72 protein-coding genes and 1 pseudogene (2 of these 73 cut by a window edge) are annotated in these 56,516 nt (G+C 34.3%); all 73 read left to right on the top strand.

Features of this window, described 5'->3' with window-relative positions:
* Positions 1 to 1,415, top strand: partial view of a glutamate/gamma-aminobutyrate family transporter YjeM gene (gene yjeM, locus BZZ03_RS00665; protein ID WP_019293151.1) — the 3' portion only. The gene continues 115 nt to the left of window position 1, outside the view; only the last 1,415 of its 1,530 coding nucleotides appear in the window; its start codon lies off the left edge, out of view; its stop codon occupies positions 1,413 to 1,415.
* A gap of 295 nt (positions 1,416 to 1,710) precedes the next feature.
* Positions 1,711 to 2,031: a hypothetical protein gene (locus BZZ03_RS00660; RefSeq protein WP_086582046.1), complete on the top strand. Its 321-nt coding sequence runs from the start codon at positions 1,711 to 1,713 to the stop codon at positions 2,029 to 2,031.
* 15 nt (positions 2,032 to 2,046) lie between these two features.
* Positions 2,047 to 2,880, top strand: a complete 834-nt coding sequence (locus BZZ03_RS00655; RefSeq protein WP_086582045.1) for a hypothetical protein — start codon at positions 2,047 to 2,049, stop codon at positions 2,878 to 2,880.
* A complete protein-coding gene (locus BZZ03_RS00650; RefSeq protein ID WP_086582043.1) occupies positions 2,864 to 3,889 on the top strand; it encodes a hypothetical protein in 1,026 nt (341 codons plus the stop codon). Before BZZ03_RS00655 ends, BZZ03_RS00650 begins: the two co-directional genes overlap by 17 nt.
* Before the next feature lie 39 nt (positions 3,890 to 3,928).
* Positions 3,929 to 5,404, top strand: a complete 1,476-nt coding sequence (locus tag BZZ03_RS00645) for an AAA family ATPase (protein ID WP_086582042.1) — start codon at positions 3,929 to 3,931, stop codon at positions 5,402 to 5,404.
* A gap of 1,014 nt (positions 5,405 to 6,418) precedes the next feature.
* Positions 6,419 to 7,093: a hypothetical protein gene (locus BZZ03_RS00640; protein WP_086582040.1), complete on the top strand. Its 675-nt coding sequence runs from the start codon at positions 6,419 to 6,421 to the stop codon at positions 7,091 to 7,093.
* Positions 7,094 to 7,449: 356 nt separating this feature from the next.
* On the top strand, positions 7,450 to 8,037 hold the full coding sequence (locus tag BZZ03_RS00635) for a hypothetical protein (RefSeq protein WP_086582039.1): 588 nt from the start codon (positions 7,450 to 7,452) through the stop codon (positions 8,035 to 8,037).
* Positions 8,038 to 8,094: 57 nt separating this feature from the next.
* On the top strand, positions 8,095 to 8,574 hold the full coding sequence (locus tag BZZ03_RS00630; protein ID WP_086582037.1) for a hypothetical protein: 480 nt from the start codon (positions 8,095 to 8,097) through the stop codon (positions 8,572 to 8,574).
* 394 nt (positions 8,575 to 8,968) lie between these two features.
* Entirely contained in the window at positions 8,969 to 9,937 is a 969-nt protein-coding gene (locus BZZ03_RS00625) for a hypothetical protein (RefSeq protein WP_086582035.1), read from the top strand.
* Positions 9,938 to 9,970: 33 nt separating this feature from the next.
* Positions 9,971 to 10,609, top strand: a complete 639-nt coding sequence (locus BZZ03_RS00620; protein ID WP_416171631.1) for an AAA family ATPase — start codon at positions 9,971 to 9,973, stop codon at positions 10,607 to 10,609.
* 214 nt (positions 10,610 to 10,823) lie between these two features.
* Positions 10,824 to 11,363, top strand: coding sequence for a hypothetical protein (locus BZZ03_RS00610; RefSeq protein ID WP_086582029.1), 540 nt, complete (start codon positions 10,824 to 10,826; stop codon positions 11,361 to 11,363).
* Between the two features lie 29 nt (positions 11,364 to 11,392).
* Positions 11,393 to 12,049, top strand: a complete 657-nt coding sequence (locus BZZ03_RS00605) for a hypothetical protein (protein ID WP_086582028.1) — start codon at positions 11,393 to 11,395, stop codon at positions 12,047 to 12,049.
* 50 nt (positions 12,050 to 12,099) lie between these two features.
* Positions 12,100 to 13,038 carry a hypothetical protein gene (locus tag BZZ03_RS00600; protein WP_086582027.1) on the top strand — a complete coding sequence of 313 codons (939 nt, stop codon included), beginning with the start codon at positions 12,100 to 12,102 and terminating at the stop codon, positions 13,036 to 13,038.
* Entirely contained in the window at positions 13,038 to 13,751 is a 714-nt protein-coding gene (locus BZZ03_RS00595; RefSeq protein WP_086582026.1) for a hypothetical protein, read from the top strand. Before BZZ03_RS00600 ends, BZZ03_RS00595 begins: the two co-directional genes overlap by 1 nt.
* Positions 13,752 to 13,861: 110 nt before the next feature.
* Positions 13,862 to 14,005, top strand: a complete 144-nt coding sequence (locus BZZ03_RS11960) for a hypothetical protein (RefSeq protein ID WP_158092861.1) — start codon at positions 13,862 to 13,864, stop codon at positions 14,003 to 14,005.
* Positions 13,998 to 14,864 (top strand): SprT-like domain-containing protein, encoded by an 867-nt coding sequence (locus BZZ03_RS00590; RefSeq protein WP_086582025.1) that lies wholly within the window; start codon positions 13,998 to 14,000, stop codon positions 14,862 to 14,864. The genes BZZ03_RS11960 and BZZ03_RS00590 overlap by 8 nt, the downstream gene beginning before the upstream one ends.
* 115 nt (positions 14,865 to 14,979) lie before the next feature.
* The gene (locus tag BZZ03_RS00585; protein WP_086582023.1) at positions 14,980 to 15,318 is read left to right on the top strand and encodes an ArsC/Spx/MgsR family protein; all 339 of its coding nucleotides are present in this window, start codon (positions 14,980 to 14,982) and stop codon (positions 15,316 to 15,318) included.
* Positions 15,319 to 15,623: 305 nt separating this feature from the next.
* Positions 15,624 to 16,448, top strand: a complete 825-nt coding sequence (locus tag BZZ03_RS00575; RefSeq protein ID WP_086582019.1) for a DNA adenine methylase — start codon at positions 15,624 to 15,626, stop codon at positions 16,446 to 16,448.
* Positions 16,449 to 16,622: 174 nt separating this feature from the next.
* Positions 16,623 to 16,922 carry a hypothetical protein gene (locus BZZ03_RS00565; protein ID WP_143466325.1) on the top strand — a complete coding sequence of 100 codons (300 nt, stop codon included), beginning with the start codon at positions 16,623 to 16,625 and terminating at the stop codon, positions 16,920 to 16,922.
* A 96-nt stretch (positions 16,923 to 17,018) separates the two neighbouring features.
* Positions 17,019 to 17,240: a hypothetical protein gene (locus BZZ03_RS00560; RefSeq protein ID WP_086582014.1), complete on the top strand. Its 222-nt coding sequence runs from the start codon at positions 17,019 to 17,021 to the stop codon at positions 17,238 to 17,240.
* A complete protein-coding gene (locus tag BZZ03_RS00555; RefSeq protein WP_086582012.1) occupies positions 17,231 to 17,515 on the top strand; it encodes a hypothetical protein in 285 nt (94 codons plus the stop codon). The genes BZZ03_RS00560 and BZZ03_RS00555 overlap by 10 nt, the downstream gene beginning before the upstream one ends.
* 76 nt (positions 17,516 to 17,591) lie before the next feature.
* On the top strand, positions 17,592 to 17,894 hold the full coding sequence (locus tag BZZ03_RS00550) for a hypothetical protein (RefSeq protein WP_086582010.1): 303 nt from the start codon (positions 17,592 to 17,594) through the stop codon (positions 17,892 to 17,894).
* Between the two features lie 101 nt (positions 17,895 to 17,995).
* On the top strand, positions 17,996 to 18,310 hold the full coding sequence (locus BZZ03_RS00545) for a hypothetical protein (RefSeq protein ID WP_086582008.1): 315 nt from the start codon (positions 17,996 to 17,998) through the stop codon (positions 18,308 to 18,310).
* An 11-nt stretch (positions 18,311 to 18,321) separates the two neighbouring features.
* Positions 18,322 to 18,720: a hypothetical protein gene (locus BZZ03_RS00540; protein ID WP_143466324.1), complete on the top strand. Its 399-nt coding sequence runs from the start codon at positions 18,322 to 18,324 to the stop codon at positions 18,718 to 18,720.
* A 1-nt stretch (position 18,721) separates the two neighbouring features.
* Positions 18,722 to 18,997, top strand: a complete 276-nt coding sequence (locus BZZ03_RS00535) for a hypothetical protein (protein WP_086582005.1) — start codon at positions 18,722 to 18,724, stop codon at positions 18,995 to 18,997.
* Positions 18,998 to 19,128: 131 nt separating this feature from the next.
* Entirely contained in the window at positions 19,129 to 19,572 is a 444-nt protein-coding gene (locus tag BZZ03_RS00530) for a DUF3850 domain-containing protein (RefSeq protein ID WP_086582004.1), read from the top strand.
* Between the two features lie 157 nt (positions 19,573 to 19,729).
* On the top strand, positions 19,730 to 20,518 hold the full coding sequence (locus BZZ03_RS00525; protein ID WP_086582002.1) for a hypothetical protein: 789 nt from the start codon (positions 19,730 to 19,732) through the stop codon (positions 20,516 to 20,518).
* Positions 20,519 to 20,521: 3 nt separating this feature from the next.
* A complete protein-coding gene (locus tag BZZ03_RS00520) occupies positions 20,522 to 21,313 on the top strand; it encodes a ParA family protein (protein ID WP_086582001.1) in 792 nt (263 codons plus the stop codon).
* Position 21,314: 1 nt separating this feature from the next.
* Positions 21,315 to 21,611, top strand: coding sequence for a hypothetical protein (locus BZZ03_RS00515; RefSeq protein ID WP_086582000.1), 297 nt, complete (start codon positions 21,315 to 21,317; stop codon positions 21,609 to 21,611).
* Between the two features lie 18 nt (positions 21,612 to 21,629).
* On the top strand, positions 21,630 to 21,794 hold the full coding sequence (locus tag BZZ03_RS11955) for a hypothetical protein (protein WP_158092860.1): 165 nt from the start codon (positions 21,630 to 21,632) through the stop codon (positions 21,792 to 21,794).
* 102 nt (positions 21,795 to 21,896) lie between these two features.
* Positions 21,897 to 22,310, top strand: a complete 414-nt coding sequence (locus BZZ03_RS00510) for a hypothetical protein (RefSeq protein WP_143466323.1) — start codon at positions 21,897 to 21,899, stop codon at positions 22,308 to 22,310.
* A gap of 505 nt (positions 22,311 to 22,815) precedes the next feature.
* Entirely contained in the window at positions 22,816 to 22,917 is a 102-nt protein-coding gene (locus BZZ03_RS12325) for a putative holin-like toxin (RefSeq protein ID WP_086581998.1), read from the top strand.
* Positions 22,918 to 23,316: 399 nt separating this feature from the next.
* Positions 23,317 to 25,227, top strand: coding sequence for an AAA family ATPase (locus BZZ03_RS00500; RefSeq protein WP_086581997.1), 1,911 nt, complete (start codon positions 23,317 to 23,319; stop codon positions 25,225 to 25,227).
* A gap of 16 nt (positions 25,228 to 25,243) precedes the next feature.
* Positions 25,244 to 25,540 carry a PQ-loop repeat-containing protein gene (locus BZZ03_RS00495; RefSeq protein ID WP_158092859.1) on the top strand — a complete coding sequence of 99 codons (297 nt, stop codon included), beginning with the start codon at positions 25,244 to 25,246 and terminating at the stop codon, positions 25,538 to 25,540.
* Positions 25,541 to 25,940: 400 nt separating this feature from the next.
* The gene (locus tag BZZ03_RS00490; protein ID WP_086581994.1) at positions 25,941 to 26,249 is read left to right on the top strand and encodes a hypothetical protein; all 309 of its coding nucleotides are present in this window, start codon (positions 25,941 to 25,943) and stop codon (positions 26,247 to 26,249) included.
* 31 nt (positions 26,250 to 26,280) lie between these two features.
* On the top strand, positions 26,281 to 26,790 hold the full coding sequence (locus BZZ03_RS00485; protein WP_086581992.1) for a hypothetical protein: 510 nt from the start codon (positions 26,281 to 26,283) through the stop codon (positions 26,788 to 26,790).
* Positions 26,790 to 27,653 carry a hypothetical protein gene (locus tag BZZ03_RS00480; protein WP_086581990.1) on the top strand — a complete coding sequence of 288 codons (864 nt, stop codon included), beginning with the start codon at positions 26,790 to 26,792 and terminating at the stop codon, positions 27,651 to 27,653. The genes BZZ03_RS00485 and BZZ03_RS00480 overlap by 1 nt, the downstream gene beginning before the upstream one ends.
* A 352-nt stretch (positions 27,654 to 28,005) precedes the next feature.
* A complete protein-coding gene (locus BZZ03_RS00475; protein ID WP_233128940.1) occupies positions 28,006 to 28,683 on the top strand; it encodes a hypothetical protein in 678 nt (225 codons plus the stop codon).
* 10 nt (positions 28,684 to 28,693) lie between these two features.
* Positions 28,694 to 28,927, top strand: a complete 234-nt coding sequence (locus tag BZZ03_RS00470; protein ID WP_086581986.1) for a hypothetical protein — start codon at positions 28,694 to 28,696, stop codon at positions 28,925 to 28,927.
* Positions 28,928 to 28,929: 2 nt separating this feature from the next.
* On the top strand, positions 28,930 to 29,088 hold the full coding sequence (locus tag BZZ03_RS11950) for a hypothetical protein (protein WP_158092858.1): 159 nt from the start codon (positions 28,930 to 28,932) through the stop codon (positions 29,086 to 29,088).
* A 44-nt stretch (positions 29,089 to 29,132) separates the two neighbouring features.
* A complete protein-coding gene (locus BZZ03_RS00465; RefSeq protein ID WP_086581984.1) occupies positions 29,133 to 29,570 on the top strand; it encodes a hypothetical protein in 438 nt (145 codons plus the stop codon).
* Between the two features lie 279 nt (positions 29,571 to 29,849).
* A complete protein-coding gene (locus BZZ03_RS00460) occupies positions 29,850 to 30,914 on the top strand; it encodes a lipid II:glycine glycyltransferase FemX (RefSeq protein WP_086581981.1) in 1,065 nt (354 codons plus the stop codon).
* A 235-nt stretch (positions 30,915 to 31,149) separates the two neighbouring features.
* A pseudogene (locus tag BZZ03_RS00455) lies at positions 31,150 to 31,815 on the top strand (DNA/RNA non-specific endonuclease); the annotation flags it as partial.
* A 315-nt stretch (positions 31,816 to 32,130) separates the two neighbouring features.
* Positions 32,131 to 34,839 (top strand): TraM recognition domain-containing protein, encoded by a 2,709-nt coding sequence (locus tag BZZ03_RS00450; RefSeq protein ID WP_158092857.1) that lies wholly within the window; start codon positions 32,131 to 32,133, stop codon positions 34,837 to 34,839.
* A gap of 60 nt (positions 34,840 to 34,899) precedes the next feature.
* Positions 34,900 to 35,361 carry a hypothetical protein gene (locus BZZ03_RS00445; RefSeq protein ID WP_086581975.1) on the top strand — a complete coding sequence of 154 codons (462 nt, stop codon included), beginning with the start codon at positions 34,900 to 34,902 and terminating at the stop codon, positions 35,359 to 35,361.
* A 104-nt stretch (positions 35,362 to 35,465) separates the two neighbouring features.
* Positions 35,466 to 35,663, top strand: a complete 198-nt coding sequence (locus BZZ03_RS00440) for a hypothetical protein (RefSeq protein WP_086581973.1) — start codon at positions 35,466 to 35,468, stop codon at positions 35,661 to 35,663.
* 2 nt (positions 35,664 to 35,665) lie between these two features.
* Entirely contained in the window at positions 35,666 to 36,418 is a 753-nt protein-coding gene (locus tag BZZ03_RS12235) for a DNA cytosine methyltransferase (RefSeq protein ID WP_233128939.1), read from the top strand.
* The gene (locus tag BZZ03_RS12230; RefSeq protein ID WP_233128938.1) at positions 36,415 to 37,152 is read left to right on the top strand and encodes a hypothetical protein; all 738 of its coding nucleotides are present in this window, start codon (positions 36,415 to 36,417) and stop codon (positions 37,150 to 37,152) included. The genes BZZ03_RS12235 and BZZ03_RS12230 overlap by 4 nt, the downstream gene beginning before the upstream one ends.
* Positions 37,153 to 37,166: 14 nt before the next feature.
* Entirely contained in the window at positions 37,167 to 37,436 is a 270-nt protein-coding gene (locus tag BZZ03_RS00430) for a hypothetical protein (RefSeq protein WP_086581971.1), read from the top strand.
* Between the two features lie 33 nt (positions 37,437 to 37,469).
* Positions 37,470 to 37,880: a Spx/MgsR family RNA polymerase-binding regulatory protein gene (locus BZZ03_RS00425; RefSeq protein ID WP_158092856.1), complete on the top strand. Its 411-nt coding sequence runs from the start codon at positions 37,470 to 37,472 to the stop codon at positions 37,878 to 37,880.
* Between the two features lie 10 nt (positions 37,881 to 37,890).
* Positions 37,891 to 38,127, top strand: a complete 237-nt coding sequence (locus tag BZZ03_RS00420) for a hypothetical protein (RefSeq protein WP_086581968.1) — start codon at positions 37,891 to 37,893, stop codon at positions 38,125 to 38,127.
* Positions 38,128 to 38,139: 12 nt separating this feature from the next.
* Positions 38,140 to 39,222, top strand: coding sequence for a ParM/StbA family protein (locus tag BZZ03_RS00415; protein WP_086581967.1), 1,083 nt, complete (start codon positions 38,140 to 38,142; stop codon positions 39,220 to 39,222).
* 1 nt (position 39,223) lies between these two features.
* On the top strand, positions 39,224 to 39,799 hold the full coding sequence (locus BZZ03_RS00410; RefSeq protein WP_086581966.1) for a hypothetical protein: 576 nt from the start codon (positions 39,224 to 39,226) through the stop codon (positions 39,797 to 39,799).
* 331 nt (positions 39,800 to 40,130) lie between these two features.
* Positions 40,131 to 40,421, top strand: coding sequence for a hypothetical protein (locus BZZ03_RS00405; protein ID WP_086581965.1), 291 nt, complete (start codon positions 40,131 to 40,133; stop codon positions 40,419 to 40,421).
* 46 nt (positions 40,422 to 40,467) lie between these two features.
* Complete coding sequence (locus BZZ03_RS00400) at positions 40,468 to 41,544, top strand: S1 RNA-binding domain-containing protein (RefSeq protein WP_086581963.1); 1,077 nt, start codon at positions 40,468 to 40,470, stop codon at positions 41,542 to 41,544.
* A gap of 11 nt (positions 41,545 to 41,555) precedes the next feature.
* Positions 41,556 to 42,599, top strand: coding sequence for a hypothetical protein (locus tag BZZ03_RS00395; protein ID WP_086581960.1), 1,044 nt, complete (start codon positions 41,556 to 41,558; stop codon positions 42,597 to 42,599).
* A 15-nt stretch (positions 42,600 to 42,614) separates the two neighbouring features.
* Positions 42,615 to 43,625: a hypothetical protein gene (locus BZZ03_RS00390; protein WP_086581958.1), complete on the top strand. Its 1,011-nt coding sequence runs from the start codon at positions 42,615 to 42,617 to the stop codon at positions 43,623 to 43,625.
* Positions 43,622 to 44,428, top strand: coding sequence for a class A sortase (locus tag BZZ03_RS00385; RefSeq protein ID WP_233128937.1), 807 nt, complete (start codon positions 43,622 to 43,624; stop codon positions 44,426 to 44,428). The genes BZZ03_RS00390 and BZZ03_RS00385 overlap by 4 nt, the downstream gene beginning before the upstream one ends.
* A gap of 41 nt (positions 44,429 to 44,469) precedes the next feature.
* Entirely contained in the window at positions 44,470 to 44,967 is a 498-nt protein-coding gene (locus BZZ03_RS00380; protein WP_086581956.1) for a hypothetical protein, read from the top strand.
* Positions 44,968 to 45,557: 590 nt separating this feature from the next.
* The gene (locus BZZ03_RS00375) at positions 45,558 to 45,848 is read left to right on the top strand and encodes a hypothetical protein (protein ID WP_086581954.1); all 291 of its coding nucleotides are present in this window, start codon (positions 45,558 to 45,560) and stop codon (positions 45,846 to 45,848) included.
* A gap of 17 nt (positions 45,849 to 45,865) precedes the next feature.
* Positions 45,866 to 46,321 carry a hypothetical protein gene (locus BZZ03_RS00370; RefSeq protein ID WP_086581951.1) on the top strand — a complete coding sequence of 152 codons (456 nt, stop codon included), beginning with the start codon at positions 45,866 to 45,868 and terminating at the stop codon, positions 46,319 to 46,321.
* Positions 46,322 to 46,432: 111 nt separating this feature from the next.
* The gene (locus tag BZZ03_RS00365; protein WP_233128936.1) at positions 46,433 to 47,035 is read left to right on the top strand and encodes a nucleotidyltransferase family protein; all 603 of its coding nucleotides are present in this window, start codon (positions 46,433 to 46,435) and stop codon (positions 47,033 to 47,035) included.
* 83 nt (positions 47,036 to 47,118) lie between these two features.
* Entirely contained in the window at positions 47,119 to 47,469 is a 351-nt protein-coding gene (locus tag BZZ03_RS00360; protein ID WP_086581948.1) for a hypothetical protein, read from the top strand.
* Between the two features lie 16 nt (positions 47,470 to 47,485).
* Positions 47,486 to 47,839: an LPD28 domain-containing protein gene (locus BZZ03_RS00355; protein ID WP_086581945.1), complete on the top strand. Its 354-nt coding sequence runs from the start codon at positions 47,486 to 47,488 to the stop codon at positions 47,837 to 47,839.
* A 578-nt stretch (positions 47,840 to 48,417) separates the two neighbouring features.
* Positions 48,418 to 48,621, top strand: coding sequence for a hypothetical protein (locus BZZ03_RS00350; RefSeq protein WP_086581943.1), 204 nt, complete (start codon positions 48,418 to 48,420; stop codon positions 48,619 to 48,621).
* An 11-nt stretch (positions 48,622 to 48,632) separates the two neighbouring features.
* Positions 48,633 to 49,169 carry a hypothetical protein gene (locus BZZ03_RS00345; protein ID WP_086581941.1) on the top strand — a complete coding sequence of 179 codons (537 nt, stop codon included), beginning with the start codon at positions 48,633 to 48,635 and terminating at the stop codon, positions 49,167 to 49,169.
* Positions 49,170 to 49,210: 41 nt separating this feature from the next.
* Entirely contained in the window at positions 49,211 to 49,873 is a 663-nt protein-coding gene (locus BZZ03_RS00340; protein ID WP_086581939.1) for a hypothetical protein, read from the top strand.
* A gap of 234 nt (positions 49,874 to 50,107) precedes the next feature.
* Entirely contained in the window at positions 50,108 to 51,712 is a 1,605-nt protein-coding gene (locus tag BZZ03_RS00335) for a class I SAM-dependent methyltransferase (RefSeq protein ID WP_158092855.1), read from the top strand.
* 37 nt (positions 51,713 to 51,749) lie between these two features.
* Positions 51,750 to 51,929, top strand: a complete 180-nt coding sequence (locus BZZ03_RS00330) for a hypothetical protein (protein ID WP_086581935.1) — start codon at positions 51,750 to 51,752, stop codon at positions 51,927 to 51,929.
* A gap of 34 nt (positions 51,930 to 51,963) precedes the next feature.
* A complete protein-coding gene (locus tag BZZ03_RS00325) occupies positions 51,964 to 53,682 on the top strand; it encodes an LPD1 domain-containing protein (RefSeq protein WP_086581933.1) in 1,719 nt (572 codons plus the stop codon).
* Positions 53,683 to 53,776: 94 nt separating this feature from the next.
* The gene (locus BZZ03_RS00320) at positions 53,777 to 54,430 is read left to right on the top strand and encodes a Fic family protein (protein WP_086581931.1); all 654 of its coding nucleotides are present in this window, start codon (positions 53,777 to 53,779) and stop codon (positions 54,428 to 54,430) included.
* Positions 54,431 to 55,267: 837 nt separating this feature from the next.
* Positions 55,268 to 55,777, top strand: a complete 510-nt coding sequence (locus BZZ03_RS00315) for a thioredoxin domain-containing protein (RefSeq protein ID WP_086581929.1) — start codon at positions 55,268 to 55,270, stop codon at positions 55,775 to 55,777.
* A 197-nt stretch (positions 55,778 to 55,974) separates the two neighbouring features.
* A protein-coding gene (locus BZZ03_RS00310) for a YceG family protein (RefSeq protein WP_086581927.1) crosses the window boundary here: on the top strand, positions 55,975 to 56,516 show its 5' end (the start). 1,084 nt of this gene lie beyond the right edge of the window; the window shows 542 of its 1,626 coding nt (coding positions 1-542); it begins with the start codon at positions 55,975 to 55,977; the stop codon falls past the right edge of the window.

The raw sequence follows: 56,516 nt of genomic DNA, 5'->3' as shown, positions 1-56,516 counted from the left end.
CAATCATTTGGTATATTATTAGTGCCTTAGTCTTTTTCATCCCATTTTCTTTAATGGTCACTGAATTTGGTTCAGCTTTTAATGCTGAGAAAGGTGGTATTTATACATGGATGGAAAAATCAGTGGGGCCATCCTTTGCCATGATTGGTACTTTGATGTGGTATATGTCCTGGGTTATCTGGTTTGTCTCTGTAGGAAACCGTATATTAGTTCCTATTTCTAACATGATTTTTGGCACAACGATCTTACCAAGCACAGTTATTGTGTCACTTTTGGCCATTCTTATCATGTTTCTCGTGACGTTCATTTCGCTTAGAGGGCTTGAAACCATAAAAAAAGTGGCCTCAGTTGGAGGTATTGCTGTTGTTTCCCTTAATTTTATTCTCATCATCGGTGCCTTTATTATTTTAGCTAAAAGTGGTTTTCAGCCTGCAACGCCCTTAACGATAAAATCCTTGATTTCAACACCAAATCCAACATTGCAACCTACAAGTTTTGTTACTTTTATTGCTTTCTTAGTATATGCTATTTTTGCCTACGCCGGAGTAGAATCCGTGGGAGGACTGGTTGATGAAACAGTGGAACCGAAAAAGAACTTTCCTAAAGGTATCTTACTTTCGGCAGCCATTATTGGCATTGGTTATTCTTTCATGATTCTTTGTACAGGTTTTTTCATTAATTTTGATAAAGACTGGATTCCGGGGATTATGGATGGTTCAGTCAACCAAGGTAATATTACTTATTTTATGATGCAGCAGCTGGGTGAAAAACTGGCAGAATCCTTCAATCTATCATCTGGTGCTGTACATACTTGGGGAACAGTTTTTGCTCGTTATGTAGGTCTCTCGATGTTTCTCACTCTTATAGGTGCACTCTTTACTTTGATTTATTCTCCCCTTAAACAACTGATGGAGGGGACACCGGAAAAAGTGTGGCCAGGAAAACTTGGAAAAATAGAAAATGGTGTGCCTAAAAATGCTATGAAAGCTCAATTCATCATTGTGACTCTAATGATTTTATTGAATATGGGAATTTCACTCATCAATAAGGGAGCAGCAGATAAATTCTTCCTAGTCATTACTAACATGAGTAATATTGCTTCTAGTCTTCCTTATGTCTTTATCGTCTTTGCTTATATCAAATTCAAGAAAAATCAGGCGATCGAGAAACCTTTCACGATTATGAAAAATCAAGCCTTTGCTATTGGCATCTCTTGGATTGCAGCACTGATGATTATTCTGGCGGACTTCTTTACAATTATTGAACCCGTCATAAATTATCTCCAAGCGCCAGCTGAAATTCCTTTGGGAAGTGTGTATTCGGATATTATCTCAATGATAGCTGGACCAGTTGTCTTCAGTGTATTAGGCTGGTGGCTGATCCGAAACTATAAGAAGCAAAGCGTTAAGATATAAAATATCAGGAAAAGACGGAAATCTTTGAAGAGATTATTACAATTTTAGGAAATTCCTAACATTTCTTTGGAAATATTTTTCCTCACAATTTATTTTGAATTGATTCATGATATTATATGCTATAATATGATACTTTGTTCGGATAGCTATATTTACCCACCTCAGATATAATTAAATTTGGCTAATGTGTCAAAATGTGCCAAAATATCTTGAAATAATTCTTTAAACAAAAAGTAGAAAAATATTATTTTTCTACTTTTTTTGTATTTAAGTAGAGATTTTAGAAAGGTAATAAATGAGTAATACAGACGACGATATTATTAAAATCGTAAATAAAGCGATTATGGAAATCAGTAAGCGTGCTACTTCAATGAATATTCTGGCACTAAGCGAGCTTTTAGCTCATGTTAATGGAAACAAAACTTTAACGTTAGATGAATTTATTAGATATACTTCTGCTTCGCCAAAGGTTATAAGAAAATATATCAAAAGTGGATTTATCGTCCCCATTGTGTACCCAGATTATGAGTCCACTCATGAAATTTTCTTTGACCGAGAGGATGGAGATAAATTAATAGAAAAGTTTAAACGTAAAGGATTTATTCCAAAACTATAGGGGAAACGGTTATCTATGAGCCCAGAGACAATAAGAAATTATTACCTAGCTGAACAGCGGTTTCAACTAGAGATTGCCCGTGAATTGGCAGAGCCTTTAAAAGATAAAATCAATGAGCTTCCTTTTGAAATGTTAAGTGATATTTCAAGAGAAAGCCTGACCTACTATACAAAGGATTTGTCTTTTGATGTAGACACCCACCATGAACTACTAGTTATTTTAAAAACACTCAGACATTATCCTATAGACCAGCGTCAATTAAGTTTTTGGAGAAGGGTAGTGGATGATCTCTATCGATTTATCAATTTTGATATTCTACCGCGTCAGCTATTGATTGACTTTACGGATACCTTTATTGCTGAGCGACTTTTAGTCGGTATCCGGCTAGTTGTACTTTATGGTACGCTTCCAAGAATTTCAAAAGATATTTTATGTGATGCTTTAAATTTTTCTGAAAAAGAGCTTGAACTTTTTGTGACGATACAGAGATTTGGCTTTAACCCAGACGCATTCTTATCAAATAATGAATATCTAAAATCGCTTGTATCTAAGTATAGAAATAATCCATTTACTTTCACTTCAGAAACTTTCAAGTACTACGACGAAGGACATTTGCTTATTCCGATTTTCATTTGTTATTTGCGAAGTATTTCCAAAAGAAAGACACCGGAAGTTCTGAATCGTATTCTAAGAGGAGACAATCTCTACTTTGCAAAAAAAGGACGAATAGAGGTGTACACTTTCGGACTACATATTAAAGGCTATTCTAATCCGAAAATAGTCGATGATTTACTTGACCGCACTTATGATGTAGAGGAGTTTAAGACAATTTATGGGATATCAGACTAAATTTACGCAATTACAAAAGTCATTCTTAGGCACGGCTTCGATGTTTTATGATTTGACCTACAGAGACCTTACGAAGATATGGTCGTATGCGGGGGGAAAAACCAAAAAGCCTCCATCTTCTTTACTTAAGAAGGCAGAGCAGCTGAATATTTTGACACTAAGTACAGATGATGCTGACAAAAAAACAAAATATAATTTTAATTCTAAAAAATTAAATGGCTATTTTGAAGTGAATATAAGACCCAAGAGTACCTTTGAAGAGCATTTCGAAGAACATGACCAGTATTTAAGGAAGCTTGCCTTAGAGGTACTAGAATACTTCACAGGGTACCAATTAGAATTTCCCGTCAATAGAACTTTTAAAAATCATGTGCCAGACCTTATCTTCAGCAAGACGAATCATTCTATGATTGTAGAGTTTGATAATTTGACAGAAAAACGTTTTGATTTTGTTTCAAAGTTCCCACGCTATATAGACGATTTCGAGGAAGTTCCTAAAGGTGAGTTTATTGACCTTATATTTGTCTTTAAAGGAGCTCCCGTTCAGAAAATGACAAACTTTTTAGAAACAGTAAGCCATATAAAAACGTATGACGGAAAATCTCTTCTTGAATGGTTAACACTGTACCCAAATATCAATATTTATTATATTTCAGAATGGAGCTGGTCACTATTGTCACGCGCCCTGGTACAAAAGACTAATGCAGTGGATGTCCCATTAGTTCTAGAATATGCCAAAGCTCTGCACTACTATAATATCAAGTATTACTTAAAGCTATTGACTTTGGAAGAAAGACGACTTGCTTTTGAAAATATCGTATACAGTGATATAGAGTCTTTACCCCAATTAGATATTATGTACCCTTCACGCGCAGACCCCTCGTTATCTTTAAACAGCAAAACAGTAGGGAAGTTACTGAGAGGTTTGGATACTTCTTCAGTGAAGGAAGATATTCCAAGTAACCCAGACTCTCCAGAACCTCCCCCTTCTGTTTCCTTATTCATGTAAGAAGATAAAAGCAGTAATCAATTCTAGAAAGAAAATACAATGAAATTTTTTAATAAACCACAAGTGCTTGTATGTACTACATCACAATCAACCTTTAGCATGCTTAAGGAAGCATATGGCAAAGACTTTAAACTCACACTCCTTCGTGGCACAGATGCACTTCGTACTGCATTAAGTAAAAAAGTCCTACCAGTCATCTTTGATGGGAGCATATCTTCTCTTGAAAGCTGTATGGAATATATGGAAGAGTATGAAGAAAAATATTCGGAAGTACAACCCTATCAAGCTTTCTGTTTATTCCTATCTGATAAGCAACTAGAAAAAGAACTTAAGAAACAAGACCCTTCTGGGAAGGAAAATATTCTAAAAGAAATCTATGAAAGTGATATTGTTTCTTCAATCTCTAATATTAATAACAAAGAAAGTTACGCTCTTGCCTCAGAGATTATAACAGTCCCAGAGGAGGCGAATACCTTTGAGGAAGTTTTAGACATTTTCCCTAAAGCAAAAGCTGAATATTCTAGTAATAGTAATTCAAGCCCTGTAACTCCATCTGCGTTACCTGAAGTTCAAGAAACTGAGATTAGTGAAGAGGTTTCTCATGTATCTATCGGTGAAGTACCAAATATCTCTGAGCTTATGGGTTCTATTTCTACACAAGCGACAGTACCTGGAGAAATAAATGAGGTTGAATTGGCATCAGAGCAAGACACAACTCCAAGTACTCAAGTTAGCGAAGTAGACGCAACACCTTCTCTCCCACAAGTCCCTGAGGCACCAGCCACATCAGTTGCACAAGAACCGCATTTAGGGAATGGTACCTCTGGTGACGAGGGAAAGACTTCCCAAAGTAAAAGTAATGGTATTGATTATCAACTGGCTTTTGAGGAACTTAAAGCTAAACACGAAGCCTTTATTGTTGAAGCTCAGTCAACAGCATCTAATTGGAGTGAAGCTTATAATCAATTGAGTGCGGACAAACAAAAAATTGAACAAGAGCTTTCTGAGGTAAAACAAAATAGTGTTGACTCTCAGTCTAGTGTAAGTGCCCTAACCTTACGTAAAGAGTTTGAAGCCCATGAACAAACCATGGTTAATATAAAGAATGCGATCAATACCCAAGCTGAGAAGGAGATAAAAGACAAAGAAATCCTTATTAAGAGCCAGAAAGAAACAATTAAAGACCTTCAAAGAAAGCTTGAAGAAAAAGAAAAGCAAGCTGATGCTGAAGCTGTTAAACGCGTGAAACTACAAGATGAACTTGAAGAGTATAAACAGTTAGGTACTCGATTCCAAGAGATGATGAGTAGCTTTCCGTTCGCCTCACCAAACAATCGTTCAAGTCAATCGACACAGTCCGTAAATCGTTCTGTAGAGAATAGGAACAATTCTAAGGATCAGGTATCTTCAAATCAGGATTCTCAATCTCATTCAGAAAATAAAAATCCGCATGGAAAAGCTTCTAATCCTTCGAAAAAGGTGAAGAATAAATCCATGCAAGATATGATTCAATAAATATCTTTTCTTACTCTCTGTGGCCTGTGTCACGCGCGTGAGAGAGGAAAGATAATATGTACAGGTTAACTCATTGGTTAGAGGACTACCCACGTGTAGTAGAAAGATGTTCGATTCACCTTATCTGTATAAGCCATAGTTTAATGGCTCTGTATTTTACCGCACTTTACTCTTGTGGGAGAAAACAAAATAACGAAGAAGGGAGCCTTTTGTTTTATGGATGAATTAGAGAGCGAACAAGAACTCTTGAAGATACTCCATACACTAAGACAACTTTATAAAGCACGGATGACTTCATTCCCTATAACAATATACACTCCAGTAGAAAGATATGTCACTCTGCTTAATGAGCGATCCCCTATATTGGGAGGTGATGATTAAGAAGTCTGGCAAAGTATATTAAAAGGGTTGTCCTACTTCCCTAATGCAACTTTTATTTTAGATGGTGTATATCATGAAAAGGTATCAGATTGTTCCTCTAAAGCTTACCCAGAAAAACAGCTAACCCTCTTTGATAATAGCTGATGAGCTCTATATGTGTAAAAGCAACACAGATACATGTGTAAATATTACACATGTACTTAAGTAAAAACTACACATTTAGAATTCACTAGTGTAAAAATAGCACATCTATATGTGCAAATATTACACATGTACTTAAGCAAAAACTACACATTTAGAGAAGATTAATACTTTATAAGAATATTACTATTGCTATTGCTATTAATATTAATAGCAATAAATCAAGGAAGAGAAAAAGCATGGAAATAATAAGGAGATTAATGCCTAATGTTTAATCTAGCAGAATTAATTAAAAGAATTTTAACCTATCATCCAACCCGATTTCAGTTTATTATTTTTGTCTTTCTAGCTATTGGAAATTTATTACTCTGCCGGTTAGTAATTGCTCTGGTTACAAAGAGTGATGACGCGTCAGAGTGACCAAACATTTTACTATTACTATTGCTATTAATATTAATAGTAGCGACAATAAAAAATTGAAGAATAGGGAACATGGAAAATCATATACAACAAAAGTTAGATAATCTGGTCTCTGAACACCCAGGTATCTCCATAGCTGAGGTTGCTCATCAAATGAGGTGCAAAGAAACTCATATTCTTTTACTCATTAATAAATACAACCTTTATAGGGTATCAGGATACTACTCTCTTGTTATCGAAGGGTTAAAGAACGTTATTAAGAGACATCCAGAATATGGTTACAAATATTTGTCTTACAAGACAGGTATGGGTCAGAAACAAATTCAGAGATATTTAAAAAATGAAAACTTACCTCTTCCAAGCAATACAAGACGAGTGAAATGGGTGATGAAGAAATTTCCTGATTATTCATTAAGCCAGTATGCGAGTTACTTGAATTTATCAAAATCTCAGGTCTTTAGAATTATAAAGGAGTCCGAACTCTATGATGAAGTGTCAATCAAGAACCTCCTTATAAATTATCGTGAACTTCAAGATGATTATAAGGATCGAGAACATAAAGTTATGAAGGCAACTGTTTTAGGAAAAAATGCAAAAGTGATTTGTATTACGGATAATGAAATTATCGAAGCAAAGCGCGTGTTTTACAATAGGCCAGAATTAAAAACGGTTGAGAATGTTCCCCACTTCCAACGAAAAAAGTATAAAAGTAAAAACAATTTAAATGATTTTAATACTTATCTGTAATGAGGAAGTACGGAAATAAAAAAATCACTTTACTATTAATATTAATAGTAGATAGAAAACTTAGGAGAAAAAATCTATGTATGCTTCAGACACAATCCCAATGACACTAACGAGTGAATTCATTATTTTATTATTTATGACCATTCTACTTCCAATTTGGTCGCCATTCCTGATTATATGGTTGGTATTTGGGAGAATTCATCACTTTTTCACGCGCCTTAGCTCAAGATAACAACATTTTTCAGATGAGAGATAAGGTGAGTAAGTTTTAAAGACTAATGTTGCCATTACTATTAACGTTAATAGTAATACTTTAGAAGATTGGTATAAGTGATTCAAGTAGAAAAGAAGGAATTATGATTGAAGTAAAAACATGCACTGATGAGCAATCAAAAGATACTTTTGATATGTATGCCAAAGTAATTAATATTTTTAAACCTACCCCAGTACATTATCGAGGTGACTGGCTAAGCATTGAAGAAAGTTATGACCCAGCAGAGGGTTCCTTGTTTTTAATTGCGACGGATTCAAAGTCAAAGAACTCATCAGTTAAAAAAGAAGAAATTCTAGGATGCATGGGAGTTAAGAGATATGGGGAAATAGCAATTTTAAAACACGTTGCTGTTGATCTAAGATACCAGGGTACTGAAGTAGAAATACAATTTAATAATGAACGAGTTAAACGATATGAGAAACAATATAATATAGCAATATTCTTACTTGAAGAGCTAGAAAAGCTTTGTGTTAGTCAAGGAATTTTGACGTTGATTATTGGTACTGATTCTTATTACCCTAGTGGTCTTAAATTTTATAAGAAGAATAATTATTCTTCTCTCAAAGAAAATCAAATCTTAGATAATCAGGATATTTATTGTGCGTATCAAGATTATAAAGATATAGATGATACATGGTTGATTAAGAAGTTAAGCTATAACGTTATATAAGAGACAAAAATCAACCATTACTATTAATAGTAATAGAGAGGAAGGCATAAACAGGAAATGAAAAAATGGATTAAACAGCACCCGAAAAAATTTAAGGCGCGTGGCTGGAAAATTGTTTTCAGCATATTAGTCGCGTATATAGCATTTATTTGCTACGGCGCTTTTTCTCCTGAGGTTTCAATGCAGGACGGAGGTTGGGTACGGCAAGAAATAGCCGCAAAAGTATTTTACGATAATAATATGTCAATATCACAGCAAAAGTTAGTTGATGAAGCCTCAAAATTAACGCCATCACGTACTAAGGAAATACAACAGCTAGAGTCTTCTCTTTCCGATAGTTATGATAGAAATACAATTGATGGATATGCGGCCATTCAAGAGGCAATATGGAAAAAACAATCAGAGGATACGGAGAAAAGTTTAAAGCTTCTTAAGCAAAAAAATAGATTAAAAAGACAAGTTGCTATTGTATGGGATACCTTTATTGACATAAATGGCAAAGGTGCTGGTTTAATTTATGGTGCACTATATCATTGAACATAGTTAAAAAATATTTAACCCAAATTACTATTAACATTAACAATAATAGTAATAACAGGAATAAAACATTAGAGTATCAATCACGCGCCGTATTAGAGGACTTAATTGTCACCGTAAATTACTACGATTACGATTACTATTGCTATTAATATTAATAGCACCAGAGATTTCTTAGGATAAGAGTTAGTTAAATGTCACTTTGATTAATTGAGGGTTCGACTCCCTTACTTCACTATTAGATTTAATAAATCTAAATTTCTCTTTGTTACTCTTAACATTACTATTGCCATTAATATTAATATTAATGGCAATAAAGAGAAGGAAATATAATATAACGTTAAAGCTTTTCAAGTTAACAAACTAAATTGGAATTAAGATTAGGGGAGATATTTTGTCAGTAAAAAAATACAGAAAAAAAAATAAGGGGTATGAAAGTCTTAGTCGTGAATTCTTACAGCGTAATGATTTGAGCTTAGAAGCACGAGGCCTACTTGCTTATATGGAAAGTATGCCAGATGATTATGTTTTTCATAAAACACAGCTTTACAATTGTTTTGAAAAAAATAAAAAAACATCTGTAGAAAGAATATGGAATGAGCTTCTGGATCATCACTTTATTATTGCTTTCTCTAGAGGTTCAGGTCCAAAACAAGAATTTGATTATTTGTTTACACATAACTCATTTTCAGAACAGGACATAAATGAATTAAATAAACAATATTTTAAAGATGGTTGGGAAGTTGCTTATCGTTCTGGATCTAATAGAAAACCACCCTCCTTTTATCGAAAAAAGGCTAAAAAAGAGGAAAATAAAGATAGCTACAAACCCAGTAAACATCAGGGTGTTGAAAATCAACACCCTGATAACAGTGGGATTCCTTTGGGTGTTGATTTTGAACAGCATGATTTGAACAGCACAAAATCAACAGGTAATAAATTAACTAATAAAGGTTTTATATTAAATGGGGATGAGGAGGAAGAAAAGAATAATAAAAAAAGAATTTCTGCTTTTGAAGAAATCGCCAAAAAAGAAATTCCTGAAACTTTAGAGATGATTGATTCTATTTCTAAACAGATGATGGATCCAGAACAATCTAGAAATATTATTCGCTTTGAAGTTGTAGAATCATTAGCTTCATTACCTAGTCCACTACAAGTGAACATATGGTTGTCTGATGCAATAAGCTATAGCTCAGAACATTGTAACTCTTTCTCTCATTTAGCAGAGTATATTGCCAATAACTATAAAATGCGTGTTCAACGCTGGAATATAGAAAAAGCAAAAGATACTTTTAGAGAAAAAGCGCAAGAAAATAATAATTTCCATATTCCAATGGATGGGCCTTGGAATGGTAATTAATTCAGACTATCAATGCTGATAATAGGAAGATAGATTAATAAAATGAAAATAAAAAATTTACTACTTCAACCAGGTAATGTATCAATTTTAGGAAATCCTGGTACTGGAAAAACGACACTTTTAAAATTAATAGTGGAGGAAGCAATAACATTAAACGAATATGACAAAATTATTATTTACACTCTTCCAGTAAATAATATTGAATGGTCGGAGTTTAAAAAGAATAAAAAAATTAAACTTATAGACTCCCATATTTCAATTGATCCTCTGGAATACTTTATTAATGTTCGAAAACTTGTACGTTCTAACAAATCAAACTTAATAATAATTGATGACCTTGATAATTTTTTGGGAGATCTAATACAGAATAATAGCGTAAGAAAATTTCGAGTATCAGAACCAAATATGAGTTGGAATTTCCTTGAAAAAAGCGACATGGAACTTGCAATTGATCTTCTAAAAAGGGATATATGCAGTTATCCTCCAACACAGTCAAAATTTTGTATTGCGAATTATAGAGATGAAAACATCTTAGATTTTTCATTTTCCCATGAAATTGAGTTTAATGATTTGGAGAATACCTATGATATTGGTGATTTTCAATATACGACAAAACATAATCTTGGAAATTACTTAGAAGAAAATAGGGAAGACTACTGGGGAAATTACTAAAAGAAAAGGACAAAATGATGAGAAAAAATAAACTAATAAATTGGAGGCTTTACATCTTAACAAATACCGCTATTTGGGGTATTGCAACTTGTAGTAATGATATTACTATCTATAGCGTATTGTTTTTGTTTAGTACTGTTATAACAGCAAACTTCGCTATAAAATTTACTTTCTTACAAGCAATTAGTATGGCCAACCAAAAGGAGATTTTATAGTGAACAAAAATAATAATATTTCAACCGCATTCAAGATTTCAAAAACAGATTCAAAGATTATTGAAAACATAATAGAGTATGAAGGTACTCCAGAGGCCATATTACGCTTTGAGGAGCTTTCAGAACAACTTTCTGACTATTCGTATTGGTTTCTTCTATCGACGCTCTGGGTGAGTTATACAGGTTACACAGAGCTCCAAACTTGGAAACGACTTTTTAGTAATTCACGCGCGAACAAAAGTATTAGTTTAATGAAGCCTGATGAACTGAGAGAGCTGAAGAAACTACCAAATAAAATTCTTGCTTATCGCGTACATCGCAAGGATGAAACAGATTGGATTGCTTATACGCTTGACTTTGATGTTGCCCTACGATTTGCCAAGGAAAGAGAAACTGATGAAATAACCGTTTATAAAATTAAAAAGAATAGCATTTTGTCACTCTTTTTGAGACGTGGTGAATTTGAGGTCTTAGTTCTTGATAAAGATAGGGCACAACAGGTAACGACAATAAAAATGAATGACAAAACGAGTAGGTAAGTTTACTCAAACATAGAAAGAATAATATTATGGGAATAACAAAAAAAGTAAAATATGTTTTAAAAACAGGAAAAGAAATTTCTTATGATGAATTAGAGTTGATAAAGAATCAAGAGTGGGAGGAAAAATCAAGCGTAGAAATTGAGTCTGGCTGTCACGTCCTCATCGATCATCTTAAAAGGAATAGGAATGGAAGTGAATTAATTCAAATCCTCAACCCTAAATTTTCGACTAATACTTTTGTTGAAGAAGGTGAAGAAGCTTTATTGGATTGGGAAATATCTTCTGGTGATCAATTTTACATTAAGTTCGACGGAACTGTTAAGGGACTTTTGGCTGCTTTTAAAAATTTTTATTATAAAGCTAATCATAAGTTTCCCTCTTTTGAGGAGTGGGTTGTTATAAAGCCTGAGGAATATAAATACAGCAGTCGCTTTGAAATGTACCAAGGTTATGTTGAAGATATCATCAATGGGGAATGGGATAGTGAAGCACATGATCCTGCATTAATTGTTCCAAAAACAGTTGATGAATTAAAAAGGGACATGACTCTAGATTCTGACTTGAGAGAGGTGATTAATAAAGAATATTCTAGAGAATGCGGCTTTCATCATTTGTTTAATCAATTAGTTGATTCACCAGAGTACTGGAATAGTATTAAATATTTAAATATATTTAAGTACTGAGTTAGACATTCATTGACTTTAATTATATAAAGAAAGAAGAAAATTAATCTATGGATTATCAAAAAAGACTAGATGAGGCTACAAGCTTGGGGCATATTCAAGAAGTATATAACGAAGCTTTCGACAAGGCCACTAAAGAGATGGAAGATGGGGGCCAACAGCTTGTTTATGAGGATGGTAGCATCAACATTAGTTTAGGTGCAACAGATTTTTCTTTAATGCTTTCTGCAGAGTCTCATGCAGTGAAATTATTGGGAAAAAAGGAAAAGGGCCGGTGGATAAAATCAAATTTTGACTCTTTTATTTCTCAGAGACTCAAAGAATTAACGCAAACATCCTACTCCATTGCTTCTCCGGCAGAATGTATTGATTATGCAGAGTTGTTATTTGATGTGGCAAGACAAACAGATGAGGAAAATTGGGAATATTTTAGAGAAGAGGAGTATATCCACGCGCGTGATTTCCTAAACTATGGATACTATTCAAGAATTATTATGGCTAGGGCACCAGGTGAAAAGCATGGTGTACCTGTGGGATATATACAAGTAAGAATTTTGAAAGCTGCAGCACCTCAATTACTTTATAAAGACTTCTACCACAAAGTGGGCTTAAGTAGTGTTGACCTCTGGGAGAAGTGTGATCACTTCAAAGAAGGAAGTCCTGTTTACATTGACGTTATTGCTGTTAAGAGGAAGTATCAAAACAATAAAGCCATTCTAAATCTAATTCATCAAGCAACAGTAGATATTTTACGGGATATTTTTCTGATAGAGAAAGATTCATTCAATATCTTTGCGGTTGGTGTTACAAATAAGGGCAGAAAGATGTGTCAGTTACTGGGCATGGAGAAATTATCTGAAGTTGAGAGAGGTGAGGGCCTTAATTTACATACTCGTACATTATTCAGGTCAAATATAAATACCTTTGAAAAACAATTGGTAAAGTTTAGTCCCAAAAATAAAAAAAATAATAGAAATGAGAAAAAATAATGAGTCTACAAACTAAAGAAGAATTCTACTTTGGAACAGAAAAGATTTTACTAGAAAACCCTGTACTTTTTGTAAATGAACACCCTTCGATTAAAGAAGGTCTTAATAAACTCTATCGGAACTTTTTTGAAGGTATGGCTCAATTAAGTAGAGAGTATTTTAATTTTGAAAATGATTTTTCAGCGTATAAAAATATTGTTCGAATTTCTTTAAAAGAAAAAGCTTATGTCATAGCTAAAGAAACGGGAGTAGCTTATACAACAATTCATACTTTGAAACGTCATGAAGAACTTGACCATTGTAAATTTGAAACTTTTGAAAGAGTCTATCTAAAATCTAAGTCACTAATTAATATTGAATTTACAAATGACATAATTAACAAGTCAAACGAAGAGCTAAAACTTTTATTAATGGAATACCATAGCGAACTTTCAGATTTGGAAGTAACTAATCTTAGAAATTGGGAGCTCAAGTCTCTTCAACAATTAAAAAAAGCAGAATCCTTATTTTTAGGTTTGGTTACTAACCTAGACGTTCCAAAGAAGAAAGTTGAAGAATTTTTGAATTCTAATATAAAGCCTGAGGTTTTGAAAGAAACAGGATTGAGCTATAACTCAAGATATGAACTTGTCAAGGGAAAAAGAAAAATTGTAAAACTAAAATTGGAAACTTTTGAGGCGTTATATTTACTTTCAAGAAAAGGTACCCTTTAAATTCAAATTTATTTTCTGAGTATGGGTAATACTGACTGTGAAAAAAATGGATTAGCTCTTAATTCTAAGGTTTTAGTGGTAATTTCTAGAAAAAGATAAATGAAGATAAAATGATGGATCAATTTAAAAACTATAAAGAGGCAATTGATGTATCCTTTCCAAAAGTGATGGGATATGGATCGTGTTTGATTGCCAAGACCTTTGAAGAACGTACACCTGAACAAAATACTTCAGAGGAATATGTAAATGAGTGATAATCTGTTTTTAACACAAGAACAAGCCAATAAGTTAGTCGATGAATATGTAAAAAAGATTGCTCTTAGAGACTTTAATAGACCCTTTTTACATCAAGCAAAATTTTTTCCTTTCCAAGCACATACAGGAACAGCTGGTCAAGTAAGATTTCCAAGAGACAACGCCCCCATAATGGAACTCTATGCTAGACATTTCGCATCTCCTCGATTTATAAAAACAGTGAGGCATGAATTAATACATTATTTTCTCTTTATGGATAATAAGCCTCATGGTCACAATAAAGAGTTTAAAGAATGGTCTTGTCGTGTTGATGCAGGAGGAACATATCATCATGAAGGGGATGAGTTTCTCTATTTTAGGGGTTATTGCCCTGAGTGTGGCCAGATTAAAAGAATACGTTACGGAGATGACGAGAAACAGATGACCTGTTTGAAATGTGAACATCTAGGGTTAGAAATAGATAATTTATTTGGAATGAATGAAATTTGGATAAAGCAAGCTGATACTGCTAGAAAAAATATTATTGAAAATCCAAGATATATTGTTTTGTTACCAGATGGGAGCTACTTAAGAAGTGAAATGAGCCAACATCTATTAAAGGTGCCAAAAGAGACTACAACCAGCATGAGAAGTGCCTATGTTACTAGTGATCTCTCAGAAGCGTTGAAGAGGGCGGAGAGATACTTTGGCCAAGTAAAGAAATACTATACAGCGGACCATGAATTTATCGAATCACCTTATATTTACCAATGCAAAGAGTGTAAAAGGCTTGAGAGAAAAGACTCCCCCTTTTTACTCCATCGTTTAATTTGTGGACGTTGCAAAGGAGATAAATTTATTTTCAAGGGGATTAAGTAATCTTTGGACAATATGAAAAGTGTCTATTTTATGGTTCCTGATAAAAAAATAAGCGTTATAATAACATTACTATTAATAGTAATAGTAATAGTAATCATAACGAGGAGAAAAAATCATGATTAAAGTATTTGGTGAAGATAAAGAAAAAACAGTACAGAAATGTGTAGATTGGATGAGTGCTCACCATCTGTCTTTTGAGAGAGTGAAAAATACTAATGTTGATAAAGAAACTGTCATTGATATTTTAAAGCTGTCAGAAGGTGGATTTGATGATTGTGTAAAAAGTGGTTATCGTGCTGCAATGAATAATTGTTCATTTACTGAAGCTTTAAATTTTATTGTTAAAAATCCAAATTTATTACGTGAGCCAATTATATGGAATGATAATAAACTTGTTATCGGTTTTCAAACAGAAGAATTGACTACTTTTTTACCAAGAGGACATCACATTTAAGGTATTTAGTAGATGAGGAAAAACCAGAATATTTTAAACGGACGAAGAATTCTACGAAGACTGTTAAATTTAAAGGACCTGTTTAACTTTGACATTTATGATTATCAAAGAGATCAGCTCCCAGGAGCAACAGTATTCTTGTTAGTGCTCCATAAAGATAACGGGACAATTTTACGAAAAGTTCTAGCAAAAAGTTTCTCTGCACAAGATAGTAACGCGGTTTATATGATAAGTGATTCCTACCAGAGTCACGAACTTTTACAAATTAAAGCAAAAGGAAAAATATTAAAAAAAGGTAAATCAAAATGAAACGTGTACTGAATTATCCCGGGAGTAAATGGGGTTCTGCAAAAATTATCATTGATCTGATGCCTGAGCATAAATCATATTTAGAATTATTTGCAGGAAGTCTAGCGGTTTTCTTTAATAAGTCAAAGGATACCCTTGAAACAGTAAATGATATAGATGGACGTCTAGTTAATCTTTGGAAAGTTATGCGTGATAGGCCCGCAGAATTACAAAGAGCAGTTCACATGACACTTTATAGCCGTGAAGAATATGAAATGTCAAAAGAAATTTCTGACAATGAGTTAGAAGATGCAAGACGGATGTTAGTGCGTTGCTGGTTTGCGGTAGGAGGAAAAACCAACGCAGACGTAGGATTTAAGCGTAATATTAGCTGGAATGGCCCTTACAACACGTATGAGTGGTCCGAGTTACCCATGCGTATCCAACAAGCAGCAGAGAGGCTTAAAGATGCCCAGATTGAACGTAAAGATGCAGTAGAGTTACTCAAAGAGATGAATGATAAAGATACTTTAGTTTATGCGGATCCTCCCTACTTGCATGAAACTAGGAAATCTAAGCACTATGCAAACGAAATGAACTATACAAAACATGTTGAATTACTGGACGCTCTTAAAAATCATAAAGGCCCGGTTATTCTTAGTGGGTATGAATCTGATTTGTATAATACGGAGCTTAAGGATTGGTGGAAAATGACTTTTGACCAACAGGTCGGAATTACGACTAAAAAGAAAAGGACAGCTACAGAAGTCTTGTGGTTCAACTTTGAGCCTTCTGGCCAGATGAATCTTTTTGAGGATATGGATGATTTTTGCAATATATAGAGGGGAAAAGTTTCTAGATGAAAGAACGATTGAAGAACTTGCGGAGAGATTTAATGTTAAGCCGGAGACAATTCTCTTTTGGTCTTACCCAGCAAATATAAAACGAGACAGAGGAAATCGAAAAATAGCGGTTAGATTGGATTAAAAATGAAGAAGTGGTATCTATCGACTCCCATGAATGGGAAAACAGAAGAAGAAATTCAAGCAGCGTTGCAACGTGGTATTGACTGGGTAAAAGAACGAGGAGAAGAATATCACTCTCCCTATAATCCAGATAATGCAGCATTTAACGATAAAAATGAAGTTCATGATCCTAAGCCAATAGCAATGTTAGCAAAAGCAATTGAGCCAATGGATGAGTGCACAGGAGTATTATTTATTGGTGACTTATGCGATTTATATGGTAGTCGAGGTTGCTCAGTGGAATCTTTAATTTCAAGAACTTATGGAATGGAGCGAGAAAAAATTGATTGAATAGAATTCTTTGATGTAGGTATAACTAGCATCGTTATACAACACGAATACTAGAAAACAATGTATTGAAATACTGGTCAATTAGGAGGAAAACAAATGGCACAATACAGATTTAAAGGACATCGATGGACACATGGACAAGGCTGTTTATTAAATATCTCAGCTGAACCAAGGAGAGAAGCGGTTTATAGTGAAGATGTTTTCGAAAGCTTGGAAGAAGCGAAATTAGAGTGGTTAAAAGACCCATGGATTGAAAGCCGAGATGGAAGAACTTGTACACTTACTACAGAGATTGTGAGGACTGAAGGATGGGATTAAAAAATATTGAACCACTTTATATTATTGGGCTTCCACGAATGGGGAGTTTAGAGCCAGAAACACTCACCATTGGGAATCGTGATGAAGCAAGTATTTATTATGGAGATTTCTCATGTTCAGAAATCAAATGCTACTCTGACAGACAGGTGTTAGATTTTGCGATAAGCTTTGCGGCATTTGCATTGAAAGAAGGCGAGCCAATTGACTTGGTGACCAGTGAGGACTACCAGAAACACGCTGAAGAGCTATTAAAAAAATATAAGGAAGAGAATTAGATAATACAACATCAAACACAATAATTGCAGAATCTGTTATTGGGTAATGGATTAATAACAAATATGGAGGCAATGAATGAAAGCATATTATTTATCAGTTGAAGGTAGAGATGATGATGGCGGAGCTGTTGTATTCGCTAAGAACTATAAAGAAGCCATAAATGAGTGGGATTGTGATTTAGAATATGAAAATTGGATTGATCGACGCTGTCACAGAGTTCCTGAATTTGATGGTATGGAAAATGCTTCTCACTATGAAATGACACTAAAACAATGGCATGAAGGCTGGTGGTTTAATACTGTAGTTCAATGTCCTTGGGAAGGGGAAGCCACTGAGGCAGAATTTAAAGAATGGTACGACAAGGAGTATTCAAAATAACCGAAACTTATACTCTGCATTCAAAAATGATTATTTATTTGATTACGTTATATCAGTAAAAAAAGTGTTGAAGCAAGCACTCTTAGAAATTGGGGATATTGATGAATAAGGCAGAAAAAAAAAGAGCTTATGAGCTAAATGATATGGCAGGTAAAATTCTTCCATTATCAGGTTTAGGGAGTAAAACTCAAACAACGATTGATATCGGTAAATCGTGGATTGCTCATGAACCACTTCTTAGATATTTACAAACAGCACTGGATGCTAACGTATGGTTGAGTGGTAATGATAAATCAAAAGAAACTCAGCAGTTTTATGGAGATAGATATAATACTGCTGTTGAAGAATTCTATGAATATTTGGGTGAAGCATTCAGTGGAGAGTCAAACAAAAGACCAGTAATAGACTGGTTATGAAGGGAACAGAGATGAATAGTGTAATAAAATGTCCGATTTGTCATGAGATGGCAGAGTTAAGATACAACGAAAATAGAGTTTATCAATGTCGTTGTCAAAATATGGAATGTCGTGAAACAGTTACAGTAACAGCACCAAACGGTAAAGCTGCTGAAGAGTTATTCTCTAAATTTGAAAAAGAGACGATCCAGCCCAAACTCAGCATATCGAAGAATATTGCGGAGGAATTGGATGATAAAAGTAGCACCTTGAATAATTTTAATTGGCAATTTTTCATGCAAAATCACAGGCAATCATTTTGGAGTTATTCAAATGAGCTCAATGAGTATGCTAAAGATATCCACAAGTATGAAGCAATTTGCGCCTATCTTAATCCAGTAACTAAACTATTTGTGGAGATTGAGGGATGATATGGATGTTATTGACCTTTCCAAAAAGAAACTTGAGAAAAAATATTCTGGTCGTTTCAAAGTAACAATCAAGACGATTGAGAGTAAAAATTCTATTTTTGTTCAATATTTAATTGAGGTAGAAGAAACTTTTACAGATGGCGAATGGCAGCGCAGAAGATCAAGAAGTAAATATTATCATGGGAGTGATCCAAAAAAGGAAGCTCAACGAATAATTGACCAGATTAAGAATGAAGAAAAACTTATTACTAATACGGAAAGTTATTATGCGGAATAACTGAAAAAACAACCCATTTTAACCAAAATAAAAAAAGCCTTATAAAGGCAGTGATTACAAGGGAGTACAGCTTATAAAGCCACTTCCGATTATATTATATATTTATTATAGTTAGGGGAGATAGACAAAGAGTGAAAACACATGTATTAAAGCAAGAAAGTAAATACTTTGAACAACAAGAATCTAAGGAAAAAGAGTTTGAAGTTCGTAAGAATGACCGTGATTATCAAGTCGGAGATATTTTAGAATTAAAGAGGTATCACAGTAAATTGAGTTATTTAAGAGCAGTTGAAATTATTTGTACTGATGAAGTTACTCTGGAACCTGTTAAAGGAAAAATATTAAAGCTGCGTGAAGAAGATGAAGCAGACACCATCAGAGTAAGAGTAACATGGATTCTCAATCAATTTGAAAATACAAATAAATGGAAAGCAGCTCTTAAATATCTTATGGATGCAAGCAATGAAAAAGCGGATGATACTGCAGAAAAGATAAGCGAAGTATTAGAACAATACTTCCATACAAATCATTTACCAGATGATTATGTTGTTCTTGGTACAGAGGTAGTCAAATGAAATCAAGCTGGAAAAAGCAAAGTCTTGTTACGAAGATGCTATCTGCTTATTCTACAAGGTAAACCTGTAAAAAAGTTACCATTACTATTAATATTAAGAGTAATGAAGTGCTATAATAGAATAAACAATAACTTTAAGAGTAAAAAAGGAAAAAACAATGAAAAAACTGTCAATCTATCACACTTTGAAAGAAAAAACTGGAGAATCTTTTACAACTAGTAAATATATAAGATTTATGTTTTATAGATATCTTGGCATATTTTTTATCGTATATATGATACAAAACCTATTACAAGGTAATTTTCTATGGGCACTTCGTCTTTGGTATATTTCAATAGGAAATCTAGAAATGATGATTAGTTCCTTGATATATGCAATACCTTTAACTTGGTTAGTAACACGATATATTATTAGTGATAAGTTTATTCCCGTCTTTAAAAGATTAAAAACGAGAGGCCTTGATCGTCACTATTGGATTTATCCGATATGTTCTTATGAAATCTTAAGTCTAGATAAATATTCTGTCATTAAGCGTGATATTCTTCTAAATTATCTCCCATTTATTTTCGGAAAAAAAGAGTATAGAGATAAAAATTGGACGGATGTAGCATTGGTTCTTCGTGCAATAATGATTTTAATTTTAGTGCTCGGTGCCATACCTTCATTAATATTTGATATATTTTACCTTAATGACACCTACTTTTTACAACAAATATTTTTACCAGTTGATGATTACTTACGCTATACTGCTATGCATGAGGCGTTACCTAAAGTGAAATTAGATGCCTTTCATCACCAAATGTCAGCCGCTATTCCAATTACAATTGTTTGGTGTACATTATTTTTACTGACATGTGTTGCACGTTCAAACGGCTTTACAAAAGCAAGCAAATTTATTTTCTTAGGCTGTCTACCAGCACCTAAAAAGGAACAAGAAATGGAGTAAACAATGAAGAGAAAAAAAGCAAAAATTACAAGTGTATTTCTTCCCAAAGGAGGAGGAATAAAAACAACAACATCACTTGGTCTTGCGTATGGGATTAAAATTGTACAACCAAAAAGCAAGGTTCTCTTAATCGGTGGAGACCAACAAAGAAATACAACAAAAACTGTCTCACCGGAGACACCGGATGGTCTAATGAGCCTCTACGGAGTATTAACGGCAAATAATGATACACGAGTCAATATAAACGACGTAATTGTACATGCTGGTCCAATTGATCTATTACCAGAATCAGTGATGATTGCTCAATTAGATATTGAACTCCAAAGTGTTTTAGGAAGAGAGTACAAGCTTCGTGAAGCACTAAAGCAACTTGAAACAGAATATGATCATATTATCATTGATCTACCTCCTGCTGTATCTATGGTGGTAATTAACGCTCTGACAGCTTCTGATGAGTTGCTGATTCCAGCAAAGCCGGATAAATATTGTTTAGATGGATTACTCTCACTGCAACAAACTTTAATGGCAGTCCACGATTATACCAATCCAAACCTGAAGGTTAAAGGTATCCTCATTGGTGATGTACGTGAAACGGTTTTAGCCCGTGGTTTTATTTCTCGTATTGAGGAAATCGCAAAAGAAATGGATACAAAAGTTTTTAAAACACGTATTAGACATACAGTGGCGATAGAAGAAGCTCAAGCAAGTTGTATGAGTATTTACGACTACGCACCTAAAGCTACTGCGGCTATAGATTATATGGCATTCGTCAAAGAATTTTTAGAGGAAGCATAACATGACAAAAAAAGATTTTTCAAAAACACCTGATTCTCAGTTAAACCCTGCACAAGCATTTTTTAGTACATCAACAGTTTCAACTCAACCAGCGTCCGCACCAGGTATTAAAAATGATTTAGATTCATCAAAAAATTATGTTGTTTCTATGAGCCCGAGACAAAGAGAAAAAGTTCGACAACGCTCGATTGAATTAGGATTTAATTTAACAAGAAGAGGCGAAAATATGGGTGATTTTAGTAAATATATTCGAAGTCTTCTTGAGAAAGATATTGAAGGATTCAATGACAAAAAATAAAAAGAAGGAAATTAAGTAATGTCTGATACAGAAAATTTACAGGCACTTGGAAAAAATTTTAATTCAGAAGGCTTATCACAAGCAGTTGATAAGGAACAGCTAAAGGAAATGGATTTTAAAATGTCTGAAGAGGAAGTTGTAGATTCGTTCTTAAGACAATCTCAATATGATGGTGGTTTATAATTAGACCACTTTTATGTTGCTATTAACATTAATAGTAATAGTAAAAATGACAGTAAAAAGTAAAACATTATGTAGTTTGATTTTTAAACTTATATGTCGTGTTTGACGCTCAAAATAGGTCACAGAATTTTTGGAGGAAAAGCTGATTTGAAGAGGAAAAGTTCAAAAAAGAACAAACATATTAAGAGAAGTAACCAGGTAATTAATTTAGGTAAAGAATGGCACCATCTTAGTAGTAAGCAGCGAGAATTTATCGTAACGGAAACATATAATTTTTATGATAAACTTAGTCCAGCCGATTTTCCAAATGACAAGGATAGACGAAGGAGTGCAATTGTCGCATCCTATAACTCTTTTTCTGATAAAGGGGGGTGGTGCAATTGGAAAAGTTTTTATCTAAAACTAAATTCCAAGATTATTCGAAGAAATAACAGGATTACTTTAGCAGAAAAAAGATTAAAATCAAAAGAGAACTTGGAAAGAGGCTTGAAGAGTCTTGAGAGGATAGAAAAATAGAAGTATCAACTATTATATTGTCTGTGTTAATGTGTATGGCAATTTCGATGAGCACTGCATTTATTCTTTTTGCGGCCTATTTAAAAATTGTCAGAAAAGAACCGTTTCTGGATTCTCTCTATCTCTTGTTTATGGATATATTAGTCATGGGTATTTTGAAAGAATATTTTCAAAGTCTAATTCCTAGGGTAATTTCTAAGAGATTTAACCGATAAGCTATTTTAAAAGAATGAAGGATTGAAATGAGGTGATCAATTTTTCAGACTACTTTAATATTCATAGGAGATATCGTTTGAAGTAACGTTACAAATATTTATTTCAAAAAGAAGTTGATAAAATCGACTTCTTTTTATTATTATTAAAAAATGAGGTTTTAAGTGTAATCAAGATACTATGGAAATGTGATATAATTACTTCTGTAGAAGTAAAAAGGACGGTAGCTTTGATTGGAGGTGATGCCATGGTTTTAGTGGCAGTATCTCACAAAACATGAAAGGCTTAAATTTTGAGCGTATCAGATAGCTTAATACTGATGATTACCTTTGGTAGTTTCTTATTAACGCTAATAGGTCTCGTTATTGAGATTGTAAAGAACGTAAAAAAATAACTGTCCGCTTTAGCTGAGTAGTGACAGTTATTTGAACATTATTTAGCTACCGTTCTTAAAACGGCTACATTGGACTTGTTGACGCAAGTCCTTTTCTTATTTCAATTATAACAAAAGCAGAAGTTATTTACAATATTTATAAATTTCTCGCTTTTGAACACATTTTATAAACGTATCACAAAGCCCACAGTATTAATCTACTGTGGGCTTTTTTGATTGACTATTCAATCGGTAATCTTTGCACTATCAGTATAGACCATTTAGCTTTAAAAGTCAAAAATCAAGTGAAAATGTTGAAGCATAATATTACAAAGAATCGTTATTCTTACGGGAGTAGAAGGGTTAAAGCGCAGCCTTTGCTAGAATAAATAAGATAAAGAATGAAAAAGGAGAAAAAGTTTGGGTGAAATACATGTCGGCTCAATTAACCCCCTAAAAAGAAGAGCAAGAAATATTTATGAGGCAATTGAAATATCTATTGCCGGTGATACAATCGTTTTACATAAGAATTTTACACTCAATGCACAACATGGTATAGAGGTCCCACATACCCTCTATTTTACGGCTGCAGAAAAAAGTATAACGATTGGTATCCCACCTGGTACGGTTGGTTTTTTTGTGCAAGGAAAAGCAAGTCTTGAATTTTCTAATATCCAACTGCTTACTGCAGGACAGGCAAATGCGATCCGCCTGTCTAAATTCCAAGGAATCTTAAGATTTCAAAAGAGTTCCATTCAATACCAATCAGGAATTGTGTTTAGAGACAGAAATCCATTACTGATCAGTGATTCTTCCTATTCGGGGTCTCTGGAATGTAGAGAAAGTATCCTTCATCAACTTGAAGCTACTTTTGAACATGTTTCGGTTCAAGAAAGCCAGATAGGTCTATTGCCGCTTGTCGGAGGTAAAACCAGTCCCAGCTTATTATATGGCAAACAGGTGATGATTGAGACAAGTGAGCTTTCTCATATTGATGTGGCTTCTGGACGTCCAGAACAAATGCAAGATATCTCAAGTTTTGGGAACCTTGAGTTTATTGGCCACTTTCATATCAATTCTCTAACTTTTAAGCCACTCTCACTTACTGAAAAAGAGGTAAAAGCCAAGAAGCGTTTAATTAATAAGTATGGCCAAGGGCAGATAAAGATTATCGAAAATTTTGCACTAAGAGTAACACGCGCACAATCTAAACTCCAAATTCAAAATCTGTCTGCACTTCCATCTTCTCTTCCTGAGGAATTGAGCCAGTCCGCTTTTCTTTTATACCAGTCAGACAGTCAACTTGAAATTCATCATGGAAAGATGAATATTTATCCCTTTAAAAGCATTATAGATGGCGAAGGGACTATTACTTTTGAGGACGTAGTAGATGAAACTCAATATAGTATAGGGAAAAAACCACATATTAGTGGAGAGCGTTCTATAAGTCCATTGCTGGAGACTATTGAGGTCCAAAAGAGAGAACAGCAACAAAATTCCAAAGCTCTAGAGGAACTTCAAGGGATGATCGGATTGAAAGAGCCGAAGGAAAAAGTACATCGGCTTGCGGCTACGGAGCGAATGAAGAGTGTACAAATCTCAAGGGGGATGGCGGCACCACTTAGAGGAAATAGAAACCTTATTTTTGCGGGACCTCCGGGAACAGGTAAAACCACAGTGGCTGATAAGATGGCACAAATTCTCTTTGATATCGGAGCTATAAAACGTAATGTGGTTTACGAGACAACGCCTGGGAAGTTAAAAGGGACAGTTGTTGGAGAATCTGGTAAGAACCTTATCGAGGCATGTGAGAAGGCCAAGGGTGGCGTCTTATTTATTGATGAGGCTTATAGTTTAACTACGGACGATCAATATAATAAAGATATTATCGATGAACTTTTGACTTGGACAGATGAAAAGCATTGTGAAGACCTCATTGTTATCCTAGCGGGCTATAAAAAAGAGATAGAGGAGTTGATTTATAAAACCAATCCGGGATTAGCACGTCGTTTTCCTACATGGGTAAACTTTGAGGATTATAGTAAGGAAGAGCTCCAAGCAATCGCCCTTTATGTCATCCAAAAAAGACATGCCCTTATTTCAGAGAATGCATTTGAGCTTCTCTTTAAGGTATTAGATGAGAAAGTTACCATCGCAAAAACTCTTCCTCACTTTGGGAATGCCAGCTATATCAATACTTTTGTAAATAAACTACTTGAAGCACGTGATGTTAGACTTTCTCAGTTTACACATTTAGAAGATTTATCCAATGAACAATTGATGACTATCACCGTGAGTGATATCCATGAAATTGGCCAAGGATTTAATTAAAAAGGAAAAGGAAAAAATGGTTACTCTATTTTTAGGTGCAGCCGCAAATCTCTTAAGTTTATTGGTTTGGATACCCCAAGCTAAAACCACATGGAAAAAGCGTAAAGAAGTAGAAGCTTTATCTGGTATTAGTTTAGGAACGCAATTAATCTCAGCCATTACCTCAATCACCTGGTGTGTATATGGTCTACTCATTCATGACGTCTGGCTCCCTTTAGGAAGTATTGTAGTCGTACCTTTGGCTATTTGGACGATATTTACAAAATATCGTGCTCAAAAATTATATGCAGAAAAATTATTAAAAGAGAAATAACACAATTCATAAAAACTTCCCCAAACCAGATGAAAAAGTGAAAAAATATTTTAAAAATTTTTCAAAAAAAAGTAAAAAAACCTTGAAATCCCTTTTAAATAGTGGGTTTGTAAAAACTAAAAAATTTTTTACAAAATCTAAAGCGTAGGCATTTCGTCCATTTGTAATATAAGCCCAGGGAGTTTTAGTGAGAAATAAAATACTTTGTAAAACTTTCCCCTAAAGTAGGTAAAAAAGTAAAAAAAATATTTAAATAAATTTTCAAAAAAAGCAAAAAAACCTTGAAATCCCTTTTAAATAGTGGGTTTATAAAAACTAAAAAAATTTTTACAAAATCTTAAATGTAGGCATTTTGTCCATTTGTAATATAAGGAATTTAATAAATTGATAGGAGAAAAAGTTGAACAAACGAATCAGGAAGAAGCATATATTTATTCGAAATAAAAAACATCCCTTCTATGGGATGAAAAGGGGAACCTATGAAGTTGCTTTAGAAGATACGAATGTGCATCAAGAAATATTTAGCGAAGTGATCATGCAAAGTAAAAAAATTAGAAATCAGAAAATATATTTGTGTAAGAAGAAAATTGGGATGCAAGATTATTGGTGGATTGAAACTTATAAAAGTAAGTTTAAACAAATTGAAGTTTCGAGAGAAGAGGCTCCACTCTTACAAGTAATTAGAGGGTTTTATATTAATCTATTTTAGATTAAAAGAACATAAAAAAGAGAGAGAAAAGATGGAACGACTATATAAAGAGGAATGTCAATTTTGTCATACTTCAAAAATAATAAATGGATTTGATTCCTTTGAATCAGAAGAAAGTCAGAGATATCCTGGTGGTTACGAAATCCCAATTTTTATTCATGTGCACAATAAAAGCACTGCCAAGGAATTTTTAGAGAGTGAAGGCTGGCGATATTATAAAGGAATAGTCTTTTGTCCGAGTTGCTTTAAAACTTTGGACGATGGATATGTTGTTCTAGATAAGTATAAGCAATTCTATAGTAAAAAAGTGATATGTGATGTACCCGATTTAAGCTTTATTATGAAACTTGAAGAAGCAGAAAGCATGTCTTTAGTTACTTACAATAATGAAGCTGTTCATTATACAAACGCACTTCCAGTTATTTGTAAGTATCTAAAAGGGGAATGGAGAGCAGATATTATCGGCTACCTTAAAGTACATTCTAATCAACAATTAAATCTTGGATATCCCAAGGAAATAGAAAAGAGGAATAGCCATTAATGACTAAAATAGGACAGATGAATGACTTTTCTAATAAAGAACGAGAACAAAAACGTATTGATGTATCCCTAAAAGCCTTGGAATTAGATTCCAAAACAAACCCCGAAGGTGATCCAGAGAAAACAAAGCGACTGCTTAATAAATTAGGAGATTCTACTATGCAAACGGTATTTGAGGAGAGTCCAAGAATTAATATTGACTTAATCCAAAGCAAGCAAGCGGCTTCTCAAATAATCTTTCTAAAAAATACGGAATGGGATATTGCAAATCCGCTTGATTCTGGTAAAAGCATCAAAGATATAAATGATAAACTATTTGGGTTTATGAAGATTCTGAGTAAAACAAACAGGAATGAACTATGGGTAGCTTATGAACAAATAGAATATGCACCATATATATTGACTCCAGTTGGAGAATTCTTTCTATTAGATAATGCTGTAGTTCGACAAATCCTAGATACAGGTATAAAACTAGAATTTCAACATTTAATTCAACTTGAAGGGGAGACATTGGAGGTTAAAGCAGAAAATGAGGAACTGATTGAAAAAATTGTCTTAGCTACTACACTTCCTCAAGAAAATGAGAAGTATATGGTTTATGTCAACCCCTATGTAGAACCTCATTTTGAATCAGGAGGATGGATAAAAAAACTTGTAGAAGATGACTACACTTGGGACAGTAACTTAAGAAGAGCAGCATTGCATCAGGGCGTATACTCTACACGAGAGGATGCAGAAAAAGCCCTCTCATGGGCAATGGAAAATGACATAATCATTTTTTCGAAGATTATTACTTTTACTCCAGAAGAGCTTTTAGCCCTAACTGAGGGAGAAAAAATATTTAAACAGATAGCACCGATTTGATTCACAACAAAATAACCTAACGTCTGCTCTATCAGCTCTTTATTAGAAATAGCAAAAATCAAAATCAAAATCAAAAACAAAAGTAAAAATAAAAATAAATATAAGGAAACATATGGAAAATACACACACAATCTCAAAATTATTTAAAATTAATACCTTCTGGCTCAACTTATTAGTCCTCTTTCGTGAGCTTTATCAAGCTTATTATAGAGTTTTTATTCCTGCAGCTCTCTTTTCACTCTTTTTACCCTTGCTGAAATCTTCTTCACAATTTATCACAGAAATAAAAGAAATTGAATCTATGCTTTTGCCATTCAGTCTTATTTTCCTTATCTTCATTGTTACATTTAAAATGATAAACTTGAACTTATTTAGAGAAAATATTTTGAAGGATTCCTTAAAGTTTGTCATTCGACATAGAAGAAAACTAATATTACTCTTTTTTGTTGGAGAATTTCATGGACTTTCTGAATTAACGACTTATTTATCTGACAAAAATTTTAATGAATTATATACAAGCATCGTTGTTGCAGCTTTAACTCTTTTATTACTTAATTACTTTATCTTAGAGTTAAAGGATAATATATCTGATGACATCTATAATAAATCTCATGAGTTTAATTCCGATCAACCTTTACTTGCCTTAACTTCGCTCGGAAAAGAAAAAGTTTCTGAGCTAACACTTCATAAACAATATGGATTACCTCATCTTGTAACAAAGGGGAACATTGAATTGCGTTTGAAAGGAGTACTCTCTCCGATTCGACGTCCCTTTATTCGATTATCAAATTCTGAGGAGGAACTCCTTAATTCATCTTATACTAACCTCATCTTTAAGCCTCATAAAATCGTTCAGTTCTTTAATGCTGCTCTTCTTGTTTTAAAAGGAGAAAGTTTAAAGCAAGCAAAAGAAGTTTATTTAAAAAATCAAAAGACCATGTCTTTAATACAAAAGGGAAGATACACTTTCTTTCTTAATATTTGTGCAGTTCTTGCATTTTTCGTTATCAAAGCATGGCTTAGTCAGTGAGGAAGATAGGATGTTAAAAAAAGATAAAAAAACTTGGTACAAGTTTAGGAAAGTTCAACTCATACTTGGAGGAATTCTGTTTCTTTTATTTATGATCAGTATGTTTACATTTCATTTCATTTCCTTTTTGCTATTTTTTGTATTTTCGTTAGTTGAGTTTATTGTAACCATACTTTGTTGGAAAGTTGAACCAAATTGGTATGAAGAAATAAGAAATGAATCAAAATTAAAAGATGTAAAATAATAATGATAATAAATATTGAACCAGTTAGCGGTAGACAATTTGTTGCTAAACCAATTGACATTAAAAGTTTAGAAAAAAGTCAGTGTTTAGGGAATGTTTGTAGCAGTTATTTACGATTAGTAGAGGAAAAATTAAATGGGAAACTTTTGGGAATTGATTAACTTTAATCTCTTTGGAAAAGATTAGTTGGGGGAAATAGTATTAAATGAATATTATAGGAATTGTGATTAGGGTAATACAATCAGGATTGGCAATATGGCTCATGATTAGTATCTATAAATTTTCACGTACAATGACAAAAGAAGATACTGAAGATGTGAAGGGAGTAAAGATAAATCTGTTTTATCCAGTAGTACTTATTACTTTAGCCTATTTTGGCACACTGCTTGCAGTAGGAATGATGGAAAACCCTAAATTGTTTAATCCGTTGGCTATGATTAAACATGTAATCATGGCAATACAATTCGTGATTATTATTTTATATCCCATACTTACAGTTGGAGAGCTCAGTACACGAATGCTAGGCTTCGAGATTACAGGTGCGCCTAGTTCAGAAAAGAGGACGAGAAATCTATTGAGTAACGTGCGCGTGTTGGTGTTTCTAACCTTTGCGATTAGTAATATCATCTATATAATTTTATAATAAAGAGATCTTAAATTTATTTGCAACTATGCTTACTAATTGAAAAAATCTCTCAGTTACACAAACAGCTGAGGGATTTTTGATAAATTCTTTAGAGCAGTGATAACATAAGTGTTTAAGTTATCAATTAAAAATATTTGATGTTATCGTTTGTAATGTAAAAGGAAAAGGCTTACAATATATGAGTGACAAATTTCATCTTTTTATTTTTAAATGAGTATTATCTTATACAACAAGAAAAAATTGATGACGAAGTAGGATTAAACAGGAGTAAAAAAATTGGAAGACTACAAATTTTATGAATTGAACGCAAAGGAATTTGAAAAATTTTCATCAAAAGAAGAACGAAGTTTTTTACAAACTCAAGCGATGGCAAAGGTGCTTGCACATCGCGGATTTACAATTAAATATTTTGCGGTTGCTTTAGGTAACGAAATCAAGGCTGCTGCATTAGTAAATGCAGTCCCTGTTTTTGGTGGAAAGCGGTATGAACTTAATTTTGGCCCGATTTTTAAAGATAAAATCTTTGATGAAGAACTAGAAATATTTTTTATGAAAAAAATCAAAGAATTTGTCAAAGTGCATCAAGGCATAGTCTTAGAATATTTTCCAGATCAAAATTATAAGATATTAAGTGCTACTGGAGAGCTTTTAGACAGTCCCCGACAAGCAAGAATTGAACATTACATTAATTCTGGTTTTACCTACGAAGGCGAACGACAAGGTTATGAATATTTGACCTCTGCTGTACAGTGGCAGTACCTTAAATCTATTTCTGAATTTTCAAGTGAAGAAGAGGTATTGGCTACGTACAACTCGAATGCCAAACGTGCCGTCAAGAAAGCTAAAAAAAATGAATTAGAGGTTCGTAAACTCAATTTTAATGAATTGAATCAGGTTGAGCACTTGATTACAGAAACAGCTCAACGCCAACATTTTGGTAAAAAAGATCTAGAGTACTATGAGCTTTTATATAAGGCTTTTGGGGAGAATATTGAATTCCTTGGGGTATTCAAAGAAAATGAGTTAGGTGCAGTTGGTATCTTTATTCAATCACGCCATGAATTTACATTTCTTTCAGGTGGATCCAATGCTGAACTTGCCAAACTCGGTGCATCATTCTTACTACAACATACGGCTATCCTACATGCACTTGGACGCCGTTGTACCCTCTATAATTTTTATGGCGTTTCTGGACTATTTGATGGCCAAGACCGGGTCTTACAGTTTAAAAAGAATTTTAATGGTTATATCCTCTCAAAAGTGGGTAAGTTTACATATGTTCCCCATCCAATAAAGTTTAAATCTGTTCAATTTTTAAAAAAATTACTGCATCGTGCTTAAACAAATGAAAACACTCTTTAATAAGATCTTATTAAAGAGTGTTTTCGTTTGTTTAAAAGTGGGAATGGTTTTCGCCTTTAATTGAATCGTGAATTATGGTAGAATGTTCAAGCAAAGATGCCCTATGCTATAGAAAAGAGATAAAATGAAATACAAAACTAAGGTTTTATTGATTACAACGACACTTCTTGGAGCTCTCACTCTGGCAGGATGTAGTCAATTGGAAATTCCGACGTCAAACAGTACAGTACCTCAAACAGATGCTGCTATTGAGCAAAAGCTAGTTGATTATACGAACCGACAAAGCTCTGGCCCAAATAAGAATTATTATTGGGAGAATGGAAAAGCAAAAGCCTCAAACTTTCTTGCACTAAAGAAAGGGAAGTATAAATTTACTTCGGATAAAAATGGGCGCTCAAGTGTTGCCAGCGCGAAACTGACTTATGCGCAGTATTTAGCTTCAAAAGGCTCACGTCAAGGCTCACCACTTGATCCTCCTTTTTGGCCTAAGAATAAAAAAGTTGCGATCTCTTTTAATCTTACAGGACGAGTTTATCATGGGTATATGTATAATCGAAGTCATTCAATCGCAGATAGTTTACTTGGAAAAGGTTCTTATACTTCAAAATACAATTTTACAACGGGAACACGAAGTCAGAATGTAGGCGCTGACCAAAATGGAGGCATGCGAGCTGCAGAAGAAGTGGCAGAGAATTATTGGAAGATGAATCCACATTCTAGTACGACTATTCAATATCAAACTACCCCGGTTTATCACGGAAGTGAAACTGTTCCGCGCGGGTCCGTTGTAGATATTAAATCCTCAGATGGCAAAGTAAATAAAGAGATAGTTGTCATTAATAGTGCTGAAAGCCATAAAATCAACTATAAGACCGGAGCCGCTAAATAATCAATACGCACAAACACTTCCTTAAAAACGGGAGTGTTTTCTTATACAAAAGGTGATAAATACTTATTGATATATTACAAAAGAGGCTATTGCCTACGGGAGTTATAGGTCTTTTTTTTATATTTTTATACACTAGAAAAGAAAATAAAAGAAAGGATTTATATTGAGCGGATTTATTCTCAATATAAATAGTGAGAACAATATGGAAAAAGGGCTCTTTAGAAAGATGTTTCAGAAATACTGGAGCAGTTACTTTATTTTGTTAGGACTTCAGCTCTTTATTTGGTGGGTATTTTAGCCATGAGAATGAAAAAAATTAAAAAAGAAGAGACACCTTTAGAAGAGAACATTGAGACTGAAGGAGTAGAAAAAACAAATAAAGTCTTAATTTTTTTAGATAAGGGAACTCAGAGTATTACAAATATGCTTCGAAAGATTCCGGGGGTGTCTCAAGGAAATTTAGAGTGGATTCCCACTTTGGAGCGTAGGCTTGCGAAACGGTACGATAAGGACGAGTTTTATAAAGTATTGAATGTTTTTAATAGAAGTATATTTAGTATTTCTGTCTTATTTATGCTGTCAACACTTGTGACTGCCCTTTTTATTACACTTATCCCCCCAATACTTACCTTATTTGGAGGGATATTGTTTATTTCAGTAGGAACTCTGTCTTTTAAGTACCTCATTGATATCACTTCATTGATGGACAATATTTTTAATGAAGTGGACAAGAAAAAGCAACAGGAAAAGAATATTAATTTTTACTATTTATTTATTGCTTTAAATATCTATAATATTCTAACATCTGCACTACAATTTTGCTTTCAGGATTACTTTGACAAGATATTTGTCATCAATCAGTATTTAGCGACCTCAAAGTCTACGGCGATTACTCCTGAAGTAGCCAATATCTTATGGGGGAGTCCAATTTTTGGCCACTGCATATACTTGATACCTGGGGTACTCACTGCAGTTGCTGTGTACTATGGGCGTAACTATGAGATTTATCAAAAATGGCCATTATACTTTGAACGTTGGGCTCAGGAAAGCTGGTTCACAAGCAAGAATTTTTATGAAATGTTTATCGGAAAGCGTAAGCCCTATGAACCTTATCTTCTTTTAGGGGTTGATATGGCTACGGACTCCTTTCTTTCTCTTTCGCCTATTGCGTTAGCGAATAACATGATGATTCAAGGACCAATAGGAGTTGGTAAGTCTCAAGCTATTTTTAGGCCCTTAGCCTATCAGTTCTATGCTTACTTTCTACAGTATATAAAACAATATACGCTTTATAGAAAAAAATACAAAGATTTTGACAAGTTCAAAAAGAAATTTTTTAATCGCCGTATTTCTGGAAAGATGTTGAATGGGTTTGTGGTTATTGAGCCTTCAAATGATTTGGCTTTAAGCAACTATGAGGACTTCTTAGACTCTGGGATGCCCAAAGAGATGATGACCTATATTAATCCTAAAGATCCAAAAACTCCAGGCTTTAATGTGTTCCAAGGACCGGTTGATAAAGTTGTCACGATTGTATCAGATTTATTATATGAATTTGCGGCTTCGTCCAATGCCTTTTTTGATAATAAACAAAAGGTTTATCTTACAAAAATGCTCTATCTTCTGAAATTGTCAGCCTTCTTTCCCAATGCCTTAGATAAAGACCTCAAAGGAGCTCCAACTTTTGAATCCTTTACAGATATGCTTGATAATAATATTTTGTGGCAAAGAAAAGAAATTTTAAAGAATTATTATAAGGTCCAACAAAACAAACTTGAGCAGCTCAAAGCCAAAGGTGACCCTATTGAGGTTCAAGATTTTATTTACAAATTAAAAATTATTGAAAATACCCTTCACTATTGGGAGACAAACTTATTTAAAGATAAGGATTCTGGAAGAATTGGAAACCTACAAGAAGAGTATGTCCAAGGTTTGATTGCGGTTATCGAAAATATCTCTAGTAACTTTTATATTAAACGTGTTTTCTTTCAAGATACAGATTTTAACATTGATACCTTCCTTAAATTTGGGGGATTTCTCATTATAAATACGGCAAAAGATGTCTTAGGAAAAGATGTAGCATTATTTGCTAAACTGATTTCTGTTGCACTTCAAAGTGCTGCCTTTCGTCGTCCGGCTTATGATGATCCTATCTTGCCTTTAATGTATGATGAACATCCAGAATATATTACATCCGAATTTACTGACTTTATAACTCAGAACCGTAAGTACAACATGCCAGTAATTGTTGCCTGTCAAAGTCGTTCTCAATATTCTAAAGCATTTGATGAAAACTTTACGGATATTGTCTTTGGAAATTTAAGAAATAAATTTGTCTTCCAAGATGTTACCTCTGGTGATGCGGAGTGGTGGTCCGAACAATTTGGGAAGAAACATCGAATTGTTCCATCTTATAATACAGGTGATTTTAATTTTGAACAAAATGATATTGCAAGAAGTGGTGTAGGTGAGCGGAGTGAAGAAGTACCAAACATTAGTTCCAGCGATTTAATGACGCTTGGAAAATTTGTGCTTGCTGGACACTTAACAGAGGATGGTCTCGTAAAACAATACGTTAAACTAAAAGCAACACCAGCTTTTGAATTAACCGACTCTCTTCCGCTTGCAAATGTTGACCAATTAAATGTTTGGTGGCAAGATTACCAAGAACAAATGATGCATGATAATTTGAATGCCCGTGATGATTTTGCATTATCGACTGAGAATAATGTAGAAACTGAAGAACTGATTGAAAAACTTTTGGTTGAAGAACGTAAAGCAGAAATGAAAAATGCCCCTGCACAAAAAATGTCTCGCTTCCTGATTGCGAATCAAGTGAAAGAGGAAGAAGAAAAACAAAAAGCGACCTACGAAACAAGCCAAATGAAACCTCAAACACTGGAGGATGTTACTCAAGGCGTCTTTAAAGGAGCAGCTACACGAGAAGAAGAGCGTAAATCTATGGCTTCTCTTTTACTCAATGCCGCGCAAGAAACAGAAGAAGTTTCTCAATAAGAAGGAAGGTAATATTTTAAAAGCCTTCATCATATAAACTAGAAAAAAGGGGATTAAAAAATGTCTTTAGATATTCGTGCTTATAGAAATATATGGCAAGTTCCAGAAAATGAAGTGAATTATGATCAAAATGGTGATATTGACTATAGTAATGTTCAAATTGTTGTCAATAAAGAAATTCTTGATTGGCAAAACAATGAATTTCCTCACCGAGCAGATGAACTTAAAGGCGGGGAATATTTTGCAAATAATTGGAAAACTGATTCCATTGTAATCAGTCATTCTTATAGTTATTATAATCGGTGGCGAGATGAACTCTATAAGATGAGTGTTGATTTTTACGATTTATGGGATTTTCCTGATAATGAAGGATATATCGGTAGAAGGCAATCTGAGAAGATGTATCTAGTGTTCCAAAAACATTATGACCCAGGAATGAAGATGGTAGATTCTGAACTCTATGAATTCTTTTATAAAGCGTTCGATTTTGGAAGACAAAATGGGCTTATCGTATTGAGTTAATTGAAACATTCTTTCTCACTCGTCAAACCCTTTCAAAATTTGGTTCCAAGAAAAAATACTGATGCTATAATGCCTATATCAAAGTAAATGAGGAGAAGAAAATTATGACTCAGTGTTCGAAAATCAAATATACAAAAATGGGGGCTTTGTTTGCGCTTGTAGAGGCACAAAAAGAACATAATGCATATAGACCCATACGCAGCTACCGTTGTTCTGAATGTCACCTTTACCATCTTACGAGCAAACAACACTTCGGATTCCAAAAAGAAATGGGAACTTTGGCTGAAGGAGGAGTAGCTTAAATATGCAAAAAAATAATATAAACTTCCAACTTGAGCATTCAGAACTTGTTGTAGATAATTTTGCGGGAGGTGGCGGAGCTTCAACAGGTATAGAAATGGCAATCGGTCGTTCCGTTGATATTGCTATAAATCATGACCCCAATGCTATTGCGATGCATGCAGTCAATCACCCAACGACGCGACATTATTGTGAAGACGTTTTTAATGTTGATCCTCAAGAAGCCACTCAAGGACGTCCGGTTGCTTTATGTTGGTTTAGTCCGGATTGTAAGCATTTTTCAAAAGCAAAAGGAGCTACACCTGTTTCAAAGAACATTCGAGGGCTCGCTTGGGTTGCAGTACGTTGGGCCAAAGCCGTTAAACCACGTGTGATTATTTTAGAAAATGTAGAAGAGTTTAAAACATGGGGGCCGCTGCTTGAAACTGAAAAAGGGGCTTATCCTGATCCAGAACATAAAGGCGAAACATTTGAAGAATTTAAACATGAACTTGAAAAATGTGGGTACAAAGTAGAGCATAAGGAATTGAGAGCATGTGATTACGGAGCGCCGACAACACGGAAAAGACTGTTTCTTATTGCCCGTTCTGATCATCAACCAATTGTTTGGCCAGAACCTACACATGGTCCGCAAGATACTTTAGAAGTACGCAGCGGTTTCAAAAAACCGTACGTCCTGCAAGTTCTTGTATTGATTGGTCAATACAAGGACAATCCATTTTTGAGAGGAAAAGACCCCTTGCAGATAATACAATGAAACGAATTGCAAGAGGTTTCAAAAAATTTGTACAAGATGCTCCTCATCCTTTTATTGTCAGGATTGGTCAAACAGGTTTTGGAGGAGATAAACTTTCCTATTCTCTTCAACAACCATTAACTACGATTACCACTAAAGCAGAACATCTCTTGGTTACTCCTACGATAATGGTTAATAACACGGGACATTCTGGAGGACGCTTAGATGAGCCTCTTTCAACAATTACAACAGGAAATCATCATGCTCTAGTGTCTACTTTACTTGAAAAGGAAGAAGCACTTACTGCCTCTTATTTGGTGAAGCATTATGGAGGAAACTATTCAGGTGCAGGCATTGATTTACGGAACCCAACCGACACAATCACTCAAGTGGATCATCATGCCCTGATACAAGCGTTCTTAATTAAGTATTACGGGTCAGACACAGGCCAAAGTCTTCATGAACCTCTGCACACTATTCCGACTAAAGATAGATTTGGACTCGTTCAAATCGAGAATGAAAATTATCGGATTGTAGATATAACGATGAGAATGTTGCAGCCGCATGAATTATCTTTGGCTCAAGGACTTCCCAAAGATTATATTATTGATCGCGACCCAGAAGGCAAAAAAGTAAGCAAAGCCACTCAAACTGCCAGAATTGGGAACATGGTTGTGCCACAGTGCGCAAAAGCACTCGTTCAGGCTAATCTCCCAGAGCTTTGTCATAAAGTTGCTAGACAAACAGCTTCATAATTTAAAAGAAGCAAATGATAAAAGGACAAACAATGAATAAAAAAGATGAACTCTGTCTCACGCATGAGGGGAATCTAACAGATTCAATCACACATTTACTTAATGGTTGTGCGCTCGTGAAAACTTTATCACGTGGTAAGAATCTGTTAATTAATCAAGTAACAGAAGATTTGGAAGTGGCTTGCAATAAGGCCCTTGATGACCTTAAAAACACACCTTATAGAGTGTCGAGGAAAGAATGGAATGACTACTTAAAATCAATGGGGTTGAAAGTATATGATTAATTTAAAAATATGGAAAGAGGTACTTCAAAGTATATGAAGCCCATAAAATTTTATTCCAGACTTCAATCTGAAGGAAAGGGAGTCTTTACAGAACAGAAAGCAAAAACATGGTTGAAAGAGCACAAGCTTGCATTTGAAGAAGTGTCTATTCAACGTTTGACACGTGACGACATTATCCACTTGCTTCAATTGTCAGAGGATGGTTTTGAGAGTATTATTTCGAAACGTTCGAGCTTATATAAAAACTTTATCCTTAATGGCGTACTTTCCCCTTCTATGACATTAACGGAGTGCATAGAACTGATTCAAAAATATCCTGCTTTAGTTCGTACCCCAATTATCATGGATGATAAAAAACTACAAGTAGGTTTCAATGAGGATTCTATGCGGAAGTTCATTCCAAGACCGCATCGAAAAGTATATCGAAATTTTTGTTTGAGATAAGGAATGTAAAATGAGTACAGAATTTGAGTTCACAAAAAAATATCCAAACGCATTTATTTGTTTTAATCCTGATGCCCTTCCTATTACTACAGAAGAAGAAAAACGTGAATTAGACGAAGCAATTGAAGAGATGTTCAAGATAGCCGATAGACTGCTTCATGACGATTCAAAGTGGCCAAAAGATAAAAAAACTTCTGCAACACCACAGCCCCTTAATACAGAAGATAAATCACAAAAAAAAGAATAAGGAGTCCCAAAAATGACTAAAAAAACAAAAGAAAAAACACTCGTAGCCCTTGATTTAGGAAATAACCAAATCAAAATTAAAACGGACAAAGAGGAGTTTTTATTCCCAACAGCTATGCTTGCGGTTGAGGATACCAGTAATGAATCTTTAATTCCTACTGAAGAGCGTCATGCCGTCTTTAAAACTGCAATAAATGATAATAAAAACTATTACTTTGGCTCAGAACTTAAAGAAATAGGGTATGAAGAACGCTGGATCCGTTCAATCGGTTATGGTCTTCGTCGTTATAATAATGAGACCTTTAAAGCGATGTTAACCTATGCTTTAGGTGTTTCAGTCGCATCAAATGGGCCCGGCATGCATACTGTTGATGTTGTCATCGGACTTCCGACTTCAGATGTAGGGGATCCCCGTTTACTTGATGATACAGAGGCAAAAAAATGTATTTCAGACTACCTTTTAGGGGCTCAAGCCCTCACAATATCGGGTGAAAAATACAGTATTAATGTTGAAGCAATAAAAATTGTACCTCAGTATTTTGGTACTTTGGTCAATCTTGTTTATGACGAAGCACTTGAGATAAAGGACGAGCGCATTATCTCCTCAGAAAATTGTATTATTGACTTGGGGGGCGGAACCGTCCTTGGTGATATTGTCAATGGTCTCACACTTGGTGGAAAGAAATTTGGAGATGACTGGGGTGTGGCAGATATTATTGATGAATTAAGAACCAAGGTCAATAATAATTATCAAAAAACAATTGATGCGAATGTTTTAATGTCGATACTAAAAGTAGGTAGCGACGAGTTGGGCTATCATTATGTCCCAGGAAACAGTAATTATCGCTTAGACTTGACCTCTGAAGTTGTTGAAATTCGTAATCAGTATACAAGTCGAATTCTGGCCAAAATGCGCACTGAAATTCGTCATCCGGAAAAATTGTCCGCTATCTTAATCACAGGTGGGGGCGCCAATATCATCTATGGAGACAAATTGAAAAAGGAGTTTCCAGAAGTTGAAATTGTAAAAGAATCTGAATTAGCAAATGTCCGCGGCTTTTATACCTTTGGAAAAATCTTTGGTTTAGGTGAATAAAATGGGCGAACAATTTCGACTAAACGTTATATTTTACGAAGGGGACGAAGCTCTTATTAAAACTATACGTAAAGAAGAGAGCTTCATCCCATATATAAAACGCCTCTTATGGTTATACAGAGAGTTTGAGGATGTCTTTGTAAAGGAATGTTCATTTTCTGATTGGATTAAGGAGCGCCGAATAAAAGAGCTCGGGACAAAAAGAAAAAGCAGTGTTATTTACTCTTTTGCCACAAATATCTCAAAAGACCTTGAACTTTTTGAGAGAGCAAGAAATAAAAGTGAATTTATTAAATATCTGATCGCGAATGAAACGCTCATTCTGTCTCAACTTTATCTCGCCTATACACAAGCCCCCCTCAGAAGCGTGCCAGAAGTCTCTCAAAACGAGTCGGAAGGTATTATACCTGAAGAGCCTCAAGTACCAGTGGTGCAAGAAGAAAGAGTTACACAAGCTCCCAAGCAAGAAGTGCAACGAGAAGAACCAAAAGTGATCCCTGCCAAAGAGAAAAGTGATGAAAAATTTGAAAAAAATAGACAAGCGGCACGTGCAATGTTTGGAAATAGTTTTATGTAAAAATCCGGTATAACCGGTTTTTTATTTTTGTTTATTTATTCCATTTTTTTATATTACAAATGGGCGAAATGCTTACGATTAAGATTTCCCCCTAAATTTTTTGGTTCTTTTGAAACCCACTATTTAAAAGGGGGAACAAGCTTTATTCTACTTTTTTTTGAAAAAAAATTAAAAATATTTTTTCACTTTTTGGAGATTATTTTTTTTATTAATTTTATTTGTCAAACGCTCTTTGAGCTTATATTACAAAACACTCTAATTCCTACGTGGGTGAAAAGGTGTTTTAGAACAATAGGATAAAATTACTTCAGCAAGTTGGAGAGGAGGCAGAATGCAAAATGTAAACTTTATTTTTACTGGCTCAGAAGATTTTATTAATAATTTTACATGGAAGTGGAACAAGTATTTAGGGACATTAGAATCAAGTATTTTAACCCCATCTAAAATGATTGAAACATTGAAAAACTATCTTCTTTTTAGAAGTGACGAAAGGGTCGCATTTCTAATAGATGAAATTCATGAGGATGCAACCCAAAAGATTTTTCGGATCCAAAAAGTAGTCAATGAAGAAGAACATACAAAGGTGCTTCAAGAAATATTTGCGACACTTCCTAAGAAATAAAAAAAGGAGAAGATTATAGGGGAAATCCACTATAATAAACAAGATTATGACAGAAAATTTACATGAGCTTCATGCTCACTCACAAGATTGGCTAATGAATTTTGCAAAACGTGAAAGTCAGCCAGATATCCTTTCAAAAGTCGCAGAACACCAAGCGGTTGGAGATTGGGTGATGGGAACTGTACAGAGTGTTTATGAGGATGTGACATTTACAATGTATGGGCGAGAAATGACCCAACATATGTTAGAAGTATTAACAGATGATGGGATTACTTGTTATGTACGTCAAGGACAAGCAGGTTTCTGGCAACCGGATAATGCTGCGTTTGTAACCATGATTGATGATCGTGTTCCTGTAAAAATTTATCAACGTCTTCAGATTGAAAATTCAAAACGTGAAGACGTAGCCCATATCGACTATGGTGAATATATTGTTATCGGTGAAATCTCTGGTGCAGAGTATGTAATTGGACAGGAGTTCGAAAAAGAGTTTCGAAATAAGAAATCTTGGTCTCATAAAGAGCTACGTGGTACAGTAAAATCAATCTATGAACCTAAACAAAATTATTTTGCAGGAAATGGTGAACGTATTGATACGCGACGTATCTTTGTGGAATATGAGGGAATGACAGTCGTTATTCCACTGACGGAATTTACACACAAAGCAAAATCAAGAGTTCAAAAAGTTCATGATTATGTGAAAGTGGGGGATCCGGTCTACTTTTATGTGACAGGAGTAAATCGTTTACCTGTAACCTCAACCATGAGGGAGAGAAATCCAGACATGAGCCCTGATGGAGACTATTATTTCTATACCATAACAGGCTCCGCAATTCATCGTGAAATTACACCTGAAGCCGCAATTACTCGACTGATTGAGAGTAAAGCATCCGCAACACGTGCTTATATAACAAACAAGGACATTAGTGGTTACTTTGTGGAACTCCTTGATGCACCTGGTGTGACGTTTAAAATGCGTCCTTCAGGAAACGGGACAGTGAAACCCAGTCAAAAAGACATAGACAACCATGCGATTGTTGCTGTGAAGTTGAAAAATCTTAAAGATAAAAAAGATAGTCGCGGTTTTTATGAAGGACATTTAGAATATATTCGGACGAATTAGGAGAAGTAACTATGGAAATTTTTAAATCCCTCCTTCCTAAATACTTTTCTAATAAAGAGAAGAAGAATATGATTATTCCTTCTTTAAATGTTGAAGGGGCTGAGGACTTCGGCATTGAAGATGACTTCTCAATGCTTGAGAAGGATATGACTACTTATCATGGAATGAATGATTTAGAGAATGCATTTATGGAAAAGTTTGATCATGACCCACAAATGATAGAAGTCTTCAACTTTATTGCGACATTTACAAATGTTCAAAAAATGCAGCTGAATAATTATTTCTACTCTTATGCCTCAAGCTTCCGAAATTTTTCTGAAAGTAAACAGAAAAAGCAGCTCCAAAGAGTGCTGACTCAGCTTCAAAAGGGAAGGTTCATCTTGAAATCCTATATTCCCTCACCCTCTGATAGAAAAATTCCTAGTTTTACACTTAGTCAATATGGCTTTCAACTGGCTGTTCATATGCGAAGTAAATTAAAATTGGATGGCTATATCCGGAACCCAAGTATGATTGAATATTTTAAGGAACGAAGTACACTTGTTAGAAAACAATGGGTCAACGTCGATATATTTCTTGCGGCTCAGACCCTTAAAAATATAGCAGGTTATAAAAATAGATTTACAAAGGTTCAAGAACCCGGAAAATCGCCTTTATTTATTAAAGAATCCCAAGCGGTTATCTCATTAGAAATGCAAAATGGTAAAATTTGTAATCTTATCACTTATACAGTTTTACCAGAACAAGGGTTTAAGTATATCAGTGTGGTCGCGGAACAATGGGGGATTATCGCACAGGATTACACAGACCATCCTATTCCGGGACTTGGGGGAGACCTTAATTTCTTAGCTATTATTGTTTATAGCCAAGAAGAAGCTTTAAAAATCGCTCAAGCCATTGGTGATAAGGTCCCTGCGGGCCCTGTCTTTATTGTTCTTGATATGATGCAAAAGGAAAGCATTTTAGAAGCTTTTCAATTCTGGGAAGAAGGTGAGCTACTAAGCTTTTCTAAGTTTATGGGTCTTCAGTCTAAAGGGGCTGAAGGTGTGGCTTAAGGAAAAGGAGAAGAAGTGACACGAACATTATATTTAGAGGGGGAGTATATTTCCCGTCCTAAGGTTAATCCCTTTTATCACAAATTAGTCCGTTCCAAAGCGCCTGTTCTTTACATTACTGATCAGATGAAACCAGAGTTAGAAGAATTTATCAAGGAGAAAAATCCAAAGTTAACATTAAAACATCTTCCACCAGAAGAGTCACTTTCCTTTTTAAAAGAAATTCAAGAAGAAGACATGCAATATAGCCTGTTTATTGAAGATCGTATTGGGAATATGGAAAAACAACTTTTTATCGAATTTTTAAATTCAGCATTATTTAAAAATGCCTTTGTAATGATTCGCTCAATTGATTGGACCACTTCCATAAAAGCAACACTTACCAGTGGTTTTGATACAGTGATGCTCTCAAAGACAGTTATTGTCTCTGAACAAGAACTCTTTAAATACATCAGTATTTTCCCAGAATCAGAACAGCAGTTGATGGATTGGATTGAAAGCTCGATTCAATTATCCGCAACTTCCTATTATGTGTTTAATAAACAAGTCACTCAAAATTCGAAAGTGCAACTTTTCATGGTTTTTGATGGGAATAGTCGACAGTTTATTTCAAGTGGAAAAGAGGCTGTTCCAATTTCTTCTAAGAAAACGCGGATTGAGATGATGTTCGAAAAACTTGAAGAAATGGGAAGCCAAATACATTATATTGGAAACTTGGTGGATAAACAGGACCAGCAAGAGGACAATAAACAGTCAACTATGGCTCAACTTTTGAATCAAGTAGAAGATCTAAAAGATGAATTTGGAAATCTTAAAAAGCAAATTCTCCTCTTTAACGATATAGATGAAGAAAGCTGGAATAAGATGGAAAACTCCACTTCAAAATATAAAATGGAAGAGTTTTTTGAAGAGGAGAGTCAAATAAAAACGGAAAAGGAAGCCGCAGGGAAGATTGTAGTTCTTCATGATGATGAACAGGAAAAGATAGTAGAAGAAGAAAATGAAGTAAGTGAGGCTCATGATTGAGACAACATACAACAAATTTTCAAAAACAAAACTATCAGCCTCTTCAACCTAAGAAAACACCAGAGAAAAAATTTGGAAAGATTTTAGGGTGGGGAATCGTTGCCCTGCTACTTGTAGGATGTCTCCTACTGTTCTTTAATGAACAGATTCGTGATTGGACGATTGCCAACAGAAGTCAACACTTTGCCTTAAAGCATGTGACTTCAAATGATATTCTCAAAAACAAAAAGAAAAAAGGAAACTATGATTTCTCCCAAGTTCAACCTATTGATTCTAAGACTATCTTATTGGAGCACCCTAATTACTCGGGAGTAATCGGGGCAATTGCCATCCCTGATGTCCAACTTAACCTGCCTATTTTTGAGGGTGTAGGAGGGGACAATTTATTTTATGGGGCTGGTACTATGAAAGAAGATCAAATCATGGGGAGTGGGAATTATGCGTTAGCTGGTCATCATATTTTCGATTCTCTTTACGGGGATAATAGTTCAATGCTTTTTAGTCCTTTACAAAATGCGAAGCAAGGCATGCACATCTATTTAACAGACAAAGAGACAGTCTATTCTTATCGGATTACCTCTGTTACAACAGTGGGTGGTGATGAGGGGGAGATTATCTATGATAAGGGAGAAAAAAACCTCCTTACGCTCATCACTTGTACGGATGCCAAGGCTACTGCCCGTATTGCAGTACAAGGGGAGCTCGTAAAAAAAGAAGCGTGGGAGAAAGTACCTCAGCTTCAAAGCGTATTCAATCAACCATATAACAAAGACTATGACTTACAAAACACGGTCTTTAATTAAAAAAACTGGATAATATTTCAGATTGAGAGGAAATTATATTTATGACACAAATTGTAATTACAATATTAACCATTGTTGTACCCTTCGTCTTTTTGGTGAGTGGGTTAGTTATCGCTATTTTATTCTACTTTGGGACGCGAAACTCCGTTGAAGGTGCAAAAACGCGTTTAGGCTTCTATGGTATTGCCTGCTTTGCGATCGGCTTAGGGTTTGGCGTGGGACCAAGGATTTTTAGTTCCCTGACAAGTCCACTTTCTGATTACCTCACAAAGGCATTACCCGGTGTGCCAGGAGTAGATGCCATCACAACTTCTGTCACAGCCCTTCTTGGTTTCTTGACCTTTGGGGCCATTCTTCTAGGAGGTTTTCAATTGGCCTGGGGCTCTCGCGATTCGATTGAAGGAGGGAAAAAACGTTATACGAGTCTTCTCATTGGTGGGATTACCATGCTTATTGTTTTTGCGGTTGCACCCAAAATCGCGACCTCACTCTTAGATATGGCTAAAAATAATATGAATAAATTCTTTAATTTTGGATAGTTCAGTTCAAGTTAAGTAAACAATACTATAATACATTTATTCCAATAAAAAATTTTTTTCATAAATACTCCTAAGCACCTTTTCGTAAGGTGTTTTTCTTTATGATAAACAATTTGCGGCACTTTCAAAGTTTTGGTATAATAAGTTATAAAATAATTTTTAATTTACTCTTCCTTATAGCGCTTGGAGCCCAGTAACTCATTTGAGTCACATTATAAACATGTCATAATGCGCAGAATGACTAGCAAACTCAAAATGAAAGCCACAATGCGTTTTGAATTGCGAATAAAAAGAAACGAGAAGCGTAGCCTAATCTTGTTTCATTTGTGAGCTTGACTTGCTTTGGTCGAAACTCTCTTAAACAGCTACACAACCGTGCAATACTTCTATTTTTTTGTGTGCACCAAAACCCTAAAATATTTCGGACAACTTGATCCGTTTTATGAAAAGCTTATAACAGGAGAACTCAACTTGAGTTCCCTTTTTATATATAAAAATTACAAACTATCAAAAGAGAACCATCCTTTGATTTGAGAACAAAATTCTCAAATTGGAGGTGGTTTTTTTGCGTTCTAAAGGAGGACAAAACAATGGAAAAATCATTTTCAAACAAAGTCAGCTGGCTTCAACATCATTACGCGGAATACTCCGTACAATGGTACACCAAAGAGCCAAAACGGACAGAAGCTATTTACCGTCGAGAATTTAGTCGTTTTAATAAAGTGAAAAAAATTGAGACGATAAAAAAACTAAAAGAAGAAAAACTAGAGGAAGTCTCAAACTGGGACCAATTAGCAGAGAAACTCTTCGGAAAAAAATTACGTGCTTTGTCATTTAAAGAAGTACAAGAACTTTTTTCGACAGATTTAAAAGTTTCATAAAAAAGGAGGAAAGAATAATGATTACACTTTATGAAAAACGTACCGTTGCAGATATATTCGCGGCTGTGAATAAAGAAAAATATTTTGAGGATTGTTTGGATGAGGTCATGTATACCTTCAGAGATAACGAATCAGGGGGACGAGAATTTTATTCGAGTTCACCTACAGTAGAAGAAGTCGCAGGACCTATTACTGCAGCACAGGATCAGGAAATACTCAATTTCTATTTGTCTTTAAGGGATGCGGTGCAAGATTTTATTGAAAACGGCTGTTATCTTACGTGGATTCAAAGTTTTACACCCGTAACCTATCGTTCATTTCTAACGGCTTATCTTGAAGAATCAAAGCTGAGAGAATTAGAGGATAGTGTTGTGGCTGGGGAATTTATTTTTGTTTCGGATTTTATAGAATATCTGGAACAGAAATATAAGGCATTGCCATACTATATTGTTAAAGAAAGACAAGCAGCATAAATACTCTTGAAAAATTTAATTTATTACACTGTTATGTTAGAATAAGGATAGTAGAACTCTTTTTACAGGTAATAGTGTTAGAGAATCAGAGTGAGATTTATGGAGAATAATATGGAAATGTACTTTAACTCAAGTTCAATTGAGGATGTTGAAAAACTAATAAAACAGATCAATCTGATTCATGAAAAATATTCGACTGATTATTTTGAGACAGGTATTGTCAAAAAATATAATCTTAAGAAAACTTTATCTACAGTTCCACAAAACCATATTTTGAATTATCGTTTAAATCTTCATGAAAGTATTAATGATTATATGATCTATGGTGATTTTAGAGGTTTGGATTTTCGGTATCGGGTTAAGACAACGGAAGCTATTTTAAATAAGATTCAAAGGTTCAAAGAACGTACAGAAAAGTATCCCGTCCATAAATGGATGAATGATATTTTTGGTGCACGGATTATCCTGTCTTCTGAAGAGTTTAAGAAGCTTGAGGAAAGCCTTGATTTCTGGACAAACGAATTTCATTTGAAAAGCTCTTATGAGAAAAGAACAGCGTCTTATCACGGCTATCATATCTATTTCCAAAATGAAAAAAATTACTTTTTTCCATGGGAATTACAGATTTGGGATGAAAAAGACGTCAAGAATAATATTGAGTCACATATAAAATATAAACGCAGTTTCAGCAATCTTTATTCTGAACAGATTTAATTTGAACTCAATTTTAGAAAAAATAAATTATAAAAGTAGAAACCGGTATATATACTGGTTTTTTTGTATGTAAAGGAGAAAACATGAAAACTATAAAACTTTTGATTCGTATCGCAGCACATGTCTCTGCTTGTCTCACGATAGGTATTGGTATCGTCTGGTCATTTACCTTCAGCATTCTTGGAGACTTTTCAGATCGCTCTCTAGGGATAATGGCAGGGCTTCTCTTTGTACTTTTCTTTGCTTTAGACCTTCACTTTTTGAAAGTTGAAAAAGAAAAGAAAAAGCAAATGAGAAGGCAAAAATTTGTATCAAAAGAGTCGTTAAAAGTAGATCAGTCTAACATGGAGTCGGTATATATTCCACGTCAAACGATGAATAGCATTGAGCAGATGAACTTAAAAACGCCTGCAATCTACAAAAATTTTAAATAAAGAAAAGGAAGAAAAAATGAGTTTACAAAAATTAAATATTCAATCCACTGAAGAATTTGAAGAAATTGAAATCACGCTAAAAAACAAAGTTGTAAAAGGGCTTGTTTCTAATCTGCGTGTTGAACGTTCTTCAGTACCTGAAGGTGTCTACGTTGTAGGTATTCGAGAGGGTGATTCTGAAATTTATGGCCAATTAAAAAATTATGTATGGGTCAATCATCTTATTGATATAATTATCAAAGAAGAGCTCACTCTACCGGAAGAAGGACTCTATTTCTTGGATGAGGAAGATGATAAATTAGACGCTGAGTGTTATAATCTAAATTACCTGGGTGGTCAAATGACTCTCGAAGCATTTTTACAAAATTAATTTGAAAAACCAAGTTAAAATTTAAATGAAGAATTTGAATAAGATATCGACTTTTACTAAAGTTGGTATCTTTTTTTTACATAAAAAATCTTTTCTTCATTGCATCAGGGAGTTATTTTTTGGTATAATGAGTTATAAAATAATTTTTTATTTACTATTCCTTATAGCGCTTGGAGCTTTGTTACTCACTTGAGTCACATTATAAACATGTCATAAAGCGCAGAATGACTAGCAAACTCAAAATGAAAGCCACAATGCATTTTGAATTGCGAATAAAAAGAAACGAGAAGCGTAGCCTAACCTTGTTTCATTTGTGAGCTTGACTTGCTTTGGTCGAAACTCTCTTAAACAGCTACACAAACGTGCGACACTTCTATTTTTTTGTGTGCACCAAAACCCCAAAATACTTCGGACAACTTGATCCGTTTTATGAAAAGCTTATAACAGGAGAACTCAACTTGAGTTCCCTTTTTATATATAAAAAATTACAAACTATCAAAAGAGAACCATCCTTTGATTTGAGAACAATATTCTCAAATTGGAGGTGGTTTTTTTGCGTTCTAAAGGAGGACAAAATAATGGAAAATCTAAAAGAACAGGCAATAGCCCTGAAAGAACAATTTGAAGAAATGTATTCTGAAATAGGATATTCAATTCAAGAACCTAATGGAAATCCAGCTTCTGGATGGCAAGGCTATCCTTTAATTTCAATTTGGGATTATTCCTCAAATTTTGAAGCAGGATTTTGCTTAAAAAACAATTTACTCAAAAGAGTGTATTAAGGAGAGGAAAAATGACTAAACTAAAACTTTTAAGCAGCTATAAGCAATATTATGTTTATGATAAAGAAGGGAACTTTGTGGACTGTGGTTCCTACTATTGTCTGCTTCATCGCTTAAACCTGAACCAAACAACTTTTAAAACGAGCTTGCATAAGTTCAATAAGGGAATAAAAAGTTCAGAGTACATTATAGAAGAGTTTAAAAGAGAAGAATTAAAAGATTTGGGATTATTCTATGATCTACTTATCACTTTAAATCCAACTGATGTGAATCCGCTTATTGTAAATGAGGTGAGGTTAAAATCTGACCAGCATCATTTTGCGGATACATTAAGCAATGGTGAAAATTCAAGTACTTCGAAGCTTTCTTTAATTAGTGAGCTCTACAAAACGTCAAATAGAACCGCACAAAAGTTTGTAGTTTTGGCGTATGCGGCACTTCAAGCTTCGGAATTTTCGCTCTATGAAGAAACTGCACAATTCTATGACCTACCTTTATGGCTCGTAGAATTTGTAGGTGAAAACTTAGAAAAAATATTTAAAAAATAGAGAGAAGACCAAAGGGTCTTTTTATTTATAAAGGAGAAAAAATGAAACTTCAAGATATAGAAAATGTAGTAGAAAAACAAAAAATGAAAAATGGAGAAACTGTAGTCCTTTCCTATGATGAATGTGACCAAAATTTTAATGAAATTGTAGGAGACTGCTACTCTGGGTTTTATCTGGTAGAGGGCAAGTCTTCGTTACAACAATGGATCAACCGTCATGTCCCTCAAGATACTCAAGAGCAGCGAGAAGAAATTGTTGAGAAAATCTTTCTGAGAAACAATTGTACAGAAGATTTCATCAAGGAGATGTCAACTTGGCTAAAAAATAAAAATTTTTTAGCATTACCTTTATATATTCATGAACATTCAGGAGTCACATACTCCGTCAATCCGATTCCCTTAGGAAATCAATTTGACGGAGGCTGCATACCTGGAGGGTTTATCATTTTAGATAAAGTGAAAGTAAGACATTTATTTGGCATAAAGAAATTAACAACAAAAAAAGTAGAAAAGGAAGTTAAGGCGTTTGTTCAAGACTATATGTCATGGGCAAATGGCTCTATTTACAGCAGTTACCTTATTAATGAAGTGGACGATGTTATTGATGAAATACATGGGATGCTTGATAATGGGCAATCAGAATCAGAACAGTTAGAAAGTATTATTTCTAATTACTTTGAGGTAGATTGCGCTTTAGCTTCATAATAAAAAAATAAACGGTACCATTTTGGGCCGTTTTTATAAAGGAAAAAATGTTTAAAGAAAAAGTTGAATACTATCGCACTCTTTTAACGGATACTTTCCCACTAACAAAGAGTGACATGCAAAATATCGTACGAAATGACATGAAACAATTATTGCTATTAGGACAAATTAGCATTAGCGAATATGAAAAACTATCGAATATGTTTTTATAAAAATAGAAAATGGAGAAAAACAATGAAATTTAATAAAACAGAATACTACCCGACCCCTAAAGAACTTGTCTCAAAAATGCTTGATGGCATTGACTTTGCAAAATGCGCAACCATTTTGGAACCTTCCGCAGGTACAGGACATATCGTAGAAGTTATTAAAAATAAAATGGACCAACGGCGCTATCAAGCAGATATTGACTGTATAGAAGTGGACCCAGAACTCAGAAGTATTTTAAAAGATAAGAACTTTCGTGTAATCCACGATGACTTTTTAACTTTTCATACGTTTAAGGAATATGACTTGATTGTCATGAATCCACCTTTTTCAAACGGTGAACAACACCTTTTGAAAGCCCTGGAGCTTCAAAAATCAGGAGGACATATCATTTGTTTACTTAATGCTGAAACGCTTAATAACCCCTTTACTTTAGCGAGAAAAGAACTATTACGCGTACTAGAAGAAAAGACAGATTATTCTTGTGAAATTTTGTCAAATTCATTTAGTAGTAGTGAACATCAAACCAATGTTGATGTGGCACTTCTTAAAATTTCAGTTAAAGAGGAAGAAAAGTTCTCGTACTTTAGAGAAGAGTTACGTCACGCGCAGGTACAAAAAGAAGTTCAATCGGAAGAGAAGAACTTCATTGCGGAAAATGATTTGATTTCACAAATCGTAAAACAATATGATTTTGAAGTAGAACTCCGGACAAAACTAATACGTGAATTTCATGCGACAAAACCCTATATTTTAAGGAGCTTTGATGATCCTGATACTGCGGCTTTTCGTCTTGTTGGAGCACATGATACACGTTACTCTGATTTAACAGTCAATGAAGACATTAGAGCAGTTCGTCGTAAATACTGGAAAACACTATTTGCGCATAAGAGTTTTATTGAACGATTAACGTCATCCATGCGTCAAGATCTCTATGAGAGGATTGATGAACTTGCAGATTTTGACTTTTCATATTTCAATATCAAACAACTACAGCTTGAAATGACACAAAATATCGTCGGAAACTTAGAAAAAACGGCCCTTGATATTTTTGATAAGCTCTCACACCAATACAGTTATGAGTCATATTCTAAGAATATCCATTACTATAACGGCTGGAAAACCAATAAGTCATGGTTTGTGAATAAAAAGGTTATTCTACCTTTCTCAGGCTTTTCACGTTGGGGAGATGCCAACTTAGACCGTTATACTATTTCCGCAACCTTTAATGATATTGAAAAGGCCTTAAATTTGTTTAATGGAAATAAAACATTGGCGATTGACTTAGATGAAACTATTAAAAAAGCGATTAATGAGGGTCAAACCAAAAATATCGAATTTAATTTCTTTGATGTGACTTTTTATAAAAGAGGAACAGCGCATATCGTCTTTAAAAATATGGAAGTTTTAAAACGTCTTAATATTTTTGCAGGACAAAAGAAAGCGTGGCTGCCTCCTGTTTATGGTAAAAAAGCCTATCAAGAAATGACGCCAGAAGAACAAACAGTCATTGATGAATTTGAGGGAGAAGAAAGCTATAGGGAAGTCTATGAACAACCAGAACATTGGTTGATGGAGAGTTCTTCACTTCTTTCAATTGAAGCCCCTCAAGTTCCTCTCAATGATTACTAAACACCTTAAAACCTAAATATAAATTGGAGAAAATACAATGACAAAAAAAGAATTTACTACCCTTGTTGACAACTACTGTATGGACAATAATTTTACCCCAAAAGAGATTTCAGCACTCGAAGGTAGAATTGTTGATTTACAAAAGACCCACTATAAAATGGGTTTTTGTAAGAAGAAATCCTACGAGATAATTGGGGAACATATTGCTAGAGTATAAGACAAAGTAAATAAAAGAAGAAAGAGGAAAAACCATGAATAAAACAACATTTAAACCCATTGTATCCGTCATCAGAAAACAAACTGCGGCTACAAAAAGCCAGGGGAAATTTACACTGAAAGAGGACGATAATCCTTATCAAGTAGTACAAAAACTAACAAAATTTATCGCTAAAAATAGTGAAAAACCTTCAAATGAAGAAATTCTTGACGCACTTGCTTTTTTCTATCCGGATGCAGCTTTTGAAGCTATTGAAGATGGATTTACACGTACGACATCGCAAGGTGAAGCAATTGCTAATCTCAAACAGATGCAATTACGATTAAAAGGTTTTTCGAAAGCTGTTCCAGATTGTAATAGTGCGGTTCTTTTTTCTAGAACTACACGCAATAGAAAAGATGAAGAAATTAAAGACCTCTTTATTTTGAGTCCTCTTGCAGGTTATACGCAAAACCAATATACATTTTGGAGCAATAATGAGAGAAATGGCTTGGCACACTCACAGTATAGCCGAATATTTCTCTTGTCATTAGACAAGCTTGTCGGACAACATAAGGTGTATAATCTTCTTCAATCTTACTTGTCAAAAGAATTTTCGACATTTGCGACTGAAGAAGCTTTGGTGGAACTCTTCAAACATACTTTTTGTCGTCCGGAGTATGCCTCAAAGAAGAAATATCGCTACTACTGGACAGAAGAGCTACAAGACATTATGGAATGCTTTTATTGTGATGAGCCAGAAACTTTTTCTCGTTTAGTGAAAAAGGAGGGGTACACCATTGAAATAAAAGAGGGAGATAATGCGTATGAATCTTTAATGAAGTTCAAAAAAGGTGGGGCCACTTATTTTGTATATCCAGCGAATGATAAAAAACGTTATCAATTGACTGCGACGATAAAATTTGTGATGGAAACTCTTTCTAAACTTTATCGGGAAGACCAAAATGTACAGTTGTTAAATACCTACGCGAAGAGTGCAGCATCAACTTATGCGACGGCTTTTCAAACGAAAAAGAATATTCCTGAGCGCATTCAACTTGCCATGTCCCAATCTACCTTTTCAAAAGACTTCTCTTTTGTGGAATTTGATGAAACAGTCGATTTGGACAAAATACGAGTATTAGAAAACGAGTGGGAGATATACAGAAAAATTTTACCTCACGCGCAAAATGGAAATACTCCAGATTTACGCTTTCGTTATTTAGGAAAGCATAAAGCGAACGGTATCTTTTTTCCAGGAGCTAATTCAATTGGGGTAGATCCACGTCATGGGATTCAATCCTTTAGTCACGAGTATGGGCACTTCTTAGATTTTAATAATTCTAGTGAAGTCCCTTTGTCTCTACACGACGAGTTCTCTCCTATTCTTCTTGCTTATCAAGAAGCTTATGATTGTTTAGCTGAGAAGCCAGCAACAACAGGTAAATGTTCAGATGATTACTTTAAGACCCCTACAGAGGTTTTTGCGAGAGCGTTTGAAGTTTATCTGGATAGCTTTAAAGACGTACAAACAAGCTTTAAGAAAAGTTCGTTAGAATTTTCTTTAGCGCATAAACCATTTGAGAAAATTAAAGACGACGTTCAGCATTATTTTGATCAACTCTTTCCAGAAATGCGACAAGCTGTAGAAGTTGTAAAAGCACTTCAAAATCAGCCTTTATCTCCCGTGTCAGTTCTTTCTGAACCACGAGTGATGCATAAAGTTGTGGAAGAAGTTGAACCTCAATTTTTTGAACAATTGAGCTTGTTTTAATTTTCATTAAGTCCTCCTTGATTGTGTGATATAATACATAAATATAGACCAGAATAAGTATTGGTGTTTATATTTGAGTAGAAAGAGAGAATTTATGGATAGTGTAAAATTAGCTAAAATAATTTATGGTTTAGCTCAATATGAAGGCTATAATACGTCTTTTCTTCAAACGAAAAAAAATCTTTCAAGCCAACCTGAAAAATGGGAATTTGCAAACGAAAGTGACTATTTTATCTTTGAAGACCTGCTTAAAGCGATTCAGTTTGCATCAAAGCAAGAGAAGTTAAGTGTTGAGATTTTTAAAGAAATTAATGCTCAAATGGATTCTGGAAAATCGGGGCAGCCTGAACATCCTGGAAGGTTAAGACAAAATGTTGAAATTTCTGTAGGAGATTATATACCACCTGTTACAGTTACGGAAGCAATGGTTCAAAGAGAAATTGATAGTGTAGCTCATACTGATATTGCTTCCGGCTGGGAGCTCTATGCAAAGTTAGCGAAACTTCAAGCCTTTGATAATGGTAATAAGAGAACAGCTTTGATAGCCGCAAATCTTTTAACCGGAGCATTGAATAAAGGAACAAACAAGTATTTAATAATTCCAACAGATTTCAGACGTTCTCAGTTTGACACGAACTTAGTTTATTACTATGTGGCAGATGACTGGGATGACCATCTTCCTGATGTAGAAGAATCCCTTCAACAATTTGTGAAATTTGCGACCGATATCTCATTGTCTCAGAAGTAATTTCAACTTAGGAACTGTTTTAAAATGCATCCTTGTAAAAGGGAAGTAGTATTTCATGTGAATTTTGTTTGTAACTAATTTTAAATAATATAGAGAAACTATTGAAGACATCGTTATGATGTCTTTTTTTGTTTATACTAACACCGTTAATATGAAGAGAGGGAGTGAAATTTCATCATCTAATTGGCCAGTAATAAATATAAAGGCTTATTCTGTTAATTGAGAGTATATTATTAAAACATCAGCGCGCATGTTATTGGTTGAAATAAAAAAATAAAAGGCTTACAATATGAGGGTACCAAGTTATTTATAACTGATGCTTTTGCGTCAAGGAGTACCCTTGTACCCTTAATTCTTAGTGAGAAGTGATTTAGCGCTCTATCGGTGAGGTTCTAGGTCACTCTTTTGTTTTGCCAATAAGACGTTTTAGGAAGCTAAAATAAACGAGGATATCAATTGCATGAAAAGAGAAAATGACTTAGAATATAAAAGTATCCAAAGAGAATCTCCCATAAGGGAAAAATTTTAGTCTAATTCAGTTCCAATCCTAATGAGGAACTGGATTTTTATTTTGTTTCGTTTTATGAATAAATTAGGATATTGGTTGTAGTCTTTATCACATGTTTGATATACTCTAAGTGTTGTCTCCCAATTGCTTTATCAGACACTTTTTCAATAAAAGAGGCAACATGAAGAAGGAAAGACACTTGATATAGTGTCTTTTTTGCTTTTTGAATCATTTACGACTATAATGCAACTATAAGGTGTTTTTATGAGTGGCACATTAATTGTAGCCAAATAATCTGATTGGAACATCGGAAAGAAGCGAAAAACAAAATGAAAAAGAATAAAATAATTACTGCCGGACTAGGTATTTTCCTCCTTGTATTTTTACTTATTTCTGTAAGGTTCTTTTCTGTTACTCGTTATACAGAATCTCTTTCAAAGAATTGGAGTTATTTCTTTACGGCAGAAAAAAAATTACCGCTTTATAGTAAAACCTTATCAGAAGAGGACGATATTTCGGAAGACAAAATACAAATGTATGTTTTTTATAAGGTAGGGTGTCCTTATTGCGATGCAGCTCACCCAGTCATCAAGAAAAAAATTGAATCCCTTCCCCGAGTTCTTCAAAAAGAGGTACATTATGTGAATACAGAATCCCTTGCAGGACAATATTTAATCTATAAGTATGGTGTAAAAAAAGCAGCCACAATCGTTATTGATGATGAGACCGGAAATAAGGTACAAAAGTTTGCGGAAGCCAGTAAAATAAAAGGAAAATTTTCTCCCAATCAAGCCTCTATACAGAGTGCCTTTGAACAACTTCAAATATTAAATCATTAAAGAGTAAGAAGCTAAGGAGTCTTAGCTTTTTTTATTAGGTATAATTTTACATATGAGGGTAAAAAGTATAAAATTAATTTTGGTAAGCCGTAAGAGGTATATATTTTTGGAGAAAAACGTTCCAAAATATGGTTCTCAAAATTATTTTAGGACTTATAATACATTTGTAAGTTTTAAATTTAAGGAAAGGAGTTGAAGTGAACAGCTTTATAACCGAGAAATTTCGTTTCGAATCTCTGAGTTTAGAAAAGGTAAAAGAATTACTTCTTAAACCCGATGAATTATTTAAACCAAAAATAGAAAATAATATTGAAAAATTTGGTCAACTTGTTTTACAGGTTCAAGGTATCCCAGAAGATAAAAACACTTATATTAATTTGATCTATGACCTAGGGCATTCCGACAAGTTTTTATTACTGGAAGAGCCACTTGAAAAGGCCATAGAAAATCAAAACTTTCAAAACCTTCAAAGAATATATAGTCTTTGGCAGGAAAAGCCAACGCTCTCCATGAATAGAATAGCAGCTTTCATGCAAGGTTTTAATCTACTCCCGAAAGCCTATTATTCAGAATCCTGGCTCATCCACTGCTACTTGCAATGGTTAGAAAAGCTTAATGAAAAGCGGACCCAGGCAGGGAAAGTGAAGATTGACCACCAATTTCAACGCATTTTTACGGACTGTGTAAAATGGAGCTTCACCTATCTTCAAGAAGAGTTGATGAAAGAGCGATCGAAGTG

The sequence above is a fragment of the Lactococcus petauri genome (genome assembly GCF_002154895.1).
GTDB classification, from domain to species: Bacteria; Bacillota; Bacilli; order Lactobacillales; family Streptococcaceae; genus Lactococcus; species Lactococcus petauri.
This window is presented reverse-complemented; position numbering and strand designations above follow the sequence as displayed.

What these genes read in the sequence shown, in the direction of transcription:
- BZZ03_RS00660 (WP_086582046.1), top strand. Translation starts at nt 1,711, where the DNA reads ATGAGTAATACAGACGACGATATTATTAAAATCGTAAATAAAGCGATT.
- BZZ03_RS00655 (WP_086582045.1), top strand. Translation starts at nt 2,047, where the DNA reads ATGAGCCCAGAGACAATAAGAAATTATTACCTAGCTGAACAGCGGTTT.
- BZZ03_RS00650 (WP_086582043.1), top strand. Translation starts at nt 2,864, where the DNA reads ATGGGATATCAGACTAAATTTACGCAATTACAAAAGTCATTCTTAGGC.
- BZZ03_RS00645 (WP_086582042.1), top strand. Translation starts at nt 3,929, where the DNA reads ATGAAATTTTTTAATAAACCACAAGTGCTTGTATGTACTACATCACAA.
- BZZ03_RS00640 (WP_086582040.1), top strand. Translation starts at nt 6,419, where the DNA reads ATGGAAAATCATATACAACAAAAGTTAGATAATCTGGTCTCTGAACAC.
- BZZ03_RS00635 (WP_086582039.1), top strand. Translation starts at nt 7,450, where the DNA reads ATGATTGAAGTAAAAACATGCACTGATGAGCAATCAAAAGATACTTTT.
- BZZ03_RS00630 (WP_086582037.1), top strand. Translation starts at nt 8,095, where the DNA reads ATGAAAAAATGGATTAAACAGCACCCGAAAAAATTTAAGGCGCGTGGC.
- BZZ03_RS00605 (WP_086582028.1), top strand. Translation starts at nt 11,393, where the DNA reads ATGGGAATAACAAAAAAAGTAAAATATGTTTTAAAAACAGGAAAAGAA.
- BZZ03_RS00600 (WP_086582027.1), top strand. Translation starts at nt 12,100, where the DNA reads ATGGATTATCAAAAAAGACTAGATGAGGCTACAAGCTTGGGGCATATT.
- BZZ03_RS00595 (WP_086582026.1), top strand. Translation starts at nt 13,038, where the DNA reads ATGAGTCTACAAACTAAAGAAGAATTCTACTTTGGAACAGAAAAGATT.
- BZZ03_RS11960 (WP_158092861.1), top strand. Translation starts at nt 13,862, where the DNA reads ATGATGGATCAATTTAAAAACTATAAAGAGGCAATTGATGTATCCTTT.
- BZZ03_RS00590 (WP_086582025.1), top strand. Translation starts at nt 13,998, where the DNA reads ATGAGTGATAATCTGTTTTTAACACAAGAACAAGCCAATAAGTTAGTC.
- BZZ03_RS00585 (WP_086582023.1), top strand. Translation starts at nt 14,980, where the DNA reads ATGATTAAAGTATTTGGTGAAGATAAAGAAAAAACAGTACAGAAATGT.
- BZZ03_RS00575 (WP_086582019.1), top strand. Translation starts at nt 15,624, where the DNA reads ATGAAACGTGTACTGAATTATCCCGGGAGTAAATGGGGTTCTGCAAAA.
- BZZ03_RS00565 (WP_143466325.1), top strand. Translation starts at nt 16,623, where the DNA reads ATGAATGGGAAAACAGAAGAAGAAATTCAAGCAGCGTTGCAACGTGGT.
- BZZ03_RS00560 (WP_086582014.1), top strand. Translation starts at nt 17,019, where the DNA reads ATGGCACAATACAGATTTAAAGGACATCGATGGACACATGGACAAGGC.
- BZZ03_RS00555 (WP_086582012.1), top strand. Translation starts at nt 17,231, where the DNA reads ATGGGATTAAAAAATATTGAACCACTTTATATTATTGGGCTTCCACGA.
- BZZ03_RS00550 (WP_086582010.1), top strand. Translation starts at nt 17,592, where the DNA reads ATGAAAGCATATTATTTATCAGTTGAAGGTAGAGATGATGATGGCGGA.
- BZZ03_RS00545 (WP_086582008.1), top strand. Translation starts at nt 17,996, where the DNA reads ATGAATAAGGCAGAAAAAAAAAGAGCTTATGAGCTAAATGATATGGCA.
- BZZ03_RS00540 (WP_143466324.1), top strand. Translation starts at nt 18,322, where the DNA reads ATGAATAGTGTAATAAAATGTCCGATTTGTCATGAGATGGCAGAGTTA.
- BZZ03_RS00535 (WP_086582005.1), top strand. Translation starts at nt 18,722, where the DNA reads ATGGATGTTATTGACCTTTCCAAAAAGAAACTTGAGAAAAAATATTCT.
- BZZ03_RS00525 (WP_086582002.1), top strand. Translation starts at nt 19,730, where the DNA reads ATGAAAAAACTGTCAATCTATCACACTTTGAAAGAAAAAACTGGAGAA.
- BZZ03_RS00520 (WP_086582001.1), top strand. Translation starts at nt 20,522, where the DNA reads ATGAAGAGAAAAAAAGCAAAAATTACAAGTGTATTTCTTCCCAAAGGA.
- BZZ03_RS00515 (WP_086582000.1), top strand. Translation starts at nt 21,315, where the DNA reads ATGACAAAAAAAGATTTTTCAAAAACACCTGATTCTCAGTTAAACCCT.
- BZZ03_RS11955 (WP_158092860.1), top strand. Translation starts at nt 21,630, where the DNA reads ATGTCTGATACAGAAAATTTACAGGCACTTGGAAAAAATTTTAATTCA.
- BZZ03_RS00495 (WP_158092859.1), top strand. Translation starts at nt 25,244, where the DNA reads ATGGTTACTCTATTTTTAGGTGCAGCCGCAAATCTCTTAAGTTTATTG.
- BZZ03_RS00485 (WP_086581992.1), top strand. Translation starts at nt 26,281, where the DNA reads ATGGAACGACTATATAAAGAGGAATGTCAATTTTGTCATACTTCAAAA.
- BZZ03_RS00480 (WP_086581990.1), top strand. Translation starts at nt 26,790, where the DNA reads ATGACTAAAATAGGACAGATGAATGACTTTTCTAATAAAGAACGAGAA.
- BZZ03_RS00475 (WP_233128940.1), top strand. Translation starts at nt 28,006, where the DNA reads ATGATAAACTTGAACTTATTTAGAGAAAATATTTTGAAGGATTCCTTA.
- BZZ03_RS00470 (WP_086581986.1), top strand. Translation starts at nt 28,694, where the DNA reads ATGTTAAAAAAAGATAAAAAAACTTGGTACAAGTTTAGGAAAGTTCAA.
- BZZ03_RS11950 (WP_158092858.1), top strand. Translation starts at nt 28,930, where the DNA reads ATGATAATAAATATTGAACCAGTTAGCGGTAGACAATTTGTTGCTAAA.
- BZZ03_RS00465 (WP_086581984.1), top strand. Translation starts at nt 29,133, where the DNA reads ATGAATATTATAGGAATTGTGATTAGGGTAATACAATCAGGATTGGCA.
- BZZ03_RS00450 (WP_158092857.1), top strand. Translation starts at nt 32,131, where the DNA reads ATGAAAAAAATTAAAAAAGAAGAGACACCTTTAGAAGAGAACATTGAG.
- BZZ03_RS00445 (WP_086581975.1), top strand. Translation starts at nt 34,900, where the DNA reads ATGTCTTTAGATATTCGTGCTTATAGAAATATATGGCAAGTTCCAGAA.
- BZZ03_RS00440 (WP_086581973.1), top strand. Translation starts at nt 35,466, where the DNA reads ATGACTCAGTGTTCGAAAATCAAATATACAAAAATGGGGGCTTTGTTT.
- BZZ03_RS12235 (WP_233128939.1), top strand. Translation starts at nt 35,666, where the DNA reads ATGCAAAAAAATAATATAAACTTCCAACTTGAGCATTCAGAACTTGTT.
- BZZ03_RS12230 (WP_233128938.1), top strand. Translation starts at nt 36,415, where the DNA reads ATGAAACGAATTGCAAGAGGTTTCAAAAAATTTGTACAAGATGCTCCT.
- BZZ03_RS00430 (WP_086581971.1), top strand. Translation starts at nt 37,167, where the DNA reads ATGATAAAAGGACAAACAATGAATAAAAAAGATGAACTCTGTCTCACG.
- BZZ03_RS00425 (WP_158092856.1), top strand. Translation starts at nt 37,470, where the DNA reads ATGAAGCCCATAAAATTTTATTCCAGACTTCAATCTGAAGGAAAGGGA.
- BZZ03_RS00420 (WP_086581968.1), top strand. Translation starts at nt 37,891, where the DNA reads ATGAGTACAGAATTTGAGTTCACAAAAAAATATCCAAACGCATTTATT.
- BZZ03_RS00415 (WP_086581967.1), top strand. Translation starts at nt 38,140, where the DNA reads ATGACTAAAAAAACAAAAGAAAAAACACTCGTAGCCCTTGATTTAGGA.
- BZZ03_RS00410 (WP_086581966.1), top strand. Translation starts at nt 39,224, where the DNA reads ATGGGCGAACAATTTCGACTAAACGTTATATTTTACGAAGGGGACGAA.
- BZZ03_RS00405 (WP_086581965.1), top strand. Translation starts at nt 40,131, where the DNA reads ATGCAAAATGTAAACTTTATTTTTACTGGCTCAGAAGATTTTATTAAT.
- BZZ03_RS00400 (WP_086581963.1), top strand. Translation starts at nt 40,468, where the DNA reads ATGACAGAAAATTTACATGAGCTTCATGCTCACTCACAAGATTGGCTA.
- BZZ03_RS00395 (WP_086581960.1), top strand. Translation starts at nt 41,556, where the DNA reads ATGGAAATTTTTAAATCCCTCCTTCCTAAATACTTTTCTAATAAAGAG.
- BZZ03_RS00380 (WP_086581956.1), top strand. Translation starts at nt 44,470, where the DNA reads ATGACACAAATTGTAATTACAATATTAACCATTGTTGTACCCTTCGTC.
- BZZ03_RS00375 (WP_086581954.1), top strand. Translation starts at nt 45,558, where the DNA reads ATGGAAAAATCATTTTCAAACAAAGTCAGCTGGCTTCAACATCATTAC.
- BZZ03_RS00370 (WP_086581951.1), top strand. Translation starts at nt 45,866, where the DNA reads ATGATTACACTTTATGAAAAACGTACCGTTGCAGATATATTCGCGGCT.
- BZZ03_RS00365 (WP_233128936.1), top strand. Translation starts at nt 46,433, where the DNA reads ATGGAAATGTACTTTAACTCAAGTTCAATTGAGGATGTTGAAAAACTA.
- BZZ03_RS00360 (WP_086581948.1), top strand. Translation starts at nt 47,119, where the DNA reads ATGAAAACTATAAAACTTTTGATTCGTATCGCAGCACATGTCTCTGCT.
- BZZ03_RS00355 (WP_086581945.1), top strand. Translation starts at nt 47,486, where the DNA reads ATGAGTTTACAAAAATTAAATATTCAATCCACTGAAGAATTTGAAGAA.
- BZZ03_RS00350 (WP_086581943.1), top strand. Translation starts at nt 48,418, where the DNA reads ATGGAAAATCTAAAAGAACAGGCAATAGCCCTGAAAGAACAATTTGAA.
- BZZ03_RS00345 (WP_086581941.1), top strand. Translation starts at nt 48,633, where the DNA reads ATGACTAAACTAAAACTTTTAAGCAGCTATAAGCAATATTATGTTTAT.
- BZZ03_RS00340 (WP_086581939.1), top strand. Translation starts at nt 49,211, where the DNA reads ATGAAACTTCAAGATATAGAAAATGTAGTAGAAAAACAAAAAATGAAA.
- BZZ03_RS00335 (WP_158092855.1), top strand. Translation starts at nt 50,108, where the DNA reads ATGAAATTTAATAAAACAGAATACTACCCGACCCCTAAAGAACTTGTC.
- BZZ03_RS00330 (WP_086581935.1), top strand. Translation starts at nt 51,750, where the DNA reads ATGACAAAAAAAGAATTTACTACCCTTGTTGACAACTACTGTATGGAC.
- BZZ03_RS00325 (WP_086581933.1), top strand. Translation starts at nt 51,964, where the DNA reads ATGAATAAAACAACATTTAAACCCATTGTATCCGTCATCAGAAAACAA.
- BZZ03_RS00320 (WP_086581931.1), top strand. Translation starts at nt 53,777, where the DNA reads ATGGATAGTGTAAAATTAGCTAAAATAATTTATGGTTTAGCTCAATAT.
- BZZ03_RS00315 (WP_086581929.1), top strand. Translation starts at nt 55,268, where the DNA reads ATGAAAAAGAATAAAATAATTACTGCCGGACTAGGTATTTTCCTCCTT.